This window comes from Cellulomonas chitinilytica (genome assembly GCF_016862675.1).
Lineage (GTDB): Bacteria > Actinomycetota > Actinomycetes > Actinomycetales > Cellulomonadaceae > Cellulomonas > Cellulomonas chitinilytica.
Window position 1 is genome coordinate 1 of the sequence record NZ_BONK01000017.1, and the last position, 57,671, is coordinate 57,671.

A 57,671-nucleotide genomic window follows, 5' to 3' on the forward strand; every position below is an offset into this window, starting at 1 on the left:
CGGTCGTCCGGCGCAGCGCCGCCACGGCCGGGGCGGGCAGCGTGAACGTCGTCGTCGCGCCCGTGAACGTCTGGACGGGCGGGCGCGGGCGGTCCGTCGGCAGGTCCAGCACGGGCAGCGCGGCGAGGTGCTGCGTCCAGTAGTCGAGCTGGCCGTCGAGGTGCGTGCCCGTGAGCCGGTCGCGCTGCCAGAGGGAGAAGTCGGGGTACTGGATCGCGAGGGTCGGCAGGTCCGGCGCGACCCGGCGGGCGTGCGCGGAGTACAGGGCCGCGATCTCGGCGAACAGCACCCGCATCGACCACCCGTCGGCCACGATGTGGTGCACCGCGACCGCCAGCACCCATCGGGACGCCGCGAGCCGGACCAGCGTGACGCGCATCAGCGGCCCGGTCGTCAGGTCGAACGGCGTCCTGGCCTGCGCGGTCGCCGCCGCCACCGCCGCCGCCTGCGGGTCCGGCACCCCCGACACGTCGACCACCGCCACGCGCACCGGCAGCGACGCGTGCACCACCTGCACCGGCTCGTCCTGGCGCGTCTCGAACGTCGTCCGCAGCGCCTCGTGCCGCGCCACGACCTCGTCGACGCACCGCTGCAGGAGCGCCGGGTCGACCGCGAAGTCCAGCCGCAGCGCCACGTCGATCGTGTAGAACACGTTCCCCGGGTGCAGCCGGTCGAGGAACCACAGCCGCGCCTGCGCGAACGACAACGGGAACACCCGACGACCGTCCGCACGCAGCGGGATCGTGTCGGACCGGACGTCCAGCCCCTCGGTCGTCAGGCGTCGGCGCAGCAGCGCCTCACGCTCCCGGCCCAGGCCGGTCGGATGGCCGGTCGGATGTGACGGCGGCATGGTCCCCCCGGCGGCACAGCGGTACCCGGATCACTCCAGGACGGATGTCGGTCCCCACCCGGCGACCTCGCCCGGTGGGGTCTCGTCGTTCGTGTCGGCCGCCTCGACGGTCCCGCCGACGGCGCTCCCGTTGATGGCGGTCACCGGGGTGGCGGGCCATCCCGTGGCACCCCGTCCGGCCGCGTGCCCGTCGGGGGCGCCCCCCGGCTGACCGGGCGCGTGCCCGTCGGTCGACACCCACGCGACCCACGCGGCCGCGTGCAGCGCGTCGGCCAGCGCGGCGACCTCCTCCGGGGAGGCCCCGTCCCGCGGCCACGCGTCGCCCACGGCACGCAGGAACCGGCTGAACGCGTCCTGCACCCCGGCGCGGGCGCTGTCGGCCCCGACGGTCCGGGCGAGCAGGTCGCGGTACTCGTCGAACGCGGCGGGCAGCCGGGCCGGGTCCTGCTGCGCGACCTCGCCCAGGCGTGCGTACGCGTCGGCGACCCGCCGGGTGGCGGCGTCGTCCCCGACCGCGCCCGCGGTGCGCTCGGTGAACGCCGCGTAGGCGACCTCGACCTGGTCCCGGAGCGTCATGGTGCCTGCCGCGCGTCGGGTGGGCCGAGCGCGAGGTAGACCGCCTCGCCGGCGCCGGCGATCGTCGTGCCGATCACGGTCAGCGCGTACGCGTCGAGGTCCGAGGCCCTGGTCTGCGCCCAGCGTTCCTTGACGGCGCCGACCCACTCCAGGTGCGCGGCCGCCGCTGCGTGCCGGAAGGCCACGAGGTCGGGCGCCGAGTCGCTCTTGGCCGACGCCGCGGGCTGCCACGCCTCCCGGAACGCGTCGACGAGCCGGGCGGTGGCGTCGACGAACGGCTGGGCCGCCGTGGGCAGCGTCGACGGCGCGCCCGGTTGCTGGCCCGGCGGCCGGTCCGGTTGCTGGCCCGGCTGCTGGCCCGGCTGCGCCGTCCCGCCGGGGGCACCCGCCGCCGGTGCGTCCGCCGCGTGCGGCGTCCCGGGCGTCTGCGCGATGACCGTCCTGATGGCCGCCAGCAGCCGCGCCCCGTCGGGGCTGCCGAGACCCGTGCAGGCGTCCCACCCCGGCCCGGCCGCGTACGCCCCGTTGTTGCCGTGGATGATGTCCCGCAGCACGGGGTAGTGCAGGAACCGGTAGAGCAACGGGTTGAGAAAGCCGAGCGGCGTCTCCAGCGCCTGGTTCAGCCGGGCGACGAGCGAGGACCACAGCGGCGCCGTGAGGCTCGTCCCGCCGATGATCGCGAGGTGCTCGCCGTCGAGCGTCGCGATCGCGACACCCGTCTCGGGGTCGGCCAGGCCGGACACGTCCGGCACCCCGCGACCCACGTGACGGTCCGGGTTCGCCGACGGCGGGACGCCCGCGTGCTGCTGGTAGCGCGGCACGGGGAAGATCCGGCTGACGCCGCCGCCCGTCGCGCTGCCGGGCCCGTTGTTCCAGGTCAGCTCGTACAGGGGCACGCCCTGCGGCGCGACGATCCGGGTGCCGCCGCACGCCAGCACGTACGGGCTCGACGCGGGGAAGTCCGCGTGCGCGCGTCCGTCGTTCGCCTGGTCCCGGGAGCCGTCGTCGCCCGACGCGCAGCAGATCGTGATGCCCTTGGCGGCCGCCGCCCGGAACGCCTCGTTGACCTTGAGGATCGCCGCGGCCGTCCACGCGCTGCGCGGGTCGTCCTCCGGGTTGCCGTAGCTCACCGAGATGACGCTCGGGCGGTGCGTGGTGTCCGTGATGATCGCGTTGACCGCGTCGACCCAGCCGCGCTCGGTGAACTCGGTGAAGTACATGACGATGTCGGCGCCCGGCGCGCACGAGCCGACGACCTGCAGGTCGAGCATGATCTCGCCGCTGCTGTCGAAGGGGTCGCTGCCGTCGTCCGTGCCGGGGTCGTTGCCGGGACCCCGGACCACGACGTCGGTGATCTTCGGCACCGGGATCTGCAGCACCTGCTCGAAGTACGTCGTCACCGCGTCGATCGAGTACCCGCCGTGGCTCGTCGAGTCGTTGAAGGCCAGGATCGCGATGCTCTGACCTGTGCCGTCCGTGCCGGCGGGGTAGCGGTAGATGTCGGCGACCTGCGGCGGCAGGAACGTGTTCGGGGGCAGCCCTGCCGCGCGGACGGTGCTGAGCCCGAGGCCGGACGGGACCTGGTTGCTGCGCCGCAGACGGGTCTTGCCGACCCGGCGGTCGTCGAGGCCGAACACCGACTCGACGACGTCCGCGACCTCGGCCGGGACCGTCACCGGCCCCTGCCGTCCCCGGAACGTCTGCCCCTCGCTGCGGTAGCGGGCGAGCTTGACCCCGAACGCCTCCTGCGCCGCCTTGCTCGTGCCGCGCAACGTCACGCTGCGCTTCTCCGGGCTCGACTCGACGACCTCGAGCTTGTGCGCCCGCGCGAACTCCTCGACCTTCGCGATGTCGTCCGGGTCCGCGCCGTACCGCAGCGCGAACTCGTCGTCGTCGACCGTGCGCCCGGTGAGCCCGGGCAGCGCACCCAGGTCCTCGGGGTCGGGGAGGTCCGGCTGGTCGGCGCGCCGTCGGACGTACACGGTGACGTCGACGGGCTCGTCGGCGGGGACCGCCTCCACCCGTTCGGCGTCCACCGGGAGCTGTCGCTCGGTGAGCGGGATCGCGACTCGTCTGGTCGTTGCCATGACGGAGGAGCCCCTTTCGGCGCGCGCTGCGGGTCATCGCTGCTGTGCCCGATTTCTCCCGATGCTGCTCCTGCCCGGGTCCGGTGTCCAGGGTCGTCCGTGCAGCCCGATCGGGCGCCCCCGGCACGCTCGGGGCCGGCGGTCACCGCCGCGCCGGCCGCCCCACGAGCCACCGGTTCACCAGGTAGAGGAGCACGCCGACCGCGAGCAGCACGCCCGCCCGCAGGTAGACGGAACCGTCGCGGCCGGTCAGCGGCGACGCCAGGACCAGCGACGCGACGGCACCGAGCACCGGCGCCCAGGTCGGCGCCCGGAACGGCTGGGTGTCGGCGTCCTCGTCCTCGGGCGATCGCTCGTCGTCCTCCGGGGGCGTGCGCCGCAGCACCAGCACCGACACGTTGACCACGGCGAACACCAGCAGGAGCAGGAGCACGGTGGTGTCGGCCAGCCCCGCCAGGTCACCCGTCGCGACGAGCGTGAGCGCGATGAGCACGGTGAACGCGATCGCGACGTACGGGGTCTGCCGGCCGGGGTGCACACGGCCGAGCACGCGCGGCACGATGCCCTCGTTGGACATCCCGTAGACGAGCCGCGACGCCATGATCATGTTGATGAGCGCCGTGTTGGTGACGGCCAGCAGCGCGACCGCGGCGAACAGCTTCGGCGGGAACGTGAGGCCGGCGACCTTGACGACCTCGAGCAGCGGCCCGGTGGAGCCCGCGAGCGTCTCGGTGTCGACGAGCATCGACGACGTGAACGCCACCCCGAGGTAGATGACGCCCGCGACGGCGAGGCCGCCGAACAGCGCCCGGGGGAAGTCGCGCCGCGGCCGGCGGCACTCCTCCGCGAGGTTCACCGAGTCCTCGAAGCCGAGCAGCGCGTAGAACGCGAGCGCCGTCGCACCGAGCACCGCGACCCACGGCGTCCCCTCCGGGTCGAGCTGGACCGCCCGCTGCGGGTCACCGTCGCCGTGGAGGAGCGCCCACGCGCCGATGGCGAGGATCACGACGAGCCCCGACGCCTCGACGACCGTCAGCACCACGTTGACCTTCACCGACTCCGAGATGCCGATGACGTTCACCGCCGTGATCACGAGCAGGAAGAACCAGGCCGCGAGCAGCGTCGGCACGGTGACGAACTCGGCGAGGTAGTCGCCGCCGAAGGCTCGGGCGGCGGCGCTCGCGCTCGTGATGCCGGACATCATCACGGTGAACGCCACGAGGAACGTGAGGAACGGGCTGCGGAAGGCACGGTGGGCGTACAGCGCCGCGCCGGCCGCCCGCGGGAACCGCCCGACGAGCTCCGCGTAGGCCGTCGCGGTGAGGGCCGCGAGCGCGAACGCGCACAGGAACGGCACCCAGATCGCGCCGCCGACCTCGGCGGCGACCTTGCCGGTGAGCGCGTAGATGCCCGCGCCCAGGATGTCGCCGACGACGAACAGCAGGAGGACCTTGCGGCCGATCGTGCGTCGCAGACCAGGGGACGACTCGGGCGGTGGAGCGGCGCGGGTGGCCGGCTGGTCGGTCACGGGACCTCCGCGGGCGTCGACGTCGGATGCTCGCCAGTGTTCTCCCGAGCTCACGTGGCCGCGCGTCGAGGCCTCGACGCGCGGACCCGCGGATCGCTGCCTACGCTCGGACCTTTCGACGACCCCGACGGCTCCCTGGGAGGTCCCATGAAGGGCAAGGTCGCATTCGTCCTCGGTGCCGGTGTCGGCTACGTGCTGGGCACGCGCGCCGGACGCGGGCAGTTCGAGCGCCTCAAGGGCTGGGCGAACGACGCCTGGAACGACCCGCGCGTGCAGGACTACGTGCACGAGGCGGAGGGCCAGGTCACCGAGTTCGCGAAGCAGCAGGGCGCGGCGCTCAAGGACAAGGCCGTCGAGGTCGCGAAGTCTGCGGTGTCGGGAAAGACGGCCGACAGCAAGTGGGGCACGATCCCGCTGACCGACGAGTCCGTGGACGTGGCGGCCGGCGAGCCCGTGCTCGACGCCGACGACCTCGACCGCCGGCGGCCCTGACCCGCCAACTGCCTCACCTGGTCAAGCGGACTACGAGTCCCGTGCCGCGCGGATCCACACCCGCCGGCACGGGGCGGCGTCCGAGGTGTACTGCCCGTGCTCGACCTCGTAGGCGCACTCCCCGCAGACACCGTCGTCGTCGTTGCCCGATCCGGCGTGCTCGTCCCATCGGTGGTCGCAACCAGGGCACCGGCCCGGCCCGGGGTGGTCAGCGGGTCGGCGCCGTACGAAGAGGCGCCCGAGTCGAGCCATGCCCTCAGGGTAGGGACCGCCGAGTCACGTGACGCGTGTCGACGGCGGCGAGAGGGCCGGTTGTCGCGCTGCGCGCTAGGTGCGGTGCACCGCGTCGAGCACCGCGCGGGCCGTCGCGGACGGGACGACGGCCGCAGCGACCACCACGCCGTCCTCGTCGGGTCCGAGCGGCTCGAGCGTCGCGAGCTGGGACGCGAGGAGGGCCGCCGGCATGAAGTGCCCGCGCCGGGCGGCCATCCGCCGCGCGAGCTCGTCGCCGGGGACGTCGACGTGCACGATCCGCACGCGGCCCTCGGCCTCGCGCAGCACGTCGCGGTACGCCCGCCGCAGCGCCGAGCAGGCGACGACGACCGACCGGCCTGCCCGGGCGTGCTCGGTCATCGCGTCGCGCACCAGCCGGAGCCACGGACCGCGGTCCTCGTCGGTCAGCGGGGTCCCGGCGTGCATCTTGTCGACGTTCGCGGGTGGGTGCAGGTCGTCGCCCTCGACGAACGGGCGGCCCAGCCGCTCGGCGACCATCGTGCCGATCGTCGACTTCCCGGTGCCGGACACCCCCATGACGACGAGGTGCTCGACGACCGCCAGGGCCCCGTCCGGCTCGGTGATGTCCTCGCGCACGCTGCTCCTCTCGACCGGTCGCCACTCTGCCATCGCGGATGGGCGGGCGCCGAGGTCGTGACCTTAGGCAACTACACTCCCTCGGTGCCCTCCCTCGTCGTCGACACGACACCCCTGCGCGTCAGCCCCCAGTTCCGGCGGCTGTGGTGGGGCCTGTCGATCTCGAACCTCGGCACCCAGCTCACCGTCGTCGCGGTCGGCCTGCAGGTGTACCACCTCACCGGGTCGACGTTCTCCGTCGGGGTCCTCGGCCTGTTCGCGCTGGTCCCGCTCGTGGTGTTCGGGCTGTACGGCGGCGCGATCGTCGACCACTACGACCGCCGCAGGGTCGCGCTCGCCGCGTCGCTCGTCAGCTGGGCCGTCACGATCACGCTGGCCGTGCAGGCGTGGGCGGGGAGCACGTCCGTCGGGCTGCTGTTCGCGCTCGTCGCCGTGCAGTCCGGCGCCGGCGCCGTGAACAGCCCGGCGCGGTCGGCCATCATCCCGAGGCTCCTGGAGCCGAAGCTCATCCCGGCGGCCAACGCCCTGCAGACCGTCGGCTTCAGCGTCGCGCTGACCGTCGGTCCGCTCCTCGGCGCCGCGCTCGCCGGCGTCGACTTCGGCCTCGCGTACACCGTCGACGCGATCCTGTTCACCGCCGCCCTCGCGGCCCTCCTCCGGCTCCCGCCCGTGCCTCCCGAGGTGTCGTCCACCCGGCGCAGCCGCGTGGGGATCGGGTCCGTCGTCGACGGCCTGCGGTACCTCGGCACGCAGCACAACGTCCGCATGACGTTCGCGGTGGACCTCGTCGCGATGGTCACGGCGATGCCGCGCGTGGTGTTCCCCGCGGTCGGGCTGCTGTACCTGGGCGGCGGCGCGACGACGACGGGGGCGCTGACGGCGGCGATCGCGGTCGGCTCGGTGCTCGCGGGGCTGTTCTCGGGCGGGCTCACGCGCGTGCGGTGGCAGGGTCGGGTCATCGCGCTGGCGATCACCGTGTGGGGCGTCGCGGTCGTCGGGTTCGGGCTGGTGCTCGTCGTCGTCGGCTCGACGTCGCCCGACAGCGTCCTGTGGGTCGCGCTGGGGCTGGCGTTCCTCACGCTCGTCGTCGCGGGCGGCGCCGACGCGATCAGCTCGGTGTTCCGCCAGACGATCCTGCAGACGGCCACCCCCGACGACATGCGCGGCCGGCTGCAGGGGATCTTCATCGTCGTCGTCGCGGGCGGGCCGCGGCTCGGCGACCTGTGGATCGGCACGATGTCGCAGCGGGTCGGCGAGGCGTGGGCCGTCGTGCTCGGCGGCGTGCTGTGCGTCGTCCTGCTGTGGCTCCTGGTCCGCGCCCAGCGTGGCTTCTGGGACTACGACTCCCACCACCCGGTGCCCTGACCCGCACGCGTCACGGGCGCGGGACGTTGCGCAGGTTCGAGCGGGCCATCGCCATGACCTCGCCCAGGCCTCCGCCCAGGACCTCCTTGCTCATGGCGGCCGTGAACCCGGTGACCTGCTTGCGCGTGATCTTCGGCGGCAGCGACAGCGCCCGCGGGTCGGTGACGAGGTCGACCAGCGCGGGCCCGTCGTGCGCGAACGCCTCCCGCAGCGCCGGCCGGATCCCCGCGGGGTCCTCGACCCGCACGGCCGGGATCCCGATGGCGGTCGCGACCGCGGCGTAGTCGACCGGCGGGGAGTCGGTGGCGTACGAGGGCAGCCCGTCGACGAGCATCTCGAGGCGGACCATCCCGAGCGTCGCGTTGTCGAACAGCACGACCGTCACGGGCAGGTCCAGCGCGCGCAGCGTGATGAGCTCCCCGAGCAGCATCGACAGCCCGCCGTCCCCGGCGAGCGCGACGACCCGCCGCCCCGTGCCGGCGGCCCCGCGCGCCCGTGCGTCGGCGTCGTCGACCGACGACCCCTCGACGGGTGCCCGCCCGGCCATCGCCGCGCCGATGGCGTGCGGCACGGCGTTCGCCATCGACCCGTGCAGGAACGACCCGATGACCCGCCGCCGGCCGTTGGGGGTGAGGTACCGGGCGGCCCACACGTTGCCCATGCCGGTGTCGACGGTGAAGACCGCGTCCTCGGGCGCCTCCTCGTCGAGCACGACCGCGGCGTACTCGGGGTGGATCGGCCGTGTCGACGAGACGTCCTTCGTGTACGCGCCGACGACGCCGCCCATGGCCTTCTGGTGCCGGGCGAGCATCTTGTCGAGGAACCGGCGACTGCGCTTGCGCTGGACGAGCGGCAGGAGCATCCGCAGCGTCTCCCCGACGTCCCCGAGCACCACGAGGTCGTTGCGGGTGCGTCGCCCGAGCCGTTCCGGCGCGACGTCCACCTGGGCGGTCCGGACGCCGGCGGGCAGGAACTGGTCGTACGGGAAGTCGGTGCCGAGCAGGAGGAGCAGGTCGGCACCCTCCATCGCCGCGGCGCACGCGCCGTAGCCGAGCAGCCCCGTCATCCCGACGTCGAAGGGGTTGTCGTACTGGATGTGCTCCTTGCCGCGCAGGGTGTGGCCGACGGGCGCGTGCAGGGCGTCCGCGAGGGCGAGCACCTCGGTCCGCGCCGCGGCGACGCCGGCCCCGGCGAAGATCGTCACCGTCCCGGCCTCGTCGATCGCGCGGGCCAGCGCCCGGACGGCGTCCTCGTCGGGCACCACGCGCGGCGGCGGGGGTGGGGTGAGCACGTCGACGCCCGCGGGTCCGGCGTCGAGGTCGGCGACGTCGCCCGGGAGGGTCAGCACGGCCACGCCCGGCCCGGCGTAGGCGTGGTGGATCGCCGACCGGATGACGCGCGGCGCCTGGGCGGCGGACGAGACCATCTCCGAGTACACCGAGCACTCCAGGAAGAGCCGGTCGGGGTGCGTCTCCTGGAAGAACTGCGTGCCGATCTGCGCCGACGGGATGTGCGACGCGATCGCGAGCACGGGCACCCGGGACCGGTTCGCGTCGTACAGCCCGTTGATCAGGTGCAGGTTCCCCGGCCCGCACGAGCCGGCGCACACCGCGAGCCGCCCGGTGAGCTCGGCCTCCGCCGCCGCGGCGAACGCCCCGGCCTCCTCGTGCCGCACGTGCACCCACGCGAGGTCGGCTCCGCCCTCCCGGGCCCGGCGCACCGCGTCGACGACGGGGTTGAGGCTGTCGCCGACGATCCCGTACACGTGCCGCGCGCCCGCGGCGACGAGCTGTGCGACGAGCTGGTCGGCGACGGTCTCCCGACGAGCCACGGACGACCTCCAGACGACGACGGGGACGGTCCGACCATCGTCGGCCCGCCCCCGGACGCCTGCATCCGCTCAGGAGTAGACGTGCTCCAGCCACTCGGTCCACCGGGCTGTGGTCGTCTCGGCGTCGGCGCCCTCCGCGAAGTCGTGGATCGCGACGCCCACCGGCGACCCGAACGCGTTCCGGCCGAACAGCCGGATCAGCGAGTGGTCGGTGCGCAGCCCGACGAAGTGCGGCCGCACGTAGTCGACATCCACGCGCTCGACCCGGTGGACGAGCGTCGTCACGGTGACGTCCCCCTCGCCCAGCCCCGCCAGCCCGAGCCTGTTGAGCAGCCACTCCAGCGCGCCCGGGTTGTTCGACGCCTCCGGTGCGTCGACCGACGAGTACGTGGCGGTCCGGTCGCGGAAGTGCGCGAGGTACTGCGTGAGCGTGTGCAGGTAGAAGTCGGTGTGCTGGGCGGCGCCCTCGTGCTGCCGGTCCCAGTCCTCCGCGAACACGCCGGTGTGCGTCCAGCGCAGGCGCGACCGCCCGCCGTCGAGCGGGGTGATCTCCTCGGAGACCTCGTTGAACCACCCGTCAGGCCCCTCGTGCCGGCCGGTGACCTGGTGCGGCGGGTCCCACGCGACGACGGTCCCGCCGAACGACACCGCGCCGCCGACCCGCGGCTCGAAGTCCATCGGCCAGAGCCAGGCGGCGTTGGCCGTGGTGACGGCGTCCCACACGGCCTGCGGGTCCGCGTCGACGTCGATCTCGCGGACGATCTCGAACTCGCGTGCCATGTCGCTCCTTGGTGGTCGGCGAGTGGATTGCCAGCGGCAAGCGTGCGCTCAGCGCGCGGTCTGCGCCAACCGGCCGAGGAACGTGCGGAGGTTGCTCCACAGCGTCTGCCGGTACTCCACCAGCCAGTCGCCCTCGAACTCCCGCGGGTTGATCTCCGTGATCATGATCATCGTCAGGGAGAGCCGGTACATCGTGAGCCGGGTCGCCGGGCCCTCGCTGAGGATGTCCACCGGCGTCCCGGCGACGGACTCGTAGCCCGCGAGCAGGCGCGGGTTCACGGCGCCGGAGCTCATCGCCTCCGCGCCGACCAGGTCGTACAGGGGGTCCGCCCAGATGGCCCGCTCGGTGTCGATGATGCCGACGAGCGCGCCGGTCTCCGGGTCGACGAACAGGTTCCCGGGCCACAGGTCGGTGTGCACGAGGCACGGCTGCTCGACGGCGTCGAGGTGGTGCAGGTTCGCGGCGACGGCCGCCCGGATCTCGTCGGCGGGGAACGTCGTGCCGGTCCGCTCGGCGTCGGCGAGCAGCGCCTCGACCATCCGCCCGTACGCCTGCGCCCACGTGTCGCCGACGAGCCCGTTCGCCTCGTTCGGGTAGCCGAACCGCTCGCCCTGCACGGCGTGCAGCCGGGCCATGAACGCGCCGAGCTCGAACTCGGCGCGGGCGGAGCGCTCGTCCCCCTCGCCGAACCCGACGTCGACGAGCGGCTGCCCGTCGAGGTGGGTCACGACGACCACGTCGGACGGCAGGACGGTGCGCGAGAAGTCGGTGAGCAGGACCGTCGGCATCAGCAGGTCGCGGCCCTCGGCGAGCCGGTACACGAGCGCCTCGGTGCGGATGAGGTCGTGCTCGTAGGTCAGGAGCCGGTGCGTCTCGGTGGGCGCCGTCTTGGCGATGACCCGGGTGCCGTCGTCGAGCGTGACGCGGTAGGTCGTGGCGAACATGCCGCCCTTGAGCTGCTCGTACGACACCATCCGCCCGAGGGGCGCGACGAGTGCGCGGAGGGCGTCGTCGGTCGTCAGGGGCTGCTCGGCCACGGTCACGGCGTCGAGGGTACCGGCCCCGGTCCGCCGTCCGGCCGGCGCCCGTCGTCGGGCTCGACGGCGTCGGCGACCTCGCACGCGGCGACCGCCGCCCCGCCGCTGGCCGACGGCGAGCAGTCCTCCACGGCCCCCCGCACCCGTGCCGCGGCGTCGCCCCGCAGCGTCCGGTACGCCGCCAGGGTCGCGACGAGCGCGAACCCGGCGGACACGATGACGACGAGGTACCCGCCGTGCGACCCCTCCCGGTCGATGAGCACACCCGCGACGGACGAGCCGATGGACACCCCGACGCCGAGCGACGTGCCGACCCACGTCAGGCCTTCGGTGAGCCGGTTCGCGGGGACGAGCTGCTGCACGAGCCCGTTGCCGTTGATGAGGGTCGGCGCGATCGCGAACCCGGTGACGAACATGACCGCCGCGAGCACCACGAGGTTCTCGACGAGGAAGAAGAAGCACACGCCGACGGCCAGCGCGACGACGCCGAGCGCGAACCGCAGGTGCAGCGGCCGCCGCCAGTGCCGGGTGCCGTACAGCAGCCCCGAGATGAGCGACCCGAGCGCGAACACCGCGAGGATCACGCCCGCGAGCCCCTTGCGGCCCTGCTCCTCGGCGAACGCGACGGTCGACACATCCGTCGCCCCGAAGATCGACCCCATCGCGACGAACACCACCGCGAGCACCACCATGCCGGCGTTCGCCAGCACCGACCCCCGCGCCCGGGGCGTCCCGGCCGGCGCCGAGGGTGGCTCGGTCGAGCGCTGCGCGAGGAACCAGTACCCGCCGACGACCATCCCGACGAGCGCGACGACGAGCCCGGCGGCCGGCTGCACCCCGGTCGCGAGCAGCGTCGCGAGCACCGGGCCGACGACGAACACGAGCTCGTCGACCGCCGACTCCAGCGAGTACGCCGTGTGGATCGTTCTCGGGTCGCCGCCGAGGGTCCGGTTCCACCGTGCCCGCACGAGCGACCCGAACGACCCGATCGCCGCGCCCGTCACGGCCGCCGCGACGTACAGCAGGACCGTCGGCGCCTCGGCGAGCGTCGCGACGACGAGCGTGACGAGCCCGACGGTCGCGATCCCCACCGCCGGCCGCATGACGCGCGCCTGCCCGTGCCGGTCGACGAGCCGGGCCAGCTGCGGGGAGCACACCGCCTGCGCGATGACGTACACGGCGGACACCCGCCCGGCCAGCCCGTACGACCCGTACACCGCCGACACCATCAGCACGATGCCGATGCCCACCATCGACATCGGCAGCCGTGCGAGCGCCCCGGCCGCCGAGAAGGCGAGCGCCCCCGGACGCGACAGGACGTCACGGTAGGGCTGGAGCATGCGGTCAGTCTCGCACCCGCCGCCGACGCCTTCCTGCTGGGGCTGGCCGGGGAGCGCGTCGTCCCGCAGGATCGAGGGATGACGACCGTGCTGGTGGACGACGTGCCCGAGCTCGAGCGGTTCGAGGCCCGCGACCCGTCGGGGGCGCTCCTCGGGTTCGCGGCCTACACGCTCGACGGACCGACCGTGGTGTTCATCCACACCGAGGTCGAACCCGAGCATGAGGGGCAGGGCGTCGCGTCCCGGCTCGTGCAGGGTGCCCTCGACCTCGTGCGGGCGCGCGGCGCCGACGTCGTCGCCCTGTGCCCGTACACGAAGGCGTGGATCCGCAAGCACCCCGAGTACCAGGACCTGCTCCGGGCGCACACCGCCTGACCCGCGCCGCCCGACCCCGCCGCCCGACCCCCGCCGCCCGACCCGGACGTCAGGGGCGCTGGCTCTGGCCCGGCAGCATGGCCCACAGCCCCTTCGTCTCGCTGACCGCCTTGCCGAGCTTGCTCCCCGCGTCAGGCGTGACGAGGTCGAGGAGCAGCCACAGAGCGGCGACGCCCGTCGTCAGCGACAGCTCGTCCCGGTCGTTGAGATGGGCCGCGACCGTCGCGGCGACGGCGACGGCGAGGGCCGTGACCTTGCCGACCCAGGCCCGCACCCGCTGACCGACCCGCACGATCGGCGCAGTGTCCACGTCGGCCTCGGGAAGCGCGCTCCAGCGGCGCGCGGTGCCGGCGAGCACAGCGTCCCAGAGCGCCTCGTCGAGCTGCGCGTCGGACCGGGTGTCGCCGAGCAGCAGGTCACGGTTCCATCGGTGCACGACGGCCGCCTTGCGCTCGAACGTGCGGCTCAGGGCCGTCGCGTTCCTCGGGTCGAGCCGGCACATGTGCGAGGCCACGCCGGTCTCCATGACACGTGCGATCCATGCCAGCTGCTCGGCGACGCCGCGGCGCGGGTCGGTCGCGTCGCACACGCGGTCCAGGATCGACGAGTGCGGCGTCGACGACCCGCGCCTCGTGGCCATCAGCCACATCACCGACTGGACGAACTCGGCCTCGGGCGCGCGCCGCAGCCGGGACCGCAGCTGCCACCGCAGAGCCCCCTGGTTGAGCAGCTGGATCACGACGATCAGCACGCTCGTCGCAGCACCGAACACCAGCCCGCCCACGATCCCGGGAGCCAGCCGGTCGGGCGCGCCGACGACCAGGACGTCCACCCGGCGCCCGATGCCGTCCGCCCCGTAGAGGACGCCGGCCAGGAGCGCGCTGCTCCCGACGAGCGTGAGGCCCAGGGCCCACGAGAGCGGGAGCAGCTTCAGGAGCACGAGCCCCACCCAGAGGACGAGCAGCGTGGCGACGTACGTCGCCACCGCCGCGAGCGCTCGCCACGTCGTCCCGGCGTCGGCCGGGAGGAGGATCAGGACGCCGCAGAGCGCACCCCAGAGCCAGCCGTGGACGACACCGACGCGGTTCGGCGCCGAGACGCGCTCCGCCGGGAACAGCACGACGGCCGTGACGGTGACGAGCGCGACCGCGACGAGGGGCCCGAGCTGGCTCATCCAGAGGACCACGAACGTGGTGGCGAGGATCGGCGCGGCGTCGTAGACCCAGGCGACGGCGTGGCCCGCGACGAGCTGCGTCGCCCAGGTCACCGACGAACGACGGTTCGCGACCCGGAGGTCGGCGTGGACGTCCGCGATCTCCTCGGCGGTGAGCTTGCGCTCGGCCAGGACCTTGGTGAGGCCTGCGCCCAGCTCGTCGAGCCGGTCGTTCAGCGACTTCCGCAGGACCAGTGGCCGGACCCGGGTGAACCGCTGGCCCGCCCACCACTGCGGGCCGGACGGCGGTGCGGGCCGGCGCGCGGGTGTGCGCCGCGCCGCCTCGTCGCGGGTGCTCGCGGTTCTCTTCTCGTCCGTGCTCGTGCTCATGGCTGCCCTCCTCGGCAGTGAGGATGCGCGGGAAGCCCCGGGTGATACCGGAGGGCGGCGGGCCGACCCGGGAGGCGACCGGGCGGGACGGGGCGAGGACGACGATCGTCGGGCCCAGGCCCAGGCCCAGGCCCAGGCCCAGGCCCAGGCCCGGGCCCAGGCCCAGGCACGGCGAAGGCCCCGGGGCTCTGATGCCGGCCGGGGCCCTCGTCGAACTCGGGGAGCTCGTGTGGAAGGGGTGCGGGTCAGGACCCGAGGGCCTGCGCCACCACCTGCTTCGCCTCGGACTGTACCTGCGTGAGGTGCTCGGGGGAGATGAACGACTCTGCGTAGATCTTGTAGACGTCCTCGGTCCCCGACGGGCGCGCGGCGAACCAGGCGTTGTCCGTGGTGACCTTGAGGCCGCCGATGGCCGCGTCGTTGCCGGGCGCGTTCGTCAGACGAGCCGTAATGGGCTCGCCGGCGAGCGTCGTCGCGGTCACCTGGTCGGGGTGCAGCGCCGCGAGCGTCGCCTTCTCCTCGCGGGAGGCCGGGGCGTCGACGCGGGCGTACCAGGACTCGCCGAACTCGGCGACGAGGTCGCGGTGGTGCTCGGACGGCGACTTCCCGGTCGTCGCGAGGATCTCCGAGGCGAGCAGCGCGGGGAGCATGCCGTCCTTGTCGGTGGTCCACACGGTGCCGTCCTTGCGCAGGAACGACGCCCCCGCGGACTCCTCGCCGCCGAACCCGACGGACCCGTCGACGAGGCCCGGCACGAACCACTTGAACCCGACCGGCACCTCGAGCAGCCGCCGGCCGAGCTTGGCCGCGACCCGGTCGATGAGGCTCGACGACACGAGGGTCTTGCCGATCGCCGTCCCGTCCGGCCACCCGCCACGGGCCCCGCCGTACAGGTACGAGATCATCACGGCGATGTAGTGGTTCGGGTTCATCAGCCCGCCGTCGGGCGTCACGATCCCGTGCCGGTCGGAGTCGGCGTCGTTCCCGGTCGCGATGTCGTACGGGGCGTCCCCGCTCATCCGCGCGACGAGCGACGCCATCGCGTACGGCGACGAGCAGTCCATCCGGATCTTGCCGTCCCAGTCGAGCGTCATGAACGCCCACCGCGGGTCCACCGTCGGGTTCACGACCGTGAGGTCGAACCCGTACCGCTCCCCGATGGCGCCCCAGTACTCGACGGACGCGCCGCCGAGCGGGTCCGCGCCGATCCGCACGCCCGACGCCCGGATCGCGTCGACGTCGATGACGTTCGCGAGGTCGTCCACGTAGGCCGTGAGGAAGTCGTGCTTGCGGGTCGTGTCCGCGGCCAGCGCCTTCTCGGCGCTCACCCGGGGGACGTCGCGCCAGCCGGAGGCGAGGATCGCGTTCGCCCGGTCGGCGATCCAGTTGGTCGCCTGCGACCCGGCGGGCCCGCCGTCCGGCGGGTTGTACTTGAAGCCGCCGTCGCGCGGCGGGTTGTGCGACGGGGTCACGACGATGCCGTCGGCCAGCCCCGGACCGTGCGTCCGGACGCCCTCCGACGTGCCCGCGCCGTTGTGCCGCAGGATCGCGTGCGACACCGCCGGGGTCGGCGTCCAGGAGTCCCGCGCGTCGACGTGCACCTCGACACCGGCCGCGGCCAGCACCTCGAGCGCGCTCTTCCACGCCGGCTCGGACAGCCCGTGCGTGTCCCGTCCGATGAACAGCGGACCGTCGGTGCCCTGGCCACGGCGGTACTCGACGATCGCCGCCGTGGTGGCGACGATGTGCGCCTCGTTGAACGCGGTGTCGAGCGCGGAGCCGCGATGGCCGCTGGTGCCGAACACCACCCGCTGGGTCGGGTCGTCGAGATCGGGCTCGCGGTCGTAGTAGGCGGTCGTGAGGGCGTCGATGTCGACGAGGTCGGACGGCTGGGCAGGTGTTCCGGCGCGCGGGTCCATGTCGCGATCCTCCCCCAACGTCCGGAGAGGCGCAGCCCGGTCTACGTCACACCGACGCCGCCGCACCCCCCCGCCCCTGCCCCTCCCTCGCACCCCTCTGCTCCGCCCCTTCCCTGCCCCTCGCGCGCCCTCTTCCCGGCGAGACCGTGACTTCGGGGTGAGAACGGCACTTCACAGTGCCGTTCTCACCCCGAACTCACGTTCTCGACCCCGCCGCACGGCGGCGGGTGGGGGCGGGTGGCCGGGTCGGGCGGTGGCCGGGAGGGCGGGGGGCGGGTGGGCCGGTAGCCTGGTCCGCATGGCCAAGAACACGCCCGACTTCGTGCTGCGCCCGTTCGAGGGGCTGCCCGGCGAGCCCGACTGGGTCGCGCTCAAGGAGCTCGTCCCGGCGGCGACCGCGACCGCCCGCACCACGAAGGAGCACGGCGCGCGCGACGTGCTCGTGACGACCGTCCTCCCGACCTCCTGGCCCGCGCTGCACCGCTCGGACGGCGTCGTCCTGCTGGCGCTGCAGACCGTCGGCAGCTCCGGCGACACCAGCCGCGACCTCGCCGTCGCGCTGCTCGAGGCGCTCGACGTCGAGCCCGGCACGGCCGTCGAGACGATCGGCCTGCCCGAGCCCGGCCCGCGGCTGCAGGACGTGCTCGACCTGTCCGTCCCGTTCGAGGTGACGGTCCTCGACTCGTTCGCGTACTGGCTGGCGCCGGACACCGAGCGCACGTCCGACCTGCAGGCCGCCATCGAGGAGGCCGACTCGGGGATCGTCGAGACCGTCAAGATCGCCGCCGCCGACTCCGCGTACTGGTGCCGCATGGGTGCCCGCGAGTTCCTGCGCTGGGCGCAGCCGCACGACGAGCAGGTCGTCCTCGACGCCCTCGCCCGGCTGCACGCCCGCCGCGAGTCCGGGTTCGAGGGTGCCAAGTTCGTCGGGTACTTCCGCTCGAGCGGCCTCGTCGTGCCGGTGTGGGAGCTCGCGAAGGGCTCGGAGGCCGAGGACGTCGAGGCGCCCGTCGCCGCGTTCCGGCCCAAGTTCGAGGCCGCGCTCGCGGAGACCGGCCCGCTCGACGCGAACGAGCGTCGGGCCCGCGCCGGCCTCGTCGCCCGCCAGGTCACGCTCCGCTGACCGACCGTCACCGCCCGCCCCCGGGTGCTCGTCCGCGTCCGGACGGGTGCATCCCGGCGGCGGGCGGTGCTGCGTCCGGCATCCCCCGCGCGGATCGCTAGGCTGACGCCCGTGACGCGCAAGAGCGGGAAGTCCGCCGACAGCGAGACGTCCGCCGACGCCACCCACCCGGCCGACGAGGTGCGCGCGGCCGCCCACCGGGCCCGGCAGCGGGTCGCGGTGATCATCCCCGCGAAGGACGAGTCGCGGCGGATCGCCGCGACGGTGCGCTCGGCCCGGGCGATCCCGTTCGTCGACCTGGTGCTCGTGGTCGACGACGGGTCGGAGGACAACACGCAGCACGTCGCCCGGGAGGCGGGCGCCGTCGTCGTCCGGCACTCGCACAACCGCGGCAAGGCCGCCGCGATGGAGACGGGTGCGGCGGTCGTCGCGATGCGCGACGCCCCGGACCGGTCGCCGCGGATCCTGCTGTTCGTCGACGGCGACCTGGGGGAGACGGCCGTGAACACGGCCCCGCTCGTGCCGCCGGTCGTCGAGGGCCACGCGGACCTGTCGATCGCGCTGCTGCCGCCGCAGCCCGGCGCCGGTGGGCGGGGCATCGTCGTCGGCGCCGCCCGGCGGGCCATCGCGTCGATGACCGGCTGGACGCCCACGCAGCCGCTGTCCGGCATGCGCTGCCTCACGCGGGAGGCGTTCGAGGCGGCCACGCCGCTCGCGCGCGGCTGGGGTGTCGAGACGGGCATGACGATCGACCTGCTGCGGCAGGGCTTCCGGGTGGTCGAGGTGCCGTGCGAGCTGCGGCACCGGCCGTCGGGCTCGGACCTCAAGGGTCAGATGCACCGGGCCGCCCAGTACCGCGACGTGCAGCTCGCGGTGAACGCCCGCCGGGTGCGGGTCGCGGCCTCGAGCGTGCGTCACGCGGTCACGCCCGGGACGAAGACGCCTCCGACGCACCGCTGACGTCCCCGGTCGGACCGGCGCCCGTGTCGGCCCCGGCATCGCCCTCGAGCGCCGTGCCGCCGGCGGGCGGCGTCTCGCCCTCACCACCGGTCCACCCGTCGGGCGACCCGAGCCGCCACTGCGCGGCGGCCGCCACGAGGCACGGCACCGCGAGCGCGATCCCCGTGGCCGGCACGACGATCCCGGAGTCGTTGATGAGGAACCCGACGGTGAGCCCGGCACCGATCGCGGCGACGGCGGGCCGCAGCAGGGGGACGGCGTGCCCGAGTCCGGCGAGCGGGCTGCCGCCGCCCATGAGGCCGCCGCGCCGGGGCCGTGCACCGGCGACGACGATCCAGGTGAGTGCCACCCCGGCGATGGCGAGCACGAGGTACCGCCACGACGTCAGGACGCGCAGGTTGGCGGACAGCTTGCGCCCGAGCACGTCCCACAGCCCGCCGTCGAGCACGGTCGCGAAGAACCGGCCCAGGTGGGTGCGCTCGTCGGGGGGCCGCAGCCAGTCGAGCACGGCGAACCCGCCGACGACCAGGACGCCGATGCCGCACACGAGCGCGACGGTCCGCCAGCTCACCTTCCGGCCGCTGACCACGACCGTGAGCAGCGCGAACGCGACGATGAGCGCGGGCGGGCCGCCGAAGTCGCTGCCGAGCCCGGGGGTGCCGTCGACGAGGACCAGCAGCAGCCCGAGCGCGGCCACGGACGCGGTGGCGAGCCGCCGGTGCCCGCGGCGCAGCAGGGGGTCGGCGATGGCGACGGCGAGGAGCAGGCCGCCGGCGGTGAGCAGCGCGAACGCCTGGTTGCTCATGCCGTAGAACCGGGCGGCGAGCAGCCGGTGGGCGCCCATCGGGGTGTCGATGACGAGGTTGGAGCCGGTGCACGCGTCGACGACGAGCACGGCGACGGTGACGCCGGCGACGAACCCGGCGGCGCCGAGCAGGTTCCGCCGCCACGGCCCGACGAGCGCGAGCACGGTGATGACGGCGACCCAGCCGAGGACCACCCACCAGAACGCCAGGCGCGGGTCACCGGTGCGCCACCACGGCACGAGGGCGGTGAGGAACGCGGAGATCGGGGCGGCCGCGAGGGCGAGCGACGCGACCCGCAGCACCCGCAGCGTGGGTCGCAGCGGCCGCCGGTCGGACCGGCCCTTGCGCGTGAGGATGATCGCGGCGGCGACGAACAGGGCGGCCTGGATGAGGGCGAGCCGGGCGGAGAACGCGCCGCTGACCCGGGTGATCCAGGAGGCGTGGAGCTGGACGTCGAGGAGCGCGGCCACCCGGGCGGTCGCGGTCGCGGGTCCGGCGACGGGCAGGATCGCGGAACCGGTGAGGGCGGGCGCGGCGCCGGCGAGGCCCACGGAGTCGAGCAGCGTGGGTGTGACGTCCACGGTGACGACGAGGCCCTTCTGCCGCGTCGACCCGGAGGTGAGGAACGACTCGGAGTACGCGGCGCCGTTCGGTGCGACGCCGGTGGCCGCGGCGAGCTGCAGCACGGGCCGCGACGAGTCCGCGAGCGAGACGACGAGCACGGTCGCGCCCGAGGCGCGCGCGCCGTCGACGACGGCACCGATGCGCTCGTCGAGGGTCTGCGCCTGCGACGACCGGGTGGGCTCGACGATCGCGTCGGGGGACGGCAGGTCGGGGGCGGTGGGGTCGGACAGGCCGGGCACGACGTCCTCGTCGGCGTCCTCGGGCAGCGGTTCGGACGTGGTCCGCGGCCGGGTGGCGTAGCCGGGGTCGCGGATGACGCCGGCGTCCACGACGACGAGGCGGGACTCCGCGAGCGCGCTGCGCACGGCCCGCGTGAGGCCGGTCGCCGACTCGGGCCGGGGCAGGTGCGTGCCGACGGGCAGGCCGTCGGAGTCCGCGAGCGCGATCGCGGCGCCGGGGCCGATGCCGGTCACGGGGACGCCCGCGTCGGACAGGGTGTCGCCGAGCAGGCCGACGTGGGCGCCGTACGACTCGGCGTCGGCGGCCTGCTGGTAGTCGTCCCACCCGGGCACCAGCCCGGACTCGCCGGGGTCGCGCAGCGTGCGGCACGTGCGGTCGTCGGCGGGCAGGTCGGCGGCGCGGGTGCCCGACGAGACCGCGAGCCACCCGTCGGCAGGGCAGGACCGCGACGCGACGGACCGGGCGGCGACGTCCCCGACGGACCCCTCGCGGGACATGTTCCACAGGGCCGGGGTGGTGAGCGTGCTGACGTCGTCCCAGCGCAGGCCGGTGACGCCGACGAGCACGACCGGGGGGAGCGCGATGTCGTCGTCGGCCGGAGCGGGGGTGGGCGTCGGGGTCGCGGCGGACGCGGACGTGCCGACGGTCAGCGCGACGAGCACCGGGGCGACGACGGCGACGAGCACGCGCAGCACGAGGGTGCGGGTCCGGCGGGACGCGCGCGGACGGGCAGGGGTGGGCACCGAACCAGCCTACGTGCGCACTACCCTCGACCCCGGCGGGCCTGCCGCCCGTGCGGGGGACGTCCACGTGACCTGCACGGGTGGTGCACCCGTCGCCGCGGGCGAGGTGCGCCGGCGGTGGGGACGGGAGGGCTGATGTCTGCACGGCCGCGCTACGCGTACCTCGGGCCCGAGGGCACGTTCACGGAGGCGGCGCTGCGTCAGGTGGCCTCGCCCGACGAGGCGGAGTACCTGCCGCAGTCCGACGTCGCCTCCGCGATCGCCGCCGTCCGCGACGGTCAGGCGGACTTCGCGGTCGTCGCGATCGAGAGCACCGTCGAGGGCGGTGTCACGGCGACGCTCGACAGCCTCGCCACCGGGTCGCCGCTCGTCCTGCTGCGCGAGGTCCTCGTCCCCGTCCAGTTCACGCTCGCCGCCGCCCCCGGGGTGCGGCTCGAGGACGTCCGCCGCATCTCGGCGCACCCGCACGCGTGGGTGCAGTGCCGCCGGTGGCTGGCGCACCACCTGCCGCAGGTCGTGCACGTGCCGGCGACGTCGAACACCGCGCCGGCCGCGCTGATCGCGGACGCGCTGCGCACCGGCGGACCGGCCGACCTGGGCTTCGACGCCGCGCTCGTCCCGCCGCCCGCGGTGCAGACGTACGGGCTCGACGTCCTCGCCGCCGACGTGGCCGACAACGTCGCGGCCCTCACCCGGTTCGTCGTCGTGGGCCACCCCGGGGACGTGCCGCCGCCGTCGGGCGCCGACAAGACGACGCTCGTGGTGCACCTGCCGGACAACGAGGCGGGGGCGCTGCTCGCGATGCTCGAGCAGTTCGCCGTGCGCGGGGTCAACCTGTCCCGCATCGAGTCGCGTCCCATCGGCGACGCGCTCGGCCGGTACTCGTTCTCCATCGACGCCGAGGGGCACATCACGGACGAGCGGGTGGGTGAGGCGATCATGGGCCTGCGCCGCCGGTGCCCGTACGTGCGCTTCCTCGGTTCGTACCCGCGGGCCGACGCGGTCGAGCCGACTGTGCACGTCGGGACGGCGGACTCGGACTTCGTCGGTGCGCGGACGTGGCTGCGTGCCGTGCGGGAGGGCCGGGCGACCTGACCGGCCGGCCCGCACCGGCCGCCAACGGTCAGGAAGCGGGCGTGAGCGGGAGGCCGAGCTGCTGGGACGCCTCGGCGAGCAGGTTCTCGCTGAACGTCAGGAAGAACCCCTGCATGAGCTGCCCGATGAGCTCGGGCGACCCGGCGTCGATCGCGGTGAGGGCCGCGCCGCCGCGCTCCCGGACCCAGTCGCGGGGCATCTCGTCCGACGTGAGGCCCCGCAGCCGCGTCATGTGCGGCTGGAGCCGGCGGATCGCCTCGTCGAGCACGGGGTTCCCGCTGCGCTCCCGGAAGATCTGCAGGATCCGCTGGACCGCGGTGACCTGGACCGGTCCGGCGTTGAGCTGGTCGGTGAGGTCGGCGGGATCGGCGATGAGGTCGCGGATGTGCTGGATGTCGTCCGGCGTGAGGTTCGGCAGCGCCAGCCGGGCGGCCATCCCGTGCAGGGCCGCGAGGGTCTGGCCGATGGCCCGTGCCTGGTCGAGGTCGATCTCGGCGACCCGCGTCCCGCGGTTGGGCCGGTACACGACGAGGCCCTGGTCGCGCAGGCGGGTGATCGCGTCGCGGACCGGGGTGCGCGACACGTCGAGCCACGCCGCGATCTCCTCCTCGCGGAGCAGCTCGCCGGGCGCGAGGTCGCCGGAGATGACGAGCGTGAGGAGGTTGTCGTACACGAGGTCCGGCAGCAGCGTCCGCGGGGTCTCCGTGGTTCTGGTGCGGGCGGGGACTGGCACGTCGACTCCTGCGGTGCGAGGGGGCGGCCGGCGGCGGCTCTGGCGCTGGCACGAGCAGACTCACACGGTAGCGGTGCGGGAGCCCCGAGAGGGACGAGGTCAGCCGTTCGCCGACGTCGTCCGGCCCGGCGCCGTCACGTGGTCGCGACGCGGACGACGAGCGCCCCGTGGTCCACGCGCGCGGACAGCTCCGTGACCCGCCCGACGACGTCGCCGTCCACCTGCACGTGCTCGCCGCCCTGCACGACGAGCCGGACCTCCTGGGCGCGGGTGTGGTCGATGCGGCCGATCTTCGCGGGCAGGTCGTTGCGGACCCCGACGCCCTGCAGCACGACCTCGCCGAGCAGCTGCGCCCAGCCGGCGATCCCGGCGCGGGTGTCGATCGCGGCGATGTCGAGCCACCCGTCGTCGAGCACCGCGTCGGGCAGCAGCGTCAGGCCGCCGGGGAGCCGGCCACAGTTGCCGATGAGCAGGCTGCGCAGCCGGGTGGTGGTGACGGGCTGGTCGTCGAGCCGCACGTGCACCCGGGTGCGCCGGCCGTGCAGGTGCCGCATGCCGGCGACGAAGTAGGCGATCCAGCCGACCCGCCGCTTGAGGGTCGGGTCGGCGTCGGCGACCATCGCGGCGTCGAACCCGAGGCCGGCGATCACGAGGAAGATGTGGTCGCGCGGCTGGTCGGGGTCGCGCCGGCCGCTCGCGGGCTCGGCGGCCTCGGCGACGTCGTCGTCCATCTGCGACTCCCACCGCAGCACGCGCAGCCACCCGACGTCGATCGCGCGGTCGCGGCCCTGCAGGGCGATCTGCATCGCGGCGAGCGGGTCGTTGAGCGGGATGTCGAGGTTGCGGGCCAGCAGGTTGCCCGTGCCGAGCGGCATGAGGCCCATGGGCACGCCCGTGCCGACGAGCCCTTCCGCGACGGCCCGGACGGTCCCGTCACCGCCGATCGCGACGACCACGTCCGCGCCGCGCTCGACGGCGCGCCGCGCCTGCCCGACCCCGGGGTCCTCGATCGTCGTCTCGAGCCACAGCGGCTCGGGCAGGTTCTGCTCCTCGCACGCTCGCAGGATCGACGTGTGCAGCGCGGCGACGTCGGGCTTGGACGGGTTCGCGACGAACGCGACGTGCTGCCCCTCGGCCCGGACCTCGCGCTGCAGCCGCAGGGCCCGCTCGTGGGCCCACGCACGGGGCGACGTGATCCGGCGGCGCAGCTCGTTCTGCCGGACCCACAGGATGACGACGAGAACGAGCGCGGTCGCGGCCACCCCGACCGCGACCCACGCCTGCCAGACCATGCCAGGCAATCTACGGCCCACCTGCGGACGACCGCCGTTCACCTGGCGGTACGCGCCGTGGCGGCCCATTGGAGAGGGGGTCGGGTGGGCGGGGTCGGTAGGCTCGGCTGGTGATCGATCTGCGGCTCCTGCGGGAGGACCCCGACCGTGTCCGGGCGAGCCAGGTGGCGCGAGGTGACTCCCCGCACCTGGTCGACGAGGTGCTCGACGCCGACGCCCGCCGCCGTTCCGCGCTCACCGAGTTCGAGATGCTCCGCGCCGAGCAGAAGGCCCACGGCAAGAAGGTCGCGGCCGCGCAGGGCGAGGAGAAGCAGGCGCTGCTCGCGCACGGCAAGCGGCTCGCCGAGCAGGTCAAGGCGCTGCAGGCCGACGCGGACACCGCCGAGCAGAAGGCCACCGAGCTGTCCCGGCGGATCGGGAACGTCATCGAGGACGGCGTCCCGGCGGGCGGCGAGGAGGACTACGTCGTGCTGGAGCACGTCGGCACGCCGCGCGACTTCGCCGCGGAGTTCGGGCCGGAGTTCACGGTCCGCGACCACCTGTCGCTCGGTGAGGGCCTGAAGGCGATCGACACCGAGCGCGGCGCGAAGGTGTCGGGCGCGCGGTTCTACTACCTGACGGGTCTGGGGGCGCGACTCGAGCTCGCGCTGCTCAACGCGGCCGTGGACAAGGCGCTGAGCGCCGGGTTCACCCCCGTGATCACACCGACGCTCGTCAAGCCCGAGGTCATGGCCGGCACCGGCTTCCTCGGGTCGCACGCGGACGAGGTGTACCGCCTGGAGGCCGACGACCTGTACCTCGTCGGCACGTCGGAGGTCGCGCTCGCGGGCTACCACAGCGGCGAGATCCTCGACCTGTCGTCGGGCCCGAAGCGCTACGCCGGGTGGAGCGCCTGCTACCGCCGGGAGGCCGGCTCGTACGGCAAGGACACCCGCGGGATCATCCGGGTGCACCAGTTCCACAAGGTCGAGGCGTTCAGCTACACGACGGTCGAGGACGCCGCCGACGAGCACCGCCGCATCCTCGGCTGGGAGAAGGAGATGCTCGAGCTCGTCGAGCTGCCCTTCCGCGTGATCGACACGGCCGCGGGCGACCTCGGGTCGAGCGCCGCCCGCAAGTTCGACTGCGAGGCGTGGCTGCCGAGCCAGCAGCGCTGGCTGGAGCTGTCGTCGACGTCGAACTGCACCACCTTCCAGGCCCGCCGCCTGGGCGTGCGGGAGCGGACGGCGGACGGGCAGGTCCGCACGGTCGCGACGCTGAACGGCACGCTCGCGACGACCCGCTGGATCGTCGCGATCCTGGAGAACCACCAGCAGGCCGACGGGTCCGTGCGGGTGCCCGAGGGGTTGAGGCCGTACCTGGGTGGCCTGGAGGTGCTGGAGCCATGAGTCGCTGCGAGCTCGTCGCCCTGGACGTGGACGGGACACTCATGTCGTACGACGGCGTGGTGTCCGACGAGGTCAGGGCGGCGGTGCTCGCGGTCCGTGACTCGGGCCGGCACGTGGTCCTCGCGACGGGTCGCAGCGCGCACTCGGCGGTCCCCGTCGCGCACGCGCTGGGCCTGACCGACGGCTGGCTCGTCGCCTCGAACGGCGCGGTCACGGTGCGTCTCGACCCGGACGCCGACGGGGGGCACGAGATCCACAAGGTCGTGACGTTCGACGCCGGCCCGGCGATCCGGACGATCGCGATGGAGCTGCCGGACGCGCTGTTCGCGGTCGAGGCGCTCGGCACGGGCTTCCGGGTGTCGGGCGACTTCCCCGACGGCGAGCTGAGCGGGCGGCTGGAGGTCGTGCCGTTCGACGAGCTGGCGGCGACCCCGGCGACCCGTGTCGTCATCCGCGCGCCGGGCGCGAGCCCCGACCTGTTCCACGAGCTCGTCGAGCGGGTCGGTCTGCACGAGGTCGAGTACGCGGTCGGCTGGAGCGCGTGGCTGGACCTCACGCCGGGGGGCGTGTCGAAGGCGAGCGCGCTCGAGGAGATCCGCCGGACGGTCGGTGTGGAGCCGTTCGCGACGGTGGCCGTGGGCGACGGGAGCAACGACGCGCAGATGCTCCGGTGGGCCGCGCGGGGGGTCGCGATGGGGCACGCCACGCAGGCCGTGCGGGACTCCGCGGACGAGGTGACGGGGACGATCGAGGACGACGGAGCGGTCGCTGTGCTGCGCAGTTTGCTGGTCTGACCTGCGGCTTACCGTTCTTGCAGGGTGTTGCGCAAGATCCGCATGATCATGCGGAAGTGCCTCGGGCACGTTTCAAACGTGATCGGATCGTGACCGAGTTGTCCGGTCTTTGAGGTTGCAATGCGCCTGCCAGGCGGCTTGCATCGCTGGGGAGGGCACGTCCGATGGAGGGCGTGCCGCATCGGTGCATGACGACGTGGAGGTCTCATGAACAGCCGCAAGCGCCGCGGGTACGCGGCAGCCGCAGCGACGGGTGCAAGCCTCGCCCTGGTCCTGACGGCATGCTCGGGGGGCGACAACGACGGAGGCAGCGAGGCGTCGGCATCGACCGACTGCGCCGCCTACGAGCAGTACGGCGATCTGTCCGGCAAGGAGGTCAGCGTCTACACGTCGATCGTCGACCCGGAGTCGAAGCAGCAGACGGACTCCTACAAGCCGTTCGAGGAGTGCACGGGCGCGACGATCAAGTACGAGGGCTCGCGCGAGTTCGAGGCCCAGCTGCCCGTCCGCCTGCAGGCGGGGAACGCCCCCGACATCGCGTACATCCCGCAGCCCGGCTTCCTGAAGTCGATCGTCGCGGACTACCCGGACGTCGTGGTCCCGGCCCCGCAGGCCGTCCAGGACAACGCCAAGGAGTACTACACGCAGTCGTGGATCGACTACGGCTCCGTCGACGGCACGCTCTACGCGACCCCGCTCGGCGCCAACGTGAAGTCGTTCGTCTGGTACTCGCCGAGCGCGTTCGAGGAGAACGGCTACGAGATCCCCAAGACGTGGGACGACCTCATGACGCTCACCGACAAGATCGCCGCCGACCACCCCGAGGCCAAGCCGTGGTGCGCGGGCATCGAGTCCGGTGACGCCACCGGCTGGCCGGCCACCGACTGGCTCGAGGACGTCGTGCTCCGCACCGCCGGCCCCGAGGTCTACGACCAGTGGGTCAACCACGAGATCCCGTTCAACGACCCGCAGATCCTCTCGGCCCTGCAGACCGTCGGCGGCATCCTCAAGAACGACAAGTACGTCAACGGCGGGCTCGGCGACGTGAAGACCATCGCGACGACGCCCTGGAACGAGGCGGCCAACGGCATCCCGGACGGCACCTGCTACCTGCACCGTGCGGCGAACTTCTACCAGGCCAACTGGGACCCGGACCTCAAGGTCGCGGAGGACGGCGACGTCTACGCCTTCTACCTCCCGGGCAAGACCGAGGACGACAAGCCGCTGCTCGGCGGCGGCGAGTTCGTGACGGCGTTCGCCGACCGTCCCGAGGTCGCCGCGTTCCAGGCCTTCCTCTCGAGCCCCGAGTGGGCCAACGAGAAGGCCAAGGTCACCGGTCAGGGCTGGTTCAGCGCCAACAGCGGCCTCGACCCGAGCCTGCTGCAGAACCCGCTCGACAAGCTGTCGTTCGACCTCCTGACCGACGACAGCTACACCTTCCGGTTCGACGGGTCCGACCAGATGCCCGGTGCCGTCGGCGCCGACGCGTTCTGGAAGCAGATGACCGCGTGGATCGGCGAGGACCAGTCCGACGAGAAGACGCTCGACAACATCGAGGCGGCCTGGCCGGCCTCCTGACCGAGCTGCAGCACTGACCGACGTGGTGGGAGTCGCCGGGAAGACGGCTCCCACCACGTCCGTCTCGACACCGCCGTCAGGTGCTGGTCCCCGGACGCCCTCCGGAGGACGCTGACCTCGACGACGAGGAAAGGGTCGGTATGGACTGGTTGCTCCACCCCGAGTCCACGGGGCAGAAGTTCGCGCTGATGGTCATCGCGATCCTGCTGTTCGTCGTGGTGATGGGCGTCGTGCTCTTCGGCATCGACCGCATCAAGCGGGCCCCCGTCTGGCTGGTCGTCACGGGCTTCCTGGGCCCGACGCTGCTGTTCGTGGCGTTCGGCCTCGTGTACCCCGGCATCCGCACCATCCGGACGTCGTTCTACGACGCCAAGGGCACCGCGTTCGTCGGCCTCGACAACTACGTCACGGCGTTCACCGACGAGGGGTTCCAGACGGTGCTGCGCAACACCGTGCTGTGGGTCGTCATCGTCCCGCTCGCCGCGACGTTCATCGGGCTCGTCTACGCGGTGCTCATCGACCGCACGCGGTTCGAGTCGTTCGCGAAGACGCTGATCTTCCTGCCGATGGCGATCTCCCTGGTCGGCGCGTCGATCATCTGGAAGTTCGTCTACGAGTTCCGGCCCGACATCGGCAACATCCAGCAGATCGGACTGCTCAACCAGCTCCTCGTGTGGCTCGGCCTGCCCCCGCAGCAGTTCCTCCTGAACCAGCCGTGGAACACGCTGTTCCTCATCGCGGTCATGGTCTGGATCCAGGCCGGGTTCGCGATGACCGTCCTGTCCGCGGCCATCAAGGCCATCCCCGACGACATCGTCGAGGCCGCGCGCCTCGACGGCCTGCACGGTGTCGGCATGTTCCGGTTCATCACCGTCCCGAGCATCCGCCCCGCGCTCATCGTCGTGGTCACCACGATCGCCATGGCGACGCTCAAGGTCTTCGACATCGTCCGGACGATGACCGGCGGCAACTTCAACACGTCGGTCGTGGCGTACGAGTTCTACACGCAGAGCTTCCGCGCGCAGAACGCCGGGATCGGCGCCGCGCTCGCGGTGATCCTGTTCGTGCTCGTCATCCCGATCGTCGTCTACAACGTCCGGCAGCTGAGGCTCGCGGAGGAGATCCGATGACCGTCATCCCGCCGACGTCCCTCATCGACGAGGAGGAGGGCGACACCCGGTCGGTCACCCGCAAGCTGTCCCGCGCCGAGCAGCGGGCCCTGGCGGTCAAGGGCAGTCTCAGCTCCCCGTGGGCGTCGGGCCTCGCGATCATCATCGCGATCCTGTGGACGGTGCCGACGTTCGGCCTGTTCGTCACGTCGTTCCGGCCGAGGTCCGAGATCCGCACCTCCGGCTGGTGGACGCTCCCGTGGAACTGGGAGGTCACGCTCGAGAACTACCAGCAGGCGCTGTTCGGGTCGTCGACGAGCCTGTCGACGTACTTCGTCAACTCGATCGTCATCACCCTGCCGGCCGTGATCATCCCGATCACGCTCGCGCTGCTCGCGGCGTACGCGTTCGCGTGGGTCGACTTCAAGGGCCGCGGGATCCTGTTCGTCGCGATCTTCGCGCTGCAGGTCGTCCCGATCCAGATCACGCTCATCCCGCTGCTGTCGCAGTACGTGGCGTGGGGGCTCGCGGGGTCGTTCTGGGTGGTGTGGCTGTCGCACTCGATCTTCGCGCTGCCGCTGGCGATCTACCTGCTGCACAACTTCATGAAGGAGATCCCCTCCTCGCTCATCGAGGCAGCCCGGATGGACGGGGCGGGGCACGTGAAGATCTTCTTCCAGGTGCTCCTGCCGCTGCTCACGCCCGCGATCGCGTCGTTCGCGATCTTCCAGTTCCTGTGGGTGTGGAACGACCTGCTCGTGGCGCTCGTGTTCGTCGGCGGCACGCCCGACGTGGCGCCGCTGACGGTGCGCGTCGCGGAGCTGTCCGGCACGCGCGGGACGGCGTGGCAGCTGCTGTCCGCGGGGGCGTTCGTGGCGCTCGCGGTGCCGCTCGTGGTGTTCCTCGCGCTGCAGCGGTTCTTCGTGCGCGGCCTGCTGGCCGGGTCGGTCAAGGGCTGACCGCGCGGGCCGCGCGCCCGACGGCTGAAGGTGAAGGGTTCGTCGCACCCGGTGCGACGAACCCTTCACCCTGCCGAGAGGTCAGGCGACGACCTCCGGGGTGCGCGAGTGCGCCGGCCAGAACGGGGTGAAGCCCGACGTGTCGACGGCCGGCAGCGGCAGGCCGAGCTTGTCGCGCAGCGTGCCGGGCGCGTACTCCGTCTGCACCAGGCCGCGTTCCTGCAGGAGCGGGACGACGCGGTCGGCGAACGCGTCGAGGTCGTCGGGCAGCACGTTGACGTGCACGCTGACGCCGTCGATCGCGTCGGCCGCGAACCACTGCGCGAGGTCCTGCGCGACCTGCTCGGCGGTGCCCGCGACCACCCGGTGCCCCGAGCTCTCCGCGAACGCGCCGTACGTGTGCTGGACGACGTCGCGCAGCGTCCCCGGCGCCGCCTCGGCGATGCTCCGCGCGAGGGGAGAGACGGTGCCGTGCGCCGCGAGCGCGTCGTACGGGAAGGGCCGGTCGAGGTCGGCGGCGGACAGCTCGAGACCGAGCGCGGCCTCCAGGTCGGGCAGCCGCCGCTCGAGGCCGTTGGCCTCCCGCAGGGCCCGCACGGTGTCGAGCGCCTCCGCGGCGGTGTCCCCGATCACGGGGACGACGCCCGGCAGCACCAGGACGTCCGACGGTGAGCGGCCGTGCGCGACGGCGGACCGCTTGATGCGCGCGTAGTACTCCTGCGCCGCACCGAGCTCGACCTGGCGCGCGTAGACGAGGTCGGCGTGCTTGCCCGCGAGGTCGATGCCGGCCGGCGAGCCGCCCGCCTGGGCGATCAGCGGTACCGTCTGCGGGCTGCGGGTCGTGGTGATCGGGCCCCGGACCCGGTGGAACTCGCCCTCGTGGTTCACCGCGCGCACCGCGTCGGGGTCGACCAGCACACCGGTGCCGCGGTCCGCGACGAGCGCGTCGGGCTGCCACGCGACCCACAGCTTCTTGACGGCCTGCAGGTAGTCGTCGGCGACCCGGTACCGCAGGTCGTGCTCCGGGATCTGCTGCGCGCCGTGGTTCTGCGCCGCCGCGTCGCTCGTGCTGGTCACCACGTTCCAGCCCGCCCGGCCCCCGCTGAGGTGGTCGATCGACGCGAGCTGCCGCGCGGTCGAGTACGGCTGGTTGAACGTCGTCGAGTGCGTGGCGACCAGGCCGATGTCGCTGGTCCGGGCCGCGAGCGCGGTGATGAGCACGAACGGGTCGAGGGGCCACCCCAGCGACATCCCGGGGTCCTCGACGAGCGCGAGGACGTCGGCGAAGAACAGCGTGTCGAAGCGGGCGCGCTCGAGCGTCTCCGCGAGCGACACCCAGTACGGCAGCGTCGTCACGTCGGCGACGTCGGCCGACGACACCCGCCACGCGGCGGCGTGCCCGCCGACCTGACCGCGGAGCACCGCGTTGAGGACCAGTCGTCTCGTCATGCGTCGTCGCTCCCTCGAACAGCCCCGGGCCAGGTCGTCTGACCGGGGCGCAGGGAACCGGAGCGGGTCGGGGCGGTCAACGAGTTCGGCGGACGTGTCACGTGCTGAGACGCCGGCCGGGAAGGGTTCGTGACCGTCGGCAGTTGGCACCGACGACCGCTCGTCACGTGACCGCAGGAGGCACCCATGTCCGTCGTCGTCACCGGGGCCACCGGCCACCTGGGCCGTCTCGTCGTCGAGCACCTGCTCGCGGGCGGCCTGCCCGCCGGCGAGATCACCGCCGTCGGGCGCCGGCTCGACCGGCTCGCCGACCTCGCCGACCGGGGCGTGCGCACCGCCGCCGCGGACTACTCCGACGGCCCCGCGCTCGAGGCCGCGTTCGCGGGGGCCGACACCGTGCTGCTCGTCTCCGGGAGCGAGGTCGGGCAGCGCATCGCGCAGCACCGCAGCGCCGTCGACGCTTCCCGAGCCGCCGGTGTCCGCCGCGTCGTCTACACGAGCGCCCCGCACGCCGACACGACGGCCCTCGCGGTGGCCCCCGACCACAAGGCCACCGAGGAGCTCCTGCGCGCGTCGGGGCTCGCGTGGACCATCCTCCGGAACAACTGGTACACGGAGAACTACCTCGCCGCCGTCGAGCAGGCCCGCAGCACGGGGGTGATCCTCACGAGCGCCGGCACGGGTCGTGTCGCGAGCGCGCCGCGCGACGACTACGCGGCGGGTGCGGCGGCCGTCCTGCTCGGCGGCGACCACGACGGGCGGGTCTACGAGCTCAGCGGCGACGTCGCGTGGACGTTCGACGAGCTCGCGGCCGCCGCGTCCGAGGTCCTCGGGACGCCCGTGGTCGCGCGCCACGTCCCGGACGACGAGCACCGCGCGATCCTCGTCGGCGCGGGCCTCGACGAGGGCACCGCCGGGTTCGTCGTCGCGCTCGACGAGGCCACCCGCCGCGGCGACCTCGCCGACGCCACCGCGGACCTGCGCACCCTGATCGGCCGCCCCACCACCCCGCTGGTCGACGCCCTCCGCACCGCCCTGGCCTGACGTCCCGCCCGGCGTCGGGCGTCACCGGGCGTCGGGCAGGTGAGAAGGGGTGCGGCGCATAGCCTGGGCCGGTGCCCGCGCCCCTGCTGTTCATCCTGTCGGGGCTCACCCTGTACGTGGGCGCGGCGCTCGCCGTCGGGCTGTTCGACGAGCTCCCCGCGGCCACCGTCGCGTGGCTGCGCATCGCGGTCGCGGCCGTCCTGCTCGTGGTGTGGCGGCGGCCGTGGCGGTCCCGCGGGCTGTGGACCCGCCGTGCGCTGCTGGTGACCGTGGCGTTCGGGCTCGTGCTGGGCGTCATGAACGTGGCGTTCTACGTCGCGATCGACCACCTCCCGCTCGGCACCGCGGTCGCGCTCGAGTTCACGGGTCCCGTGGCCGTCGCCGCCGTCACCGGGCGCGGGTGGCGCGAGCGGGCGGCGATCGCGGTCGCGGCCGCGGGCGTCGTCCTGCTGGCCGGGGTCACCCTGGAGGCGACCCCGGACGCGGTCGTCGGGCTCGCCGCCGTCGGTGTCGCGGCCGCCGCCTGGGCGGGGTACATCCTGCTCGGCCGGCGGGTCGCGACCGCCCAGAGCGGCGGGCTCACCGGCCTGTCCGTCGCCATGGCGGCCGGTGCGGTCGTGCTCGGCCCGTTCCTCGCGGGCGCGGCCGGACCCGTGCTCACCGACCCGCGGCTCGCGGCGCTCGTGCTGGGTGTGGCCCTGTTCTCCTCGGTGATCCCCTATGCGATCGACCAGGTGGTGCTGCGCCGCCTGCGGCCCGCGACGTTCGCGGTGCTGCTCGCGCTGCTGCCCGCGACGGCGGCCGTCGTCGGGGCCGTCGCGCTGCAGCAGGTGCCGCACGGGTGGGAGGTCGTCGGGCTGCTGCTCGTGTCCGGGGCGATCGCCCTCACGGCCCGGGCCGACGAGGAGCCGCCCCCGGCCTGAGCGCCGCGCTCAGAGGTCGCTCAGAGGTACTGCCCGGTGCCGTGCTCGCCGTCCTCGCCCGCGGCGGCGCCCGGCAGCACGATGCCCGGCGCGCCACCCGGCGGCCGGTGGCCCGGCGGGAGCTGGCGGCGCATGCCCGACAGCTGCGCCTGCGTCGCCATCTGCTGCGCGACGAGCGCCGTCTGGATCCCGTGGAACAAGCCCTCGAGCCAGCCGACGAGCTGGGCCTGCGCTATGCGGAGCTCCGCGTCCGACGGCGGTGTCTCGTCGTCGACGAACGGCAGGGTGATGCGGTGCAGCTCCGCGACGAGCTCCGGGGACAGGCCGTCCTCCAGCTCGCGCAGGGACCGCTCGTGCACCTCGGCGAGCCGCGCCCGCGCCGCGTCGTCGAGCGGGGCGCTGCGGACCTCGTCGAGCAGCTGCTTGATCATCGTGCCGATCCGCATGACCTTGGCGGGCTCACCGACCATCCCGCCGATGTCCTCGGGTCGCCGCTCGTCGCCGTCCGGCTGCGCGCGCGGCGGGTCCACCACCACGATCTCCGGCTGGTCCTCGTGCGTCGTCCCGGCGTCGTCCACCCGGGCATTCTGCCCGGATCGCACCGGCGTCGCAGCCCTGCGCGGTGGGCTCGTGGCGCGTCGCTAGGGTGGACGCATGCCTTGGCTGACGACACCTGCCCACGCGCGCTGGCTCGAGGCCGAGACGGACCGCCTGCTGGACTTCGGCCGGGCGTCCGCGCTGCCCACGGGCGGCTTCGCCCGGCAGGACGACGCGGGCCGCCCCACGGACGGGCCGCTCGAGCTGTGGATCGCGTGCCGCATGACGCACGTCTACGCGATCGGCCACCTGCTGGGCCGGCCGGGGGCTGCCGCGCTCGTCGACCACGGGCTCGCCGCGATCACGGGCGTGTTCCACGACGACGAGCACGGCGGCTGGTTCGCCGAGGTCGACCGCGACGGCACCCCGCGGGACACCGACAAGGCCGCCTACCCGCACGCGTTCGTCGTGCTCGCCGCGTCCAGCGCGACCGCCGCCGGCCGGCCCGGGGCGCGCGCGCTGCTCGACCAGGCGCTCGCCGTGCAGGAGCAGCGGTTCTGGGACGAGGCCGCCGGCATGGCCGTCGAGCAGTGGGACCGGACGTTCGGGACGCTCGACACGTACCGCGGCGTCAACGCGAACATGCACACCGTCGAGGCGTACCTCGCGGCCGCCGACGTCACCGGGGAGCGCGTGTGGCTCGACCGGGCCGTGCGCGTCGTCGAGCGCGTGGTCCACGGGTTCGCGCGCGGCAACGCGTGGCGCATCCCCGAGCACTTCGACGAGCAGTGGAACCCGGACCTCGAGTACAACGCCGACGAGCCGGCGCACCCGTTCCGCCCGTACGGGGCGACCATCGGGCACTGGTTCGAATGGGCACGCCTCACGCTGCACGCCCGCGCCGCGATCACGGCCCACGGCGACGTGGCCCCCGCGTGGATGCTGGAGGACGCCGTCGCCCTGTTCGACGCGGCCGTCCGCGAGGGGTGGGCCGTCGACGGCGCCGACGGGTTCGTCTACACGGTCGACTGGTCGGGCGCGCCCGTGGTGCGCGAGCGCATGCACTGGGTCGCCGCCGAGGCCGTCGCCGCCGCGGCCGCCCTGCACGCGGCCACCGGCGAGCCGCGGTTCGACGAGCGGTACGCGCAGTGGTGGGACTACATCGGCTCGTACGTGCTGGACCGCGAGGGCGGCTCCTGGTGGCACGAGCTCGGGACCGACAACACGGTGTCCCGCACGGTGTGGGCCGGCAAGGCCGACCTCTACCACGCGGTGCAGGCCACGCTCGTCCCGAGGCTCCCGCTCACGCCCGTGATCGTGCCCGCGCTCGCGGTGGGGCTGCTGGACTGATCCCTACGGGACCAGCACGACCTTCCCGAACGCCTCGCCCCGCTCGAGCATGCGGTGCGCGTCGGCGGCCCGGTCGAACGGCAGCCGGGCGTGCACGACGGGCCGCACCTCGCCGGACGCGACGAGCGGCCAGACGTGCCGGCGCACGCCGTCCATGATCGCGACCTTCTGCTCGAGCGGGCGGCTGCGCAGCATCGTGCCGATGATGCTGGCCCGCTTGGACAGGAGCGTGCCGAGGTCGAGCTCGCCGCGCCGGCCCTGCTGCATGCCGATCACGACGAGCCGCCCGTCGTCCGCGAGCATCGCGAGGTTGTCGGCGAGCCCGCCGGCCCCGAGGACGTCCAGGACGACGTCGACCCCGCGGCCGCCGGTCGCGGCCCGCACCTGCGCGACGACGTCCCCGGCACGGTGGTCGACGCCGACGTCCGCACCGAGCTCACGCACCCGCGCGACCCGCTCGGGACCGCCCGCCGTCGCGAGGACCCGGGCGCCGAGCGCGGCGGCGAGCTGCACGGCCGCCGACCCCACGCCCCCGGAGCCGCCCTGCACGAGCAGCGTCTGACCGGGCTCGAGCCGCGCCGCCCGCAGGTTCGACCACACCGTGGCGAGCGCCTCGGGCAGCGCGGCCGCGTCCACGAGGGGCAGGTCGTCGGGCACCCGGAGCACGAGCCCGGCCGCGACGGCGACCCGCTCGGCGTACCCACCGCCCGCGAGCAACGCCGCGACCCGGTCGCCGACCCGCCAGCCTGAGGCGGACGGCACGTCGGACCCGACCTCGACGACGGTCCCGGCGACCTCGAGACCGGGCCAGACGGGTGATCCCGGGGGCGGGTCGTAGTGGCCCGCACGCTGCAGGAGATCGGCCCGGTTGACGCCGGCGCCCGCGACCTCGACGAGCAGCTCCGCCGGTCCGACCTCGGGATCCGGCACGTGGGCCACGCTCAGGACGTCCGGATCGCCCGGCTTCTCGACCACGACGGCGCGCACAACCGGCACACTAGCCGGGGGATCGAGCGTAGCCGCGACTCGTGCGGCCGGCCCGTATCCCAGCGGGTGAGGTCCATGGCAAACTCTGCCGCGGGCTAATGGTCCGCTGTCCAGGAGCCGATGAGGCGAACGGAAGTCGTCACAGGGCGACGGCACGACAGTTCGGCACGGCCCCGATGGTGACACCCGAGTCGGGTGAACGAAAGGATCGACATGCTGCGACGGCTTGGCATCCGCGCCAAGGTGATGGCTGTCCTCGCCGTGCCCATGCTCGTCCTCTTCGGCGCTGGTGCGTACATCTCGGTGGACGCGCTGCGAGAGGCCAAGGAGGTCCGCGCCGCCGAGGGCGTCATGGCAGCACTGCAGGCGTACGCCCCGCTGTCCGGCGCCATCGAGGCGGAGCGCATGCTCAGCCTCAACGGCGGCACCCCGGAGCAGATCTCGGCCGCGCGCATCGCCTCGGACGACGCGCTGCGCGACGTCTTCCCGCTCACGCGGGCCCTCGACCTCGACGCCTTCCCGCAGGCCGTCGTCTCGCAGTTCAGGGACGTGCAGTTCGCGCACAACGAGATGCTGCCGTCGGCGCGTCACCTCGTGGACATCAACGGTCACCGCGAGGAGATCGCGCGGTACTACAACACGATCATCACGGGCCAGATCGCCCTCATGGAGTCGGTCGCCAACGCGCTGCCCAACCGTGACCTCGCCCGGTACGTGACCGCCTACCGTGAGGTCGCCACCACGAGCGACGGTCTCGTCAGCGAGCTCATCGACTCCATCGCCCTCATCAAGACCCGTGTCTCGCTCCAGACGGCCGCGCTGGCCTACGCCAACGAGACCGCCGCCAACGAGCTGTCGCGCCACCGTGCTCGCGACGCCGTCGACGGCCTCGGCCTGGAGGGCGTCGAGCTCAACCCCGACGACCCGTCCTACAACTTCACGAACATCCGGTCCGACCTGTCGCAGGGCAACGCCAACGCGTTCCAGTCGGTCGACATGCAGGCGTACGCCAAGGACATCCAGGACCAGCTCCTGTCGCTGTCCTCGGTGAACGACAAGATCCTCGACGAGGCCCACAAGATCGCCACGAAGGCGGCCGACGACGCCCAGAACCGCGCGTTCCTGACGATCGGCCTGGCCATCGCCGCCGGTATCGCGTCGCTGTTCTTCGCCGTCATCATCGCCCGAGGGATCGTCACGCCGCTGCGGCGCCTGACGGCCGCCGCCGCGAACGTCCGCGAGCAGCTCCCGAAGCTCGTCGAGCAGGTGGCCGTCCCCGGTGAGGGCCCGGAGATCACGCTCGAGCCCATCCCCGTCACCACGCGTGACGAGGTCGGTGAGCTCGCCCAGGCCTTCAACTCGGTGAACGCCACGACCGTCCAGGTCGCCCAGGAGCAGGCCGCCCTGCGTGGCTCGATCGCGGAGATGTTCGTCAACGTCGCCCGCCGCGACCAGGTCCTCCTCAACCGCCAGCTGTCGTTCATCGACTCGCTGGAGCGTGCGGAGGAAGACCCGTCGACGCTGGCGAACCTGTTCCGCCTCGACCACCTCGCCACCCGGATGCGTCGTAACGCCGAGTCGCTCCTCGTGCTCGCCGGCATCGACTCCGGTCGTCGTCTGCGCGACGCGATGCCGCTGTCCGACGTCATCCGTACCGCCTCGTCGGAGATCGAGCAGTACGACCGCGTCGAGCTCGACCTGCAGGTCGACCCGGCCATGCTCGGGTTCAACGCCCTCGGCGCCGCCCACATGCTCGCCGAGCTGCTCGAGAACGCGACGGTCTTCTCCGAGCCGGAGACCGCGGTCATCGTCACCACGGGTGTCGTCGGCCAGTTCGTCGTGGTCCGCGTCCTCGACCAGGGCCTCGGCATGAGCGACTCCGAGCTCGAGACCGCGAACGCCCGGATCAAGTCGACCGGTGCGAGCGACGCGCTCGGCGCCCAGCGCCTCGGCCTCTTCGTCGTCGGCCGGCTGGCCCAGCGCCTCGGCGCCGACGTGTACCTCGGCAAGAGCCCGCGCGGCACCGGCACCGAGACCATCGTCCGGTTCCCCGCCTCGCTGTTCGCCGCGAACGAGCAGTCGCTGTACGGCTCCCCGATGCCCGCGGCCGCCTCGCCGGCGCCCAGCATCGCCGCCGACGCGTTCACGCCGCCCGTCGTCGAGGAGGTCGACCTCGCCGCGCTGACCGACGGTGCGACCGCGCTCGGCCTGCCGCGTCGCCGTCGTGGTGACGACGGCGGTGACACCGACACGAACGCCGAGGGCGTCCCGGGTGTCGCCCCGGTCCTCGGCCGCAGCGAGCTCCCCGCGCGCCCGAGCAAGACGTTCGACCTCGACAAGATCGTCCTGCCCGAGGCCCCGTCCGGGAACATCTCGGCGGACCTCTCGACGGACGTCGGCGAGTGGAAGCCGCCGACGATCGCGGCCGAGCCGCTCAAGAACACCGGCCTGCCGAGCCGTACGCGTGCCGCGACGGCCGCGTGGGCGACGCCCGCCGAGGAGACCCCGGCCGCCAGCGCGCCCGCACCGGCCGCCCGTGCCGGCCTGTTCTCCGGCTTCCGTGGCCGCGGTGACCTCCAGCCGGGCACGCCCGCCGGTGGTACGGCCATCCCGGGCCTCGTCTCGGACTCGGCGTCCGCCCCGGACGCCGTGCGTGCCCCGTGGATGAGCCTGGGTGCGCACGCTGCGACCCCCGAGCCCATGGTCGTGCCGGGCCTCGTCGAGGACGACGAGCCGGCGTGGGAGCCCGAGCAGCCGTCCGAGGCCGCCGACCAGGCGCCCGCGGTCAGCGAGCAGGCGCCGTTCCAGGCCGAGCCCGAGGCCGAGCCCGCCGAGACGTGGGCCCCGACGCACGCCGCCGAGGTCGCCGAGACGTGGGCCCCGCAGGCCGCCGAGGTCGCCGAGACGTGGGCCCCGCAGGCCGCCGAGCACGAGGCTGCGCCCGCCGAGGCGTGGGCCCCGACGCACGCCGCCGAGGTCGACGAGCCCGCCTGGGCCCCGTCCGCCCCCGAGCAGCACGAGGTGGCCGCCGCCGCCGCGGCCGTCGCCGACGAGCCGTGGGCGCCGGTCCAGGACTGGGCCACGCCGTCGCAGACCGACGAGCCGGCCTGGGCACCTCAGGCCGCGGCCGAGCCGGCCGACGAGCCGTGGGCCCCGCAGGCCGCCGAGCAGGTCGACGCGCCCGCCGCCGCCGAGCTGCCCTCGCGGGTGTCGCCGCTCGACGACTCGCCGATGTTCGACACGGTCCTGCACGAGGCCGCTGCGGTCGAGCCGGTCGCGGAGCCCGTCGCCGAGCTGCCCGCCGAGATCGACCCGACGCCGGTCCTCCCGACGCGCCGGTCGGCCGCCGCTGCGGCCGCCGAGGCCCCCGCGGTCGACGCGCCTGCCGCGTTCACGTCGTACAGCGGCTACTCCGGCTGGGCCGGTGCCGCCTCGCGGGCCGCGTCCGCACCGCAGAGCGCCCCGCAGGCCCCGTTCGAGCGGACGCTCGACGAGGCACGGGCGTGGCACACCGGCGCGATGCCGATCGTCCCCGCGCCCGAGCAGGCCCCCGCGGCCGAGGCTCCGGCCGGCGACGCGTGGCCGACGCCCGCGTGGGAGGCACCCGCGTGGCAGCCGCCGACGTGGCAGGCCCCTGCGGCCGAGCAGGCCGTCGAGGCGCCCAGCGCACGCACGGACGAGACCGCGACGATCCTGCCGGTGATCCCCCAGCTCGAGCCCGACCCCGAGCCCGAGACGTGGAACGCCCCGGCCGCCGAGGCGTGGCCGGCGCTCGAGCCCGAGGTCGAGCCTGCAGAGCAGCTCGCGCCCGTCGAGGCCGTCGCCCCCGCGCAGTACGCGCCGGCTCCGTACGCGGAGGCTCCGGCTCCGTACGCCCAGGCTCCCGCGCCGTACGCCGAGGCTCCGGCTCCGTACGCCCAGGCTCCGGCCCCGTACGCCCAGGCCCCGGCCCCGTACGCCCAGGCCCCGGCCCCCTACGCCCAGGCCCCGGCCCCGTACGCCCAGGCTCCCGCGCCGTTCGCGCCCGCCCCTGCACCGTTCGCCCCGGCCCCCGCGCCGGTGCAGCAGGAGCAGTCGTGGGCCGCGGCACCTGCGCCCGAGAAGGCGTTCTCGGACCTGGTCCACGCCGGTGACGACGAGTCCCGCCCGAAGCGTCGTTGGGGTGGCCTGTTCGGCAAGCGCAAGGGTGACGAGACCGCTGCTGCGGGCACGCCGTCCGTCGCGTCGGCCGCGCCGGCCCCCGTCGACAGCGTCTCCCCGCCGCGCACGTCCGCGTGGTCGGCGGAGCAGCCCGCCCCGGTCGCCGAGCAGGCGCCGCCGAGCTGGTCGGCCCCCTCGTGGTCCGCACCCGCCACGCCGGCCCCCAGCGCGCAGCCGGCCCCGGTTCCCGCCGCCCCGGCACCGCTGGAGCAGCGGTCCGCCGGCTCGTGGTCGCCTCCCGAGTGGGCCGCTCGCCCGTCGGGTTCCGGCGCCCCCGTGTCGACGGTGCCCCACCCGAACGTCCCGCCGTCGGTCGCACCGCGGATCGGGACCCTGGACGACGAGGTCGCGGCCATGCTCGCACTGCGTTCCGACATCCAGGAGCAGGCGCTGTCGGAGCTGAGCCAGCTCTCGGCCTACCGGCCGAGCGCAGTCGGTGGCTCGGGCGAGCAGCTCACCCGGCGCGTGCCGTCGGCCATCCCGACGACGCCCGTCTCCGCTGACGAGGGCAAGCCCGTGCAGCGTGACGCGGACGAGCTCCGCTCGCGTCTGTCGAGCTTCCAGTCCGGGACCTCTCGCGGCCGCCGCGCCTCCGGCGACCCGTCCCCCGAGCAGAACGGCCCCGCCTGATGACTCCGACCGACCCCACCCACGTCGTCGCCGCCTCGGTGACGCGCAACCCCGCAGTCGTCGACTGCACCAGCAAGGAGGAAGTGTGACCGCGCTCAGCACCGAGGCAGCCAACTTCGGCTGGCTCCTGGACAACTTCGTCCGGACCGTGCCCGGCACTCGCCACACGCTCGTGGTGTCGGCCGACGGTCTTCTCATGGCGATGTCGGAGCAGCTCGACCGCACCAGCGGCGACCAGCTCGCAGCCATCGTCTCCGGGATGTCGAGCCTGACCCGCGGCGCGTCGCGCCAGCTGCGTGCGGGGGAGGTGCGTCAGGCGATCATCGAGATGGACCAGCTGTTCCTCTTCCTCATGAGCGTCTCGAACGGCTCCGTCCTCGCCGTGGTGGCGGAGTCGAGCTGCGACGTCGGGCTCATCGGCTACGAGATGGCGATGCTCGTCTCGCGGACCGAGGCGACCCTGACGCCCCAGCTCATCTCCGAGATGCGTGGGCAGCTCCCCGTCGACGGCGCCACGCGCGCGCCGGTGGCCTGAGGCCAGGTACGACGGATGAGCGAGCACATCGAGTACGAGGCGCGAACGGTCCGGCCCTACGCCGTGACCGGCGGCCGCGTGCGCTCGGCGCGCTCCGACCTGCCGCTCGAGGCGCTGGTCGAGGTGATGCCGGGTGCCGTGTCCGGCCAGGGTCTCCCGCCGGAGAAGCGGGCGATCATCCAGCATGCCGCCCACAACTACATCTCCGTGGCCGAGCTCTCGGCCCTCCTCCACCTGCCGCTCGGTGTGGTGCGGATCCTCGTGTCCGACCTCGCCGACCAGCAGTACGTGCGCGTGCACACCTCGCAGCCGGTCGACGTGAACACCGGTGAGTCCCCCGCCCTGTCCCTGAGCGTGCTGGAGAGTGTTCTCAATGGCATTTCCGCCCTCTGACGCCGCTGTGGCCGCTCCGGCCGGTACGGCGGGGTCCGTCGCCCCCACTGTCGTCAAGATCGTCGTCGCAGGCGGCTTCGCCGTCGGCAAGACGACCTTCATCGGGTCCATCTCGGACATCGAGCCTCTGAACACCGAGGCCGCGATGACCGAGCACTCCGTCGGCGTCGACGACGCCGGTGGTGTCTCGGACCGCAAGACCACCACCACGGTCGCGATGGACTTCGGTCGCATCGCGCTGCCGGGGTCGCTGTGGCTGTACCTGTTCGGCACGCCGGGCCAGGACCGCTTCCTGTTCATGTGGGACGACCTGGTCCGCGGCGCGATCGGCGCCGTGGTGCTCGTGGACACCGACCGCCTGGACCAGTGCTTCCCGGCCGTCGACTACTTCGAGAGCCGTGGCATCCCGTTCGTCGTGGGCGTGAACTGCTTCGACGGCGTCGCCAAGCACCAGCTGGACGACGTCCGTGAGGCGCTCGCGATCCCGGCGCACGTGCCGGTGCTCTACACGGACGCGCGCTCCCGGGCCGCGACCAAGCAGGCGCTCATCTCGCTCGTGCAGCTCGCGATGGAGCGTCTGCGCGCACGGTGATCCTGGTCTGACGACCGACGGCCGGCCCCCTCCTGGGGAGCCGGCCGTCGTCGTCTGCGGGCGGCGAGCAGGTCGAGGTCGGGTCGTCGGGGCACAGCCGTGTGCGTGATCATGGACGGGTGCCTGCTGACGCACCGGTCTCGCTCCCGCGTGGTGAGGCGGGCCTGCGCGTGGTGCCGCAGCCGCGGGGTGCCCTCGACGACGAGGTGCCGGTCCGGCGTCGGGTCTACGCGGACGGCACGGCCCTGGTGAGGTACCTCGTGGGCGCTCCGTGCCGGTCGGAGTGGCTGGCGTGGACGGCGGTGCACGAGGCGGACCTCGTGACGACGCCGCTCGGCGTGACGGAGCTGCTGCGGTCGGCCCGGCCACGGGGTGTCGAGGCGCACGGGATCGCGCACGACGTGGCCGCCCGTGTCGAGGTCGTGCGGTTCTCCGACCAGACGCTGCGAGCGGCGACCCATGTGGCGGGCGTCCTGCCTCCCTTCGCCGCGCTGCACGTCGGCGCGGCCGTCGCGCACCCCGACGTGCGGGCGGTCGCGACGTACGACCTGCAGCTCGCGCGCGTCGCGACGCTGTACGCGCTGGAAGTCGTCAGTCCCGGGATGCCGCCGCGGTGGTGGGAGGACGGCGCCGGCGCGTGACCACTTTCTGCGCGGACCGTCGCGGCATAGGTTCGGACCGTGAGCACCGCCGTCGAGCGCCTGAGCCGTGAGGAGAGGGTGCGGCGCGGGAAGGCGGCCCGGACGGTGCTCCCCCTGGACGCACTGGCGGACGCCGGTCCCACCGAGGGGCGACCCGACCCGGTGGACCTCCTGGAGCAGCAGGCGACGGCCCGGGTGCCCGAGCTGATCCCGCTGCGGTACGGGCGGATGTCGGAGTCGCCGTTCGCGTTCTACCGCGGGTCGGCGCTCGTCATGGCGCACGACCTCGCGAAGACCCCCGACAGCGGGCTGCGTGCGCAGCTGTGCGGCGACGCGCACCTCAGCAACTTCGGGGTGTTCGGCTCGCCGGAGCGGCGGATGCTGTTCGACGCGAACGACTTCGACGAGACGCTCCCCGGCCCGTTCGAGTGGGACGTCAAGCGGCTGCTGGCGAGCGTGGAGCTCGCGGCGCGGGCGAACGACTTTTCCCGCAAGGAGCGTCGTCAGGCGGTGCTGGGCGCGGCCCGGGCCTACCGGGAGGCGGTGCGGGAGTTCGCCCGGCAGGCGACGCTGGCCGTCTGGTACGCGCACGCGTCGGTCGAGGAGATGATGGACGAGATCCTCACGGACCTGCCTGGTCGGTCCGTGCGCCGCACCCGCGCCACCGTCTCGAAGGCACGGTCCAGCGACCACCTCAGGGCCGTCGAGAAGCTCACCGCGCTCGTCGGCGGGCACCGCCGGTTCGTCGCGGACCCGCCGCTGCTGGTGCCGTTGCGGGACCTCATGGACGAGGGCCACGCCGCCGTCCGGATGCACGACCTGCTGGTCGCGTACCGGACGTCCCTGCAGGACGACCGGCGGCACCTGCTGGAGCAGTACCGGCTCGTCGACATGGCGCGCAAGGTCGTCGGGGTCGGCAGCGTCGGCACCCGGGCGTGGATCATGCTGCTGCAGGGCACCGACGAGAACGACCTCATCGTCCTGCAGGCGAAGGAGGCGCAGGCGTCCGTCCTGGAGGAGTTCGCGGGGGCCAGCGACTACGGGAACCACGCGCAGCGGGTCGTCGAGGGACAGCGGCTCATGCAGGCGGCGAGCGACATCTTCCTCGGCTGGCAGCGGGTGGTCGGCGTGGACGACGTCGAGCGCGACTTCTACGTCCGCCAGCTGCGCGACTGGAAGGGTTCGTTCCCGGTCGACGAGCTGATCCCTGCCGGGATGGCCAGGTACTCGGAGCTGTGCGCGTGGAGCCTCGCGCGCGCGCACTCGCGGTCCGGGGACCGGGTGACGATCGCCGCCTACCTGGGGTCGTCGGACCGTGCCGACGAGGCGCTGGCCGAGTACGCGGCGGCGTACGCGGACCGCATCGAGACCGACCACGCGCGGCTCGTCGAGGCGATCGAGAGCGGCCGGCTGCCCGCCGTCAAGGGCGTCTGAGCAGGGAGCCCTCGGGCTGTGGGAGACTCGTGCACGCCTCGCGGAGCAGGTCGCGGCCGGACGACGACGTCAGGCACGCAGGGACCCGGACCGCAGGCCGGGAGGGCTGTCTGAGCGGCCGAAAGAGACGGTCTTGAAAACCGTTGGGGCGGGACAACCCCGTCCTCGTGGGTTCGAATCCCACGCCCTCCGCACCGTCCGTCCGGCGATCGTGACCGGGTGAGATCAGGGCGCACTCGGGTGAACGTCCCGGGCGAAAGGGGGAGTTCGGCCCGAACCCCCTGTCCGCTTCGGCACGATGCGCGTGCCGGAGTGCGCGTTCGTCCCCGGCATCCCCTTCGCCGGAGGACTCCCCTTGCGTCTGCTTGCGCGCCCGTTCCGTCGTCTGCTCGTCGCTGCCACCGTCGCGGTGGCGGTCGCCGCCGGCCCCCTCGCCTCGGGCGCCCAGGCCGCGCCCGCGTCGAACCCGGTCGTGAGCCCGGTGAGCGCCGGGGCGTGGGTGCCGGTGGCACCCGCACCCGCCTGGGGTGGTGTGCTCGGGGTGTCGTTCGGCGCCGGGGAGCAGCGGGACGCCGTGCTCGCGTCCGGTGGCGACGTGCCTGCCGGGACGCGGTCGCTGGTCGTGCAGGTCCACGTGCTGAGCGCGACGGACGCCGGGTCGGTCGTCGTGTGGTCCCCGGGGTCGCCGGAGCCGACCGGGACGACGGTGTCGTTCGGGCGGGGGGTGTCGTCGGCGACGACGCTCGTCACGACGAGCGCCAAGGGTGCGGTCTCGATCCGCTCCTCGGTCCCGTCGAGGCTCGCGGTCACGGTCGTCGGGTACGTGTCCGGCACGGGTGCCGCCCCGCTCGTCGGTGCGGGCGGGACCACGGTCGTCCCCGCCGGCACGGTCGTCGACCAGGCCACCGGGCTCGGCGGCACGGTCCCGGCGCCGGGCCGGGCGTCGACGGTGCCGCTCGCCGGTCTCGCCGGGGTGCCCGGCGAGGGCGCGCAGGCCGTGTGGCTGTCCGTGCAGGCGCGGGGCGCGACGGTCGGCGGCGTGACGTTCGCTTCGCCGAACGGCTCCCTCGGCGCGGCGACGGCTGCGTTCTCGTCGTCCTGGTCCACGTCGCTCGTCCTGGCTGCGCTGGACGCCGACGGCTCGGTCACGTACTCCCTGCGCGGCAGCGCGACGGACGGGCTGCGGGTCGCGGTCGTCGGCTGGGTCGCCGGCGCGAGCCGTGACGGTGCCCGGACGCCGACCCCGGACGGGGTGGTGCCGGTCGCGACGCGGACGCTCGCGAGCTCCGCGGGGCTCTTCGGGACGCGTGAGGTGAGCGTCACCGGGGCGGACGTCCCGAAGTCTCTGCGCGCGGCGGTGGTCCAGGTCGCGGTGCGCACGGGTCTGCTCCCGGCGACGCTCCGCGGCGCGGCGACCCCGGCGGGTGCACTGTCGGCCGACACCGGCGGCGCGTGGGTGCCGTCGTTCACGACCACGTCGACGACGCTCGTCGTCCCCGTGTCGAAGGACGGCAAGGCGTACGTCTCGGCGTCGCTCGGTGCGCAGGTCGAGTCCGTCACGCTCGAGGGCTACCAGGCCGGCCAGGTCGCAGCCGCGTCGGACACCGTCGCGCCGACCCTGCGGATCACCGCTCCCGCCGCAGGTGCGGTGGTCGACCAGGCCGAGTCGCCGGTCGTGACGATCGCCGGCACCACGGCCGACGCCGGGTCAGGTGTCCGCGAGGTGCGCGTGTCGGTCGACGGCCACGACCTCGGTGCCGCGCCGACGACGGGGACCGGTGGGGCGGACCTGCGCTGGGCGACGTCGTCCGCGGTCCCCGCCGGGGCCCACACGCTGCGGGTGCAGGCGACGGACTGGGCCGGCCGCACCACGACCCAGACGCGCACGTTCACCGTCGCGGCCGCGGCGCCGACGGACGTCGTGGTCGACCCCGACGCGCACGTGGTCAGCGACGCGGAGGCCGCGAGCCTGACCGGTGTCGGGTCGACCCAGGTCGTGTTCCAGGGCAGCGCGCCGGTGCACGCCGGTGACGTCCTCGTGTCGGGTGTCACCCCGCAGGCCCCCGAGGGCCTCCTCCGGCGGGTCGTCAGCGTGACGCGCTCGGGCGACGAGTCGGTCGTCGAGACGGTGCCCGGGGTGCTCACCGACGTCTTCGTGCAGGCGCACGTCGCCATCGACGACGAGCCGATCGCGGACCAGCAGCCCGGACCCGTCGTCGACGACGTCGCCGTCGCCGGACGGACCGCGTTCCGCGCGGCGAGCGTGGCCGCCCTGAAGAGCGCCGACCCGACGCACGAGGAGACGCTGGCGTCGCTCAAGGTCTCGACGCCCGGCAAGGAGCTCGTCGCGAAGATCGCCGCCACGGCCCGCCTGTCGATGACCTTCAAGCTCGACATCGACCCGCACTTCGGCCTGGGCACCATGTCGCCCGAGCTGGAGGAGTTCACGTTCTCGATCAACACCCGCGGTGGGATCGACCTGGACATCACGGCGCAGAAGGAGAAGACCTGGGAGTTCGAGCGTCAGCTCGGCTCGGTCCGCATCGGCGGCTCGACGATCCTCGTCGGCCCGGTCCCGCTGGTCCTCACGTACTCGCTCGACCCGTCCGTGTTCCTCGACGCGTCGATCGGCGGCAAGATCACGTCGACCTACGAGCTCTCGATCGAGACCCGTTCCGGCGTGACGTACACCGACGGGCGCTGGAAGGCGATCGACGAGAAGAAGTTCACGAACGAGCCGAACGCGACGGCGCACGTGGTCGTCGACGTCTCCGCCGGCGTGATCCTCGACTTCGTGGTCAAGGTGTACGACCTGGCCGGCCCGTACATCGGGCTCAAGGTCGGCCCGCGCTACGTCGGCGACCTGGACCTCATGGCGCTGACCTACACCCACACGGTGACCCTCGAGTACACGCTGCGGGTCGGGGCGAGGGTCGCCGTCCTCGGCAAGACGGTCGCCGACTGGAACCACGACTTCGAGCCGTGGGTCGCGAAGCTCTACACGCACACGTACCCGTACGAGAAGCCCGCTGACGGGACCGACCCGGGTCCCGGCGGGGGCGGCGGCAACCCGGGCGGTGGCGGGACGGGCGGCGACCCCGGCGACGGCGGCGGCGACCCGGGCGACGGCGGCGGCGACCCGGGCGACGGTGACGGCGACCCGGGCGAGGAGCAGCCGTCGGGCGGCTGGGACGTCGCCCTGGTGCTCGACCTGAGCGAGCCGGCAGGCCCCATGCGGGAGCGCCAGCGCGCCGCGGCCCACGCGGTGATCGACGCGCTCGGCGACGGCGACCGGGCGAGCGTGGGCATGTACTCGTCGTGGGGCGGCACCATGCTCTCCCTGACGAGCGACCTCGACCGGGTGCACGCCGAGATCGACGAGCAGTACGGCACCGACCTGGACGGGTGGAGCTACCCGGACATGGGGGACGGGACGATGTCGGCCATCTCGCACCTCGCGGAGCACGGCAGCCCGGGGCAGCGTCGCATGGTCGTCGGGTTCGGCGACGGCGGTGGCTGGACGGGGATCGCCGAGTACTACCAGGCCCTGGCGGCGGACAACGACATCGTCGTGCACGGTGTGGGCTTCGAGCCGATGTACATGGGGGAGCAGGTGGCCGCCGTCGCGCTGTCGACCGGGGGCACGTTCCTCACGATCGGCGCCGACGAGGACCCGGTGCCCGCCGTCCGGTCGTTCGTGCGCGGCCTCGGCGGCGCGCCGTCCGGCATCCAGGCGTGGGCGCACGTCGGCGAGGAGGTGTCCGGCGACACGCGCAAGGAGTTCGTCGAGGTCCAGCTCGGTGACCTTCCGGCCGGGACCGCGGCGGACGCCTCGGTGTCCTGCACGGCCACCGACCCGGTCCCGGGACCCCAGTGGCGGGGCCCCTACGCCAGGCTCACGTCCGCGTACACCGGTGGTGGGGTGTGGCGGCTCGACTGGGTCGACGCCACCCCCGCCGCTCCGTCGATCGGCCGGACGTACCTGTGCATCGTGCAGGCGGTCGACGAGGACGGTGTCGTCGTGGCGACGCAGCCGCTCGTCGTGAAGGACACCGACGGCACGCGCTTCCAGGGCACCTGGGTCCCGTCCGCGGGCGGTGGCGTGGACATCGCCCTCACCTCGTGGCCGGTCGGGACGAAGTCCCTGTCGGCGCAGTGCAGCTGGTGGCGCCCTGCCGGCCAGTACGAGCCGTCGGACCCCGGGTACTACACCAGCAGCTCCGAGCGGCCCGCTCCGGGCGGCACGTGGAACCTGCACGTCCCGGTGACGATCAGCGGCACCTACCGCTGCACGGTCGTGGGCCTCGACACCGAGGACCCGTTCGACTACTTCTCCAGCGAGACCGGACGGTCGGAGGCGGCGACGGTCGTCGTGTCCTGACCGTGCGGCACCGGCCCCGCGGACCCTCCGGGGTCCGTGGGGCCGGCCGCGGAGGTCAGAACCGGTGCGTGCGGGCCCAGTCGACGGCCTCGGCGCGGGTCGACACGCCGATCTTGCGGTAGATGGACCGCACCTGGGACTTCACGGTGTTCCGGGTCACCCACAGCTGGCGGGCGATGTCCTCGAGCGTCACGTCCCGGCGCAGCTCGGCGAGGACGACCCGCTCGCGGGTGGTCAGCGTGGCCGCGTCGTCGTCGGTGACGGCGTGGCGCTCGGTGGTGGTCATGCTCATGGTGGTTCCTCCCCCTGGAGGCGGCGTCTCAGGACCCCTGGACGACTTCTTCGTCCTGACGCGGGCGACGTCGCACCGGTACACGATCCATCGGCACCTCGGGGGCGTCTGATGAATGTTTCACCCGTGGAAGCGGGTGAAGCTTGTGTGACGGTCTTGCTGAGAACGGTGCAGGGGCCGCGCCGGTTCAATCCGGGTCGCCGCCGCCCCCCGAGCGCCGGTCGGCGGGCTCGGACGTACAGTCGACGGGTCGCAGATCGACGAGGGCGTCGACGAGGAGGACCGCATGGACACGCAGAGCGAGGGCACCCCGGACGAGCGGTTCGAGACGGAGGGTGAGCGCATCCGGTCCGAGGGGCTGCCGGGCGAACGACCGGACGTGGACACCGAGACCGAAGGGGAGCGGATCAGGGCCGCGGGACTGCCGGGCGACCGCCTGGACCCCCTCGCGGAGGCCGAGGCGGCGACCACGGAGGCGCACAAGATCCGTGCCGCGGACCTGCCCGGCGGCGAGGTGGACGACGTCGTGGACGACGCGACGGACGCGGAGAAGATCCGGCCCGACGGCGTCTAGCCGGAGTCGCCCGCTCGCGGCACGCACACCTCGAGCGCCCTGGGCCGGACGGTCGCGACGAGCGTGTCGGACGGGTCGATGACGTCGCCGTCGAGCTGGCGAGGCTGCGGGCGGGTGCTGCGGACGCTGATCCGTGAGCCGCGGAGCACCTCCATGCGGGGCACGCGCGGGCGTCGCAGGGCGACGGCGACGGCGAGCTGCACCCAGTGGCCGAGGTTGCGCGGCGCGATGATCGCGACGTCCATCTGGCCGTTGTCCGGCTCGGCGTCGGGCAGGAGGTCGACCCCGCCCTGGAGGCGCCCGACGTTGCCGACGAGCACGCTGCGGGCGTGCCGGCGCACGGGCGGCTGGTCGTCGACCCGCACCTCGACGTGCATCTCGTCGTCGGCGAGGTGCCGGAGCGCGGACACCACGTACGCGACCGACCCGGCCTTGGCCTTGAGCGCGGTCGGGGCGTCGTCCACCATGTTCGCGTCGAAGCCCATCCCGGCCATGACCGCGAACGCCTGACCGTCGACCTCGCCGACGTCGACGCGGCGCCGGCCGCCGGCGAGCGCGGTCGCGACGCCGTCGGCCACGGTGGTGGGGATGTCGAGGTTGGCGGCGAGCAGGTTGCCGGTGCCGCCGGGGAGGACGGCGAGCGCGGCGTCGGTCCCGGCGAGCCCCTCGACGCACGCGCGGACGGTCCCGTCGCCGCCGCACACGAACACCACGTCGGCGCCGTCCGCCGCGGCCTGCCTGGCCTGGCCGAGGCCGGGGTCCTCCGCGGTCGTCTCGAGCCAGGCGGGCGCGGGCCACCCGGCCTCGACGAGCTGGGCGGTGATCGCCTCGCGCAGCTCGTCGGCGCCCTCCACGCGGTGGGCGTTGACGACGACGGCGGACCGCCGCGGCCCGTCGTGCCGCTGCGGGGCGGGGACGCCGTTCACACGTCCCGCCGCAGGTAGCGCCACGCGAGGAACGCGCAGACGAGCCCGTTGGCCATGCCGACGAGCACGTCGGTGAGGTGGTGCATCCCCCGGTACAGGCGGGCGGACCCGACGAGCAGCGGCACGAGCAGGCAGACGACGGTGACGGCCCACCGCAGCCAGGGCCGGGCGATCCGCTGGGCGAGCAGGGCGACGGCCACGTAGAACGCGGTGGACGCGCTGGTGTGCCCGCTGGGGAACGCGGTGGTCGGCGGGGAGTCGTCGAGGAGCTCGACGTCGGGGCGTTCCCGCCCGACGAGCAGCGACGACGTGAGGAACAGGATCGACTGCAGGCCGATCGCGATCGCGGGCACCACCGCGAGCCACCACTGCCGGGTGCGCCACCAGAACAGCGCCACCACGAGCACGCACGCGCCGATGATGAACTGCGTCTGGCCGATGTTCGACAGGACCGACGTGAGCGACGTGAGCCCGGCGGTCCGCTGGGCCTCGAACCACCGGTTGACCGCGGTCTCGGACGGCAGGTCGTCGAGCGGCCCGACGATGAGCAGGCCGATCCCCACCATGACGAGCCACCACACGACCGCGGGGAGCAGGGCACGCCGGGCGAGGTCGCGGCATGCCGACCCGAACGTCGGGGCCGATGTGTCGAGCTCGTAGCGGTGGACGAACGTGCTGGCGGTCGAGTGGTGCTCCGCCTGGAGCGCGAGCGTGGTCACGGGTTCCTCTCCGTCGGGGGCTGCGCGCTCCAGCCCCGGTAGCCGATGTAGGACGCGCCGGCCATCGCGGTGCCGAGGAGCATGCCGGCGACCACGTCGGACGGGTAGTGCACGCCGAGGAGCACGCGGTCCGCGGCGGTGACGAGGGTGACGGTGCCTGCCACGACCGGGACGACGACCCGCCCGCGCCGCCCGAGCAGCGGCCACACGAGCAGCGTCAGCGTGACCGCTGCGGCGGCGGTGTTCGTCGCGTGACCGGACGGGAAGCTCGAGCCGGGGGCGTGCTCGAGGGCGTCCTCGACGACAGGACGCGCCCGTTGGACGAGCCCCTTCGCGGCGAGCTGCAGCACCCACGCCGCCATGAGGGTCCCGAACGCCCACAACGCCCGAGTCGCCAGGCCGTGCTTGCGCCAGACCCACAGGCACAGCAGCGCGCCCGCGAGGTTGACCCACCGGGCCTGCAGCAGCTCCTGCCAGACGACGAGCGCCCGCAGGAACGCGGGGTGCTCGCGGGTGAACGCCGTCGCGGACTCGATGGTCTCCTGGTCGAACCGGGTCAGGCCCGGCGCCTCGGCCCGCACGAGGTACGCGAGGACGAACACCGGCACGGACACGCCGACGCCGAACGCGGCGGCGCGCAGGAGGGCGCGCTGGCGGACGGTCGTCGTGGGCATCCTCGGAGGGTAGGAGGCGCCGGGAGGTCCCGCGCGGCGAGAGGCGGCCCCGTGGCACACGTCACCCGCCCGGGGCCACGGGAATCATGCTGGGCACCTCGGTCCGCTCCGACCTAGGCTCACCGCGTGCCCCGACGTCGCGTCCACCTCGCCACCCCGCCCCCCGTCGCCGGGGTCGAGGGTGTCGACGCCGCCGTCCGGGGCGGGCTGCGGGCGTTGCGCGACGAGCTCGCGATCCCCGACGGGTTCCCCGCCGACGTGCTCGCGGAGGCCGCCGGTGCAGCGGACCGGACCGTGGCCGCACCCCTCGACGCCACCGACGTCGAGCTCGTCACCATCGACCCGCCCGGCTCGCGCGACCTCGACCAGGCCGTGCACCTCGAACGCCGCGACGGCGGCTACCGCGTCCGGTACGCGATCGCGGACGTCGCCGCCTGGGTGGCGCCCGGCGGGGCCGTCGACGGGGAGGCCCGACGCCGCGTCGAGACCCTGTACGGGCCCGACGGCCGCACGCCGCTGCACCCGCCGCAGCTCTCCGAGGGCGTCGCGAGCCTGCTGCCCGGCCAGGACACCCCCGCGCTGCTGTGGACCATCGACCTCGACGCGTCGGGGGCACCCGTCGACGTGTCCGTCCGTCGGGCGCGCGTCCGCAGCCGCGCCCAGCACACGTACGACGAGGTCCAGCAGGCGCTCGACGACGGCACCGCGAGCCCGTCGCTGCAGCTCCTGCGCGAGGTCGGGCGGCTCCGCGAGGACGCCGAGCGCGCCCGCGGCGGCATCACGCTGCCGACCCCCGAGCAGGAGGTCGTGCCCGTCGCCGACGACGGGTGGACCCTCGTCAGCCGCGCGACCCTGCCCGTGGAGGACTGGAACGCCCAGATCTCCCTGCTCACCGGCATGTGCGCCGCGCGGCTCATGATCGACGCCCGGATCGGCGTCCTGCGGACCCTGCCCGCGGCCGACCCGCGCGACGTCGACCGGCTCCGGCGCTCCGCGCTCGCCCTCGGCGTGCCCTGGCCGGACGGCGCGTCCCACGGCGAGGTCATCCGCGACCTCGACGCGTCGACGCCCGCCGAGGCCGCCCTCCTCACCGAAGCCACCACCCTCCTGCGCGGCGCCGCGTACGTCGCGTTCGACGGATCCGTGCCCGACGACGTCGAGCACGCCGCCATCGCCGCCCCCTACGCGCACGCCACCGCGCCGCTGCGCCGGCTCGTCGACCGGTTCGTCGGCGAGGTGTGCGTCGCCGTGTGCGCGGGCGACGAGGTGCCCCGCTGGGTCCGCGACGCCCTGCCGCTCCTGCCGTCGCTCATGGCGGGCGGCGACCGCAAGGCGTCCGAGTACGAACGCGGCTGCCTCGACCTCGTCGAGGCCGTGCTCCTCGCCGACCGGGTCGGTGAGACGTTCTCCGGTGTCGTCGTCGACGTGCGCGACGACCGGAGCGCGGGCGTCGTGCAGCTGCGCGACCCCGTGGTGCGCGGCCGGGTCGACGGTGTCGACCTCCCCCTCGGGGAGCGCGTCGACGTGCGGCTCACCGAGGCGTCCGTGGCCCGGCGGACCGTGCGGTTCACGCTCGACGGGAACGGCTGAGGCTCGTGGCCGGCACGCCCGACGACGCCGCGGCCGGCGGGTCCGTGCCCGGCGGGTCCGTGCCCGGCGGGGCCGTGCTCGACGGGGCCGTGCTCGACGAGGCTGCGCGCGACGCCGTGCCAGACGCAGTGCTCGACGACCTCTACGGCGGAGCGGCCGACGACTTCGTCGCCCGCCGGGACGCCGCTGCTCGGGCCGCCCGGGACGCCGGCGACAAGGACCTCGCCCGTCGCATCGGCGCCCTGCGCAAGCCGACCGTCGCGGCCGCGCTCGTCAACGCCCTGGTCCGGGACGACCCCGGCCTCGCCGACCGGGTCGTCACGCTCGGCGACGCGCTGCGGGAGGCCGAACGGACCCTCGACGGCCGTGCGCTGCGCGACCTCACGCGGGAGCGGCGGGCGCTCGTGACGACGCTCGTCGCCCGGGCGCGGTCGCTCGCCGCAGCGTCGGGTCAGCGGGTCGGGGAGGCCGTCGCGCACGAGGTCGACCAGACGCTCACCGCCGCGCTCGCCGACCCCGACATCGCCCGGGACGTCACCTCCGGGCACCTTGCCGCCGGTCGCGAGTACTCCGGCTTCGGCGGGTTCGGCCTCGGGACGGCCGACGACGCGGGGACCGGGCGCGACGACACGTCGGCGGCCGGTGCGGACGACGCGGCGACGCGGGGACGCAGCTCCGCCTCCGGCGCGGCCGGGTCCCCCCGTCGACGGGTGCCGAGCGGGCGTCTGACGGTCGTCGACGAGCCGGCCGACGAGCCGGCCGACGGGTCGACCGACGCGGGGACCAGGTCCGCCGGAAGTGGCGCCCGCGGCACCACGACGTCCGGCGGGAAGGGGAAGTCCGGCGGCAAGGCGAAGTCAGGGGCCGGCAAGACGTCCCGGGCGGGCGCCGCGGACAAGGGGACCTCCGGAGCCTCGGGCACGAGGGCCGGCATGGCAGAGCCAGCGACCGGCACCGCCACGACGGGCAAGCAGTCCGGCACGGTCGCGGACCGGCGGCGTCGTGCGGCGGAGTCCGCCCGCACCACCGCGGCCGACGCGCGCGACCGTGCCCGCAAGGCCGCCGACCGCGCCACCGACCGGCGCGACGAACGACGCGCCGACCTCGACGAGGCGACACGCGCCGCCCGCGCCGCGCACGACCTGCACGACGAGCTCGTGGCCGCCGTGACCGACCTGCGTCGCCGGCTCGCGAAGGCCGACAAGGACGCCGTCCGCGCCGAGGACCGGCTCGCGAAGGCCGAACGTGCCCTGCACGACGAGGAACGGGCGGCGATCGGCGCCGCGCAGGACCTGCGTCGCGCCGAGCGGGCGCTCCAGGCCGCCGACCGTGACCTCGACGCGCTGGACGACGAAGCACCCACCTGACAGCCGTATTCACCACGACGCACCCCGCACCGCACCCGAACCGCACCGCACGCACCGCACCCGCGCCGCCGGCACGCACCCCGGACCGGCACATCGCACGCCGCCCCCGCGCGGCCCCGAGACGGAGGACCACATGGCCGGCACCCGCGACGACGCGCCCCAGGTGCACGCCGAGACCGCCGAGGAGTGGCGGGCCTGGCTGGAGGCGCACCACGCGGACACCCCGAGCGTCTGGCTGGTGTCGTGGAAGTCGGCGACGGGCCGCCCGTCGGTCCCGTACGAGCGGGCCGTCGAGGAGGCGCTCTGCTTCGGGTGGATCGACTCGACGAACCGTTCGCTCGACGACGAGCGCGGGGCGCTCTGGTTCACGCGCCGGAAGCGCGGCGGCGGCTGGGCGCGCACCAACAAGGAGCGGATCGTCCGGCTGGAGGCCGACGGCCGGATGACCGCAGCAGGCCGGGCCGTCATCGACGCCGCGAAGGCGGACGGGTCGTGGACGCTCCTGGACGACGTCGAGGACCTGATCGTCCCCGACGACCTCGCGGCCGCGTTCGACCGGTACCCGGGGTCCCGGGAGAAGTACGACGCGTTCCCGAGGTCGGCGCGGCGCGTGATCCTCGTGTGGATCGTCCAGGCGAAGCGTCCGGAGACGCGTGCGGCCCGCCTGGACCAGACGGCCCGGCTGGCTCAGGAGGGCAAGCGCGCCGCCCAGTGAGGCCGAGGAACCCAGTGAGGCCGAGGAACCGGCCTTCGGACGTCGATCGACGCCCGGGTCCGTCAGGGGGTGCCCGGCCCCTCCAGCGCGGGCACCCCCTGACCGACGTCAGGCCGCGACGGCCGCCTCGGCGGGCAGGTCGGCCTTCTTCGCGGAGATGAGCGCCAGCGCCACGAGGAACGCGAGCGCGAGGAGCACCCCGCCGCCGAGGAAGGCGACGTGGTACCCGGCGACCTGCGCCTGTGCGACGACCGCCGGCTGCGAGACGTCCAGACCGGACGCCGCGAGGTCGGCCATCTTGTTGGTCGTCGCGGTGATCGCGAACGTGTTGAGCAGCGCGAGCCCGAGCGACCCGCCGACCTGCTGCGACGTGTTGAGCAGCGCGGAGGCGATGCCCGCGTCGTGCCCGCCGACCCCGTACAGCGCGGTGCTCGACGCCGGGATGAACACCGCGCTCATGCCGACGCTCATGACGATGAGGCCGGGCAGCACCGACGTCCAGTACGACGACGTCGGGGTGGTGCGGAGCAGGAGCAGCAGCCCGCTGGCGGCGAGCGCGAGCCCGATCAGCATGAGCGGCTTGGGTCCGACGCGCGGCAGGAGCTGGGCCACGACGCCGGCCATGAGGATGATCCCGAGGCTGAACGGCAGGAACGCGAACCCGGCCTGCATGGGCTCGTAGCCGAGCACGTACTGGAAGTACAGCGTCATGAACAGGAACATCGAGAACAGCCCGGCACCGACCAGGAAGAACACCAGGTAGGACCCGCCCCGGTTCCGGTCGAGCGCGATCCGCAGGGGCAGCAGCGGGTTCGCGACCCGGCGCTCGAGCAGCACGAACGACACGAGCGCGACGGCCGCGAACGCGAGCAGCCCGACGACGAGCGGGTCGGTCCAGCCGACGGCCTGCGGGAGGCCGTCCTCGCCGGTGGTCTGCTTGGCGGCCTCGGTGAACGCGTAGACGAGCGCGACGAGCCCGGACGAGGCGAGGACCGCGCCGGGGATGTCGAACCGGGTGTCGCCGTGCGCCTTGGACTCCTTGAGGATCCGCGCGCCCGCGATCGCGGCGAAGATCGCGATCGGCAGGTTCACGAACAGGCACCAGCGCCAGCCGAGGTACTCGGTGAGCGCGCCACCGGCGAGCAGGCCGATCGCGGCGCCACCACCGGAGATGGCACCGAACACGCCGAACGCCTTCGCGCGCTCGCGGCCCTCGGTGAACGTCACGGTGATCAGGGCGAGGGCGGCCGGCGCGAGGAGGGCGCCGAACGCCCCCTGGAGGGCGCGCGCCGCGAACAGCAGAGCCTCGCTCTGCGCAGCACCGCCGAGCGCGGACGCGACCGCGAACCCGAGCAGGCCGATGATGAGCGCCCGCTTGCGGCCGACGTAGTCGGCGATGCGCCCGCCGAGCAGCAGGAGGCCGCCGAACGCGAGGGTGTAGGCCGTGACGGCCCACTGGATGTCGGCCGACGCGATGTCGAGGTCGGCGGCGGCGGAGGGCAGCGCGATGTTCATGATCGACGCGTCGATGATGAGCATCAGCTGCGAGATGGCGATGACGGCGAGGATCAGCCAGCGTCGCGGGTCGGGTGCGTCTGACTCGTGCGCCCCGCGGGGCGCGTCGGTCACAAGGGCAGGGTCGGTCACAACAGGCTCCCTGGAGGCGCAGGAAAGGAAGGG

47 protein-coding genes and 1 tRNA gene are annotated in these 57,671 nt (G+C 74.0%); 26 read left to right on the plus strand and 22 right to left on the minus strand.

Annotated elements, in window-relative coordinates; translation table 11 throughout:
* The 4 genes from Cch01nite_RS19710 to Cch01nite_RS19725 form a co-directional block, all read right to left on the minus strand.
* Nucleotides 1–850: condensation domain-containing protein (locus Cch01nite_RS19710; RefSeq protein ID WP_239071124.1), on the minus strand; the 850-nt coding region annotated here is incomplete at its 3' end.
* A gap of 30 nt (nt 851–880) precedes the next feature.
* Nucleotides 881–1,426 (minus strand): hypothetical protein, encoded by a 546-nt coding sequence (locus Cch01nite_RS19715; RefSeq protein ID WP_203758214.1) that lies wholly within the window; start codon nt 1,424–1,426, stop codon nt 881–883.
* Nucleotides 1,423–3,513, minus strand: coding sequence for a S53 family peptidase (locus Cch01nite_RS19720; RefSeq protein ID WP_203758215.1), 2,091 nt, complete (start codon nt 3,511–3,513; stop codon nt 1,423–1,425). The genes Cch01nite_RS19715 and Cch01nite_RS19720 overlap by 4 nt, the downstream gene beginning before the upstream one ends.
* A gap of 142 nt (nt 3,514–3,655) precedes the next feature.
* Entirely contained in the window at nt 3,656–5,041 is a 1,386-nt protein-coding gene (locus tag Cch01nite_RS19725) for an APC family permease (protein WP_203758216.1), read from the minus strand.
* A gap of 147 nt (nt 5,042–5,188) precedes the next feature.
* Here Cch01nite_RS19725 and Cch01nite_RS19730 point away from each other — a divergent pair, with 147 nt between their 5' ends.
* Nucleotides 5,189–5,533, plus strand: coding sequence for a YtxH domain-containing protein (locus Cch01nite_RS19730; RefSeq protein ID WP_203758217.1), 345 nt, complete (start codon nt 5,189–5,191; stop codon nt 5,531–5,533).
* Nucleotides 5,534–5,860: 327 nt separating this feature from the next.
* Here the strand turns inward: Cch01nite_RS19730 and Cch01nite_RS19735 are convergent, their stop codons facing one another.
* A complete protein-coding gene (locus Cch01nite_RS19735; protein ID WP_373309966.1) occupies nt 5,861–6,403 on the minus strand; it encodes a gluconokinase in 543 nt (180 codons plus the stop codon).
* A gap of 84 nt (nt 6,404–6,487) precedes the next feature.
* Between Cch01nite_RS19735 and Cch01nite_RS19740 the strand changes: the two genes are divergently transcribed.
* Nucleotides 6,488–7,768 (plus strand): MFS transporter, encoded by a 1,281-nt coding sequence (locus tag Cch01nite_RS19740; RefSeq protein ID WP_203758219.1) that lies wholly within the window; start codon nt 6,488–6,490, stop codon nt 7,766–7,768.
* 10 nt (nt 7,769–7,778) lie between these two features.
* On the opposite strand, the gene Cch01nite_RS19745 is transcribed toward Cch01nite_RS19740, so the two are convergent.
* The 4 genes from Cch01nite_RS19745 to Cch01nite_RS19760 form a co-directional block, all read right to left on the minus strand.
* Nucleotides 7,779–9,599: a pyruvate dehydrogenase gene (locus Cch01nite_RS19745; protein WP_203758220.1), complete on the minus strand. Its 1,821-nt coding sequence runs from the start codon at nt 9,597–9,599 to the stop codon at nt 7,779–7,781.
* 69 nt (nt 9,600–9,668) lie between these two features.
* Entirely contained in the window at nt 9,669–10,379 is a 711-nt protein-coding gene (locus tag Cch01nite_RS19750) for an SRPBCC family protein (protein WP_203758221.1), read from the minus strand.
* Nucleotides 10,380–10,427: 48 nt separating this feature from the next.
* Entirely contained in the window at nt 10,428–11,423 is a 996-nt protein-coding gene (locus Cch01nite_RS19755; RefSeq protein WP_239071125.1) for a phosphotransferase family protein, read from the minus strand.
* On the minus strand, nt 11,420–12,757 hold the full coding sequence (locus Cch01nite_RS19760) for an MFS transporter (RefSeq protein WP_203758222.1): 1,338 nt from the start codon (nt 12,755–12,757) through the stop codon (nt 11,420–11,422). The genes Cch01nite_RS19755 and Cch01nite_RS19760 overlap by 4 nt, the downstream gene beginning before the upstream one ends.
* Before the next feature lie 78 nt (nt 12,758–12,835).
* Between Cch01nite_RS19760 and Cch01nite_RS19765 the strand changes: the two genes are divergently transcribed.
* Nucleotides 12,836–13,132 carry a GNAT family N-acetyltransferase gene (locus tag Cch01nite_RS19765; RefSeq protein ID WP_203758223.1) on the plus strand — a complete coding sequence of 99 codons (297 nt, stop codon included), beginning with the start codon at nt 12,836–12,838 and terminating at the stop codon, nt 13,130–13,132.
* Nucleotides 13,133–13,181: 49 nt separating this feature from the next.
* Here the strand turns inward: Cch01nite_RS19765 and Cch01nite_RS19770 are convergent, their stop codons facing one another.
* Both Cch01nite_RS19770 and pgm read right to left on the minus strand, forming a co-directional pair.
* Nucleotides 13,182–14,675, minus strand: a complete 1,494-nt coding sequence (locus Cch01nite_RS19770; protein WP_203758224.1) for a hypothetical protein — start codon at nt 14,673–14,675, stop codon at nt 13,182–13,184.
* A gap of 245 nt (nt 14,676–14,920) precedes the next feature.
* Complete coding sequence (gene pgm, locus Cch01nite_RS19775; RefSeq protein WP_203758225.1) at nt 14,921–16,594, minus strand: phosphoglucomutase (alpha-D-glucose-1,6-bisphosphate-dependent); 1,674 nt, start codon at nt 16,592–16,594, stop codon at nt 14,921–14,923.
* Nucleotides 16,595–16,892: 298 nt separating this feature from the next.
* On the opposite strand from pgm, the gene Cch01nite_RS19780 reads away from it, so the two are divergent.
* The gene (locus tag Cch01nite_RS19780; RefSeq protein WP_203758226.1) at nt 16,893–17,717 is read left to right on the plus strand and encodes a DUF5926 family protein; all 825 of its coding nucleotides are present in this window, start codon (nt 16,893–16,895) and stop codon (nt 17,715–17,717) included.
* A 180-nt stretch (nt 17,718–17,897) separates the two neighbouring features.
* Complete coding sequence (locus Cch01nite_RS19785; protein WP_203758307.1) at nt 17,898–18,677, plus strand: glycosyltransferase family 2 protein; 780 nt, start codon at nt 17,898–17,900, stop codon at nt 18,675–18,677.
* On the opposite strand, the gene Cch01nite_RS19790 is transcribed toward Cch01nite_RS19785, so the two are convergent.
* On the minus strand, nt 18,640–21,090 hold the full coding sequence (locus tag Cch01nite_RS19790) for a hypothetical protein (protein WP_203758227.1): 2,451 nt from the start codon (nt 21,088–21,090) through the stop codon (nt 18,640–18,642). The genes Cch01nite_RS19785 and Cch01nite_RS19790 overlap by 38 nt on opposite strands.
* A 135-nt stretch (nt 21,091–21,225) precedes the next feature.
* On the opposite strand from Cch01nite_RS19790, the gene pheA reads away from it, so the two are divergent.
* On the plus strand, nt 21,226–22,185 hold the full coding sequence (gene pheA, locus Cch01nite_RS19795) for a prephenate dehydratase (RefSeq protein ID WP_203758228.1): 960 nt from the start codon (nt 21,226–21,228) through the stop codon (nt 22,183–22,185).
* Between the two features lie 28 nt (nt 22,186–22,213).
* On the opposite strand, the gene Cch01nite_RS19800 is transcribed toward pheA, so the two are convergent.
* Nucleotides 22,214–22,918, minus strand: coding sequence for a GntR family transcriptional regulator (locus Cch01nite_RS19800; protein WP_203758229.1), 705 nt, complete (start codon nt 22,916–22,918; stop codon nt 22,214–22,216).
* 134 nt (nt 22,919–23,052) lie between these two features.
* The gene (locus tag Cch01nite_RS19805; protein ID WP_203758230.1) at nt 23,053–24,210 is read right to left on the minus strand and encodes a diacylglycerol/lipid kinase family protein; all 1,158 of its coding nucleotides are present in this window, start codon (nt 24,208–24,210) and stop codon (nt 23,053–23,055) included.
* Between the two features lie 110 nt (nt 24,211–24,320).
* On the opposite strand from Cch01nite_RS19805, the gene serS reads away from it, so the two are divergent.
* The 5 genes from serS (at nt 24,321) to Cch01nite_RS19830 (ending at nt 30,038) form a co-directional block, all read left to right on the plus strand.
* Nucleotides 24,321–25,598, plus strand: coding sequence for a serine--tRNA ligase (gene serS / locus Cch01nite_RS19810; protein WP_203758231.1), 1,278 nt, complete (start codon nt 24,321–24,323; stop codon nt 25,596–25,598).
* Entirely contained in the window at nt 25,595–26,392 is a 798-nt protein-coding gene (locus Cch01nite_RS19815; protein ID WP_203758232.1) for an HAD family hydrolase, read from the plus strand. The genes serS and Cch01nite_RS19815 overlap by 4 nt, the downstream gene beginning before the upstream one ends.
* Before the next feature lie 207 nt (nt 26,393–26,599).
* Complete coding sequence (locus Cch01nite_RS19820) at nt 26,600–27,970, plus strand: ABC transporter substrate-binding protein (protein WP_203758233.1); 1,371 nt, start codon at nt 26,600–26,602, stop codon at nt 27,968–27,970.
* Nucleotides 27,971–28,110: 140 nt separating this feature from the next.
* A complete protein-coding gene (locus Cch01nite_RS19825) occupies nt 28,111–29,100 on the plus strand; it encodes a carbohydrate ABC transporter permease (protein WP_203758234.1) in 990 nt (329 codons plus the stop codon).
* Complete coding sequence (locus Cch01nite_RS19830; RefSeq protein WP_203758235.1) at nt 29,097–30,038, plus strand: carbohydrate ABC transporter permease; 942 nt, start codon at nt 29,097–29,099, stop codon at nt 30,036–30,038. Before Cch01nite_RS19825 ends, Cch01nite_RS19830 begins: the two co-directional genes overlap by 4 nt.
* An 81-nt stretch (nt 30,039–30,119) precedes the next feature.
* Here Cch01nite_RS19830 and Cch01nite_RS19835 read toward each other — a convergent pair whose 3' ends face one another.
* The gene (locus Cch01nite_RS19835; RefSeq protein WP_203758236.1) at nt 30,120–31,487 is read right to left on the minus strand and encodes an NtaA/DmoA family FMN-dependent monooxygenase; all 1,368 of its coding nucleotides are present in this window, start codon (nt 31,485–31,487) and stop codon (nt 30,120–30,122) included.
* A 186-nt stretch (nt 31,488–31,673) separates the two neighbouring features.
* On the opposite strand from Cch01nite_RS19835, the gene Cch01nite_RS19840 reads away from it, so the two are divergent.
* Together Cch01nite_RS19840 and Cch01nite_RS19845 are read left to right on the plus strand one after the other, a co-directional pair.
* Complete coding sequence (locus Cch01nite_RS19840) at nt 31,674–32,531, plus strand: SDR family oxidoreductase (protein WP_203758237.1); 858 nt, start codon at nt 31,674–31,676, stop codon at nt 32,529–32,531.
* A gap of 71 nt (nt 32,532–32,602) precedes the next feature.
* Nucleotides 32,603–33,454, plus strand: a complete 852-nt coding sequence (locus tag Cch01nite_RS19845) for an EamA family transporter (protein ID WP_203758238.1) — start codon at nt 32,603–32,605, stop codon at nt 33,452–33,454.
* A gap of 20 nt (nt 33,455–33,474) precedes the next feature.
* Here Cch01nite_RS19845 and Cch01nite_RS19850 read toward each other — a convergent pair whose 3' ends face one another.
* Nucleotides 33,475–34,032, minus strand: a complete 558-nt coding sequence (locus tag Cch01nite_RS19850) for a bacterial proteasome activator family protein (protein ID WP_373309969.1) — start codon at nt 34,030–34,032, stop codon at nt 33,475–33,477.
* Nucleotides 34,033–34,108: 76 nt separating this feature from the next.
* Between Cch01nite_RS19850 and Cch01nite_RS19855 the strand changes: the two genes are divergently transcribed.
* Complete coding sequence (locus Cch01nite_RS19855) at nt 34,109–35,341, plus strand: AGE family epimerase/isomerase (RefSeq protein ID WP_203758240.1); 1,233 nt, start codon at nt 34,109–34,111, stop codon at nt 35,339–35,341.
* A 3-nt stretch (nt 35,342–35,344) separates the two neighbouring features.
* Here Cch01nite_RS19855 and Cch01nite_RS19860 read toward each other — a convergent pair whose 3' ends face one another.
* Entirely contained in the window at nt 35,345–36,328 is a 984-nt protein-coding gene (locus tag Cch01nite_RS19860) for an NAD(P)H-quinone oxidoreductase (RefSeq protein WP_203758241.1), read from the minus strand.
* Between the two features lie 213 nt (nt 36,329–36,541).
* Between Cch01nite_RS19860 and Cch01nite_RS19865 the strand changes: the two genes are divergently transcribed.
* From Cch01nite_RS19865 to Cch01nite_RS19900, 8 genes are all read left to right on the plus strand, one after another.
* Nucleotides 36,542–41,158: an ATP-binding protein gene (locus Cch01nite_RS19865; protein WP_203758242.1), complete on the plus strand. Its 4,617-nt coding sequence runs from the start codon at nt 36,542–36,544 to the stop codon at nt 41,156–41,158.
* 85 nt (nt 41,159–41,243) lie between these two features.
* Nucleotides 41,244–41,693, plus strand: coding sequence for a roadblock/LC7 domain-containing protein (locus Cch01nite_RS19870; protein ID WP_203758243.1), 450 nt, complete (start codon nt 41,244–41,246; stop codon nt 41,691–41,693).
* 15 nt (nt 41,694–41,708) lie between these two features.
* Entirely contained in the window at nt 41,709–42,086 is a 378-nt protein-coding gene (locus tag Cch01nite_RS19875; protein ID WP_203758244.1) for a DUF742 domain-containing protein, read from the plus strand.
* Nucleotides 42,067–42,678: a GTP-binding protein gene (locus tag Cch01nite_RS19880; RefSeq protein ID WP_239071126.1), complete on the plus strand. Its 612-nt coding sequence runs from the start codon at nt 42,067–42,069 to the stop codon at nt 42,676–42,678. The genes Cch01nite_RS19875 and Cch01nite_RS19880 overlap by 20 nt, the downstream gene beginning before the upstream one ends.
* Nucleotides 42,679–42,797: 119 nt before the next feature.
* Nucleotides 42,798–43,319: a hypothetical protein gene (locus Cch01nite_RS19885; protein ID WP_239071128.1), complete on the plus strand. Its 522-nt coding sequence runs from the start codon at nt 42,798–42,800 to the stop codon at nt 43,317–43,319.
* Nucleotides 43,320–43,358: 39 nt separating this feature from the next.
* Nucleotides 43,359–44,753 (plus strand): DUF2252 domain-containing protein, encoded by a 1,395-nt coding sequence (locus Cch01nite_RS19890; RefSeq protein ID WP_203758245.1) that lies wholly within the window; start codon nt 43,359–43,361, stop codon nt 44,751–44,753.
* A gap of 100 nt (nt 44,754–44,853) precedes the next feature.
* A tRNA-Ser gene (locus tag Cch01nite_RS19895) sits at nt 44,854–44,945 on the plus strand.
* Between the two features lie 163 nt (nt 44,946–45,108).
* Nucleotides 45,109–49,134 carry an Ig-like domain-containing protein gene (locus Cch01nite_RS19900; RefSeq protein ID WP_203758246.1) on the plus strand — a complete coding sequence of 1,342 codons (4,026 nt, stop codon included), beginning with the start codon at nt 45,109–45,111 and terminating at the stop codon, nt 49,132–49,134.
* Nucleotides 49,135–49,189: 55 nt separating this feature from the next.
* Here Cch01nite_RS19900 and Cch01nite_RS19905 read toward each other — a convergent pair whose 3' ends face one another.
* Nucleotides 49,190–49,426 carry a LuxR C-terminal-related transcriptional regulator gene (locus tag Cch01nite_RS19905; protein WP_373309970.1) on the minus strand — a complete coding sequence of 79 codons (237 nt, stop codon included), beginning with the start codon at nt 49,424–49,426 and terminating at the stop codon, nt 49,190–49,192.
* Nucleotides 49,427–49,712: 286 nt separating this feature from the next.
* Between Cch01nite_RS19905 and Cch01nite_RS19910 the strand changes: the two genes are divergently transcribed.
* Entirely contained in the window at nt 49,713–50,000 is a 288-nt protein-coding gene (locus Cch01nite_RS19910) for a hypothetical protein (RefSeq protein WP_203758247.1), read from the plus strand.
* On the opposite strand, the gene Cch01nite_RS19915 is transcribed toward Cch01nite_RS19910, so the two are convergent.
* From Cch01nite_RS19915 to Cch01nite_RS19925, 3 genes are read right to left on the minus strand one after another with little or no spacing between them, the layout of a single operon-like run.
* Nucleotides 49,997–50,926, minus strand: a complete 930-nt coding sequence (locus Cch01nite_RS19915; protein WP_239071130.1) for a diacylglycerol/lipid kinase family protein — start codon at nt 50,924–50,926, stop codon at nt 49,997–49,999. The genes Cch01nite_RS19910 and Cch01nite_RS19915 overlap by 4 nt on opposite strands.
* The gene (locus Cch01nite_RS19920; RefSeq protein WP_203758249.1) at nt 50,923–51,645 is read right to left on the minus strand and encodes a phosphatase PAP2 family protein; all 723 of its coding nucleotides are present in this window, start codon (nt 51,643–51,645) and stop codon (nt 50,923–50,925) included. Before Cch01nite_RS19920 ends, Cch01nite_RS19915 begins: the two co-directional genes overlap by 4 nt.
* Nucleotides 51,642–52,319 carry a phosphatase PAP2 family protein gene (locus Cch01nite_RS19925; protein WP_203758250.1) on the minus strand — a complete coding sequence of 226 codons (678 nt, stop codon included), beginning with the start codon at nt 52,317–52,319 and terminating at the stop codon, nt 51,642–51,644. Before Cch01nite_RS19925 ends, Cch01nite_RS19920 begins: the two co-directional genes overlap by 4 nt.
* Nucleotides 52,320–52,445: 126 nt before the next feature.
* Between Cch01nite_RS19925 and Cch01nite_RS19930 the strand changes: the two genes are divergently transcribed.
* The 3 genes from Cch01nite_RS19930 (at nt 52,446) to Cch01nite_RS19940 (ending at nt 55,991) form a co-directional block, all read left to right on the plus strand.
* Nucleotides 52,446–53,909: an RNB domain-containing ribonuclease gene (locus Cch01nite_RS19930; protein WP_203758251.1), complete on the plus strand. Its 1,464-nt coding sequence runs from the start codon at nt 52,446–52,448 to the stop codon at nt 53,907–53,909.
* Nucleotides 53,910–53,914: 5 nt separating this feature from the next.
* Nucleotides 53,915–55,276 (plus strand): hypothetical protein, encoded by a 1,362-nt coding sequence (locus Cch01nite_RS19935; RefSeq protein WP_203758252.1) that lies wholly within the window; start codon nt 53,915–53,917, stop codon nt 55,274–55,276.
* A 133-nt stretch (nt 55,277–55,409) separates the two neighbouring features.
* Nucleotides 55,410–55,991 carry a YdeI/OmpD-associated family protein gene (locus Cch01nite_RS19940; protein WP_203758253.1) on the plus strand — a complete coding sequence of 194 codons (582 nt, stop codon included), beginning with the start codon at nt 55,410–55,412 and terminating at the stop codon, nt 55,989–55,991.
* 108 nt (nt 55,992–56,099) lie between these two features.
* Here Cch01nite_RS19940 and Cch01nite_RS19945 read toward each other — a convergent pair whose 3' ends face one another.
* The gene (locus Cch01nite_RS19945; protein ID WP_239071133.1) at nt 56,100–57,620 is read right to left on the minus strand and encodes an MFS transporter; all 1,521 of its coding nucleotides are present in this window, start codon (nt 57,618–57,620) and stop codon (nt 56,100–56,102) included.
* Nucleotides 57,621–57,671 lie beyond the last annotated feature (51 nt).

Excerpts from the sequence above, each read along its gene's own strand:
- Cch01nite_RS19805 (WP_203758230.1), bottom strand. The coding sequence starts at position 24,210 with ATGGTCTGGCAGGCGTGGGTCGCGGTCGGGGTGGCCGCGACCGCGCTC.
- Cch01nite_RS19925 (WP_203758250.1), bottom strand. The coding sequence starts at position 52,319 with ATGCCCACGACGACCGTCCGCCAGCGCGCCCTCCTGCGCGCCGCCGCG.
- Cch01nite_RS19765 (WP_203758223.1), top strand. The coding sequence starts at position 12,836 with ATGACGACCGTGCTGGTGGACGACGTGCCCGAGCTCGAGCGGTTCGAG.
- Cch01nite_RS19820 (WP_203758233.1), top strand. The coding sequence starts at position 26,600 with ATGAACAGCCGCAAGCGCCGCGGGTACGCGGCAGCCGCAGCGACGGGT.
- Cch01nite_RS19780 (WP_203758226.1), top strand. The coding sequence starts at position 16,893 with ATGGCCAAGAACACGCCCGACTTCGTGCTGCGCCCGTTCGAGGGGCTG.
- Cch01nite_RS19770 (WP_203758224.1), bottom strand. The coding sequence starts at position 14,675 with ATGAGCACGAGCACGGACGAGAAGAGAACCGCGAGCACCCGCGACGAG.
- Cch01nite_RS19760 (WP_203758222.1), bottom strand. The coding sequence starts at position 12,757 with ATGCTCCAGCCCTACCGTGACGTCCTGTCGCGTCCGGGGGCGCTCGCC.
- Cch01nite_RS19840 (WP_203758237.1), top strand. The coding sequence starts at position 31,674 with ATGTCCGTCGTCGTCACCGGGGCCACCGGCCACCTGGGCCGTCTCGTC.
- Cch01nite_RS19825 (WP_203758234.1), top strand. The coding sequence starts at position 28,111 with ATGGACTGGTTGCTCCACCCCGAGTCCACGGGGCAGAAGTTCGCGCTG.
- Cch01nite_RS19875 (WP_203758244.1), top strand. The coding sequence starts at position 41,709 with ATGAGCGAGCACATCGAGTACGAGGCGCGAACGGTCCGGCCCTACGCC.
- Cch01nite_RS19880 (WP_239071126.1), top strand. The coding sequence starts at position 42,067 with ATGGCATTTCCGCCCTCTGACGCCGCTGTGGCCGCTCCGGCCGGTACG.
- Cch01nite_RS19830 (WP_203758235.1), top strand. The coding sequence starts at position 29,097 with ATGACCGTCATCCCGCCGACGTCCCTCATCGACGAGGAGGAGGGCGAC.
- Cch01nite_RS19835 (WP_203758236.1), bottom strand. The coding sequence starts at position 31,487 with ATGACGAGACGACTGGTCCTCAACGCGGTGCTCCGCGGTCAGGTCGGC.
- pheA (WP_203758228.1), top strand. The coding sequence starts at position 21,226 with ATGTCTGCACGGCCGCGCTACGCGTACCTCGGGCCCGAGGGCACGTTC.
- Cch01nite_RS19730 (WP_203758217.1), top strand. The coding sequence starts at position 5,189 with ATGAAGGGCAAGGTCGCATTCGTCCTCGGTGCCGGTGTCGGCTACGTG.
- Cch01nite_RS19910 (WP_203758247.1), top strand. The coding sequence starts at position 49,713 with ATGGACACGCAGAGCGAGGGCACCCCGGACGAGCGGTTCGAGACGGAG.
- Cch01nite_RS19865 (WP_203758242.1), top strand. The coding sequence starts at position 36,542 with ATGCTGCGACGGCTTGGCATCCGCGCCAAGGTGATGGCTGTCCTCGCC.
- Cch01nite_RS19905 (WP_373309970.1), bottom strand. The coding sequence starts at position 49,426 with ATGAGCATGACCACCACCGAGCGCCACGCCGTCACCGACGACGACGCG.
- Cch01nite_RS19940 (WP_203758253.1), top strand. The coding sequence starts at position 55,410 with ATGGCCGGCACCCGCGACGACGCGCCCCAGGTGCACGCCGAGACCGCC.
- Cch01nite_RS19855 (WP_203758240.1), top strand. The coding sequence starts at position 34,109 with ATGCCTTGGCTGACGACACCTGCCCACGCGCGCTGGCTCGAGGCCGAG.
- Cch01nite_RS19815 (WP_203758232.1), top strand. The coding sequence starts at position 25,595 with ATGAGTCGCTGCGAGCTCGTCGCCCTGGACGTGGACGGGACACTCATG.
- pgm (WP_203758225.1), bottom strand. The coding sequence starts at position 16,594 with ATGGACCCGCGCGCCGGAACACCTGCCCAGCCGTCCGACCTCGTCGAC.
- Cch01nite_RS19715 (WP_203758214.1), bottom strand. The coding sequence starts at position 1,426 with ATGACGCTCCGGGACCAGGTCGAGGTCGCCTACGCGGCGTTCACCGAG.
- Cch01nite_RS19750 (WP_203758221.1), bottom strand. The coding sequence starts at position 10,379 with ATGGCACGCGAGTTCGAGATCGTCCGCGAGATCGACGTCGACGCGGAC.
- Cch01nite_RS19720 (WP_203758215.1), bottom strand. The coding sequence starts at position 3,513 with ATGGCAACGACCAGACGAGTCGCGATCCCGCTCACCGAGCGACAGCTC.